This window comes from Nonomuraea sp. C10 (assembly GCF_008017515.1).
Taxonomy (GTDB): Bacteria; Actinomycetota; Actinomycetes; order Streptosporangiales; family Streptosporangiaceae; genus Nonomuraea; species Nonomuraea ferruginea.
The window spans coordinates 1-55,141 of the sequence record NZ_VPFF01000003.1 but is presented as its reverse complement, the minus strand read 5'-3'; the positions used below and the strand labels follow the sequence as shown (position 1 = coordinate 55,141).

Annotated in this window: 57 protein-coding genes and 1 pseudogene (1 of these 58 cut by a window edge); 29 read left to right on the top strand and 29 right to left on the bottom strand. The window is 70.9% G+C overall.

The features are described from left to right. The 3 genes from FR742_RS31640 to FR742_RS31630 all read right to left on the bottom strand — a co-directional run. Positions 1–385: the beginning of an alpha-ketoacid dehydrogenase subunit beta gene (locus FR742_RS31640; protein WP_396990262.1), read on the bottom strand. Its footprint begins 647 nt before the window's first position; only the first 385 of its 1,032 coding nucleotides appear in the window; the start codon lies at positions 383–385; the stop codon falls past the left edge of the window. A gap of 1 nt (position 386) precedes the next feature. Beyond that, positions 387–1,481 carry a pyruvate dehydrogenase (acetyl-transferring) E1 component subunit alpha gene (gene pdhA, locus FR742_RS31635; protein WP_148034994.1) on the bottom strand — a complete coding sequence of 365 codons (1,095 nt, stop codon included), beginning with the start codon at positions 1,479–1,481 and terminating at the stop codon, positions 387–389. Positions 1,482–1,648: 167 nt separating this feature from the next. Then, on the bottom strand, positions 1,649–2,134 hold the full coding sequence (locus FR742_RS31630) for an Lrp/AsnC family transcriptional regulator (RefSeq protein WP_261808903.1): 486 nt from the start codon (positions 2,132–2,134) through the stop codon (positions 1,649–1,651). A 110-nt stretch (positions 2,135–2,244) separates the two neighbouring features. Between FR742_RS31630 and FR742_RS31625 the strand changes: the two genes are divergently transcribed. Further along, positions 2,245–3,438, top strand: a complete 1,194-nt coding sequence (locus FR742_RS31625) for an RNA-guided endonuclease TnpB family protein (RefSeq protein ID WP_148034993.1) — start codon at positions 2,245–2,247, stop codon at positions 3,436–3,438. Between the two features lie 39 nt (positions 3,439–3,477). Here FR742_RS31625 and paaZ read toward each other — a convergent pair whose 3' ends face one another. Continuing rightward, the gene (paaZ, locus tag FR742_RS31620; protein ID WP_148034992.1) at positions 3,478–5,523 is read right to left on the bottom strand and encodes a phenylacetic acid degradation bifunctional protein PaaZ; all 2,046 of its coding nucleotides are present in this window, start codon (positions 5,521–5,523) and stop codon (positions 3,478–3,480) included. A 96-nt stretch (positions 5,524–5,619) separates the two neighbouring features. Here paaZ and paaA point away from each other — a divergent pair, with 96 nt between their 5' ends. The 5 genes from paaA to paaE are packed head-to-tail and all read left to right on the top strand — an operon-like array spanning position 5,620 to position 9,439. Then, the gene (gene paaA / locus FR742_RS31615; protein ID WP_148034991.1) at positions 5,620–6,573 is read left to right on the top strand and encodes a 1,2-phenylacetyl-CoA epoxidase subunit PaaA; all 954 of its coding nucleotides are present in this window, start codon (positions 5,620–5,622) and stop codon (positions 6,571–6,573) included. Continuing rightward, entirely contained in the window at positions 6,570–6,863 is a 294-nt protein-coding gene (paaB, locus tag FR742_RS31610; protein WP_148034990.1) for a 1,2-phenylacetyl-CoA epoxidase subunit PaaB, read from the top strand. Before paaA ends, paaB begins: the two co-directional genes overlap by 4 nt. 7 nt (positions 6,864–6,870) lie before the next feature. Further along, positions 6,871–7,788, top strand: a complete 918-nt coding sequence (gene paaC / locus FR742_RS31605) for a 1,2-phenylacetyl-CoA epoxidase subunit PaaC (RefSeq protein WP_148034989.1) — start codon at positions 6,871–6,873, stop codon at positions 7,786–7,788. Continuing rightward, on the top strand, positions 7,782–8,327 hold the full coding sequence (gene paaD / locus FR742_RS31600; RefSeq protein WP_396990995.1) for a 1,2-phenylacetyl-CoA epoxidase subunit PaaD: 546 nt from the start codon (positions 7,782–7,784) through the stop codon (positions 8,325–8,327). Before paaC ends, paaD begins: the two co-directional genes overlap by 7 nt. A gap of 2 nt (positions 8,328–8,329) precedes the next feature. After that, positions 8,330–9,439 (top strand): 1,2-phenylacetyl-CoA epoxidase subunit PaaE, encoded by a 1,110-nt coding sequence (gene paaE / locus FR742_RS31595; protein WP_148034987.1) that lies wholly within the window; start codon positions 8,330–8,332, stop codon positions 9,437–9,439. A 12-nt stretch (positions 9,440–9,451) separates the two neighbouring features. On the opposite strand, the gene FR742_RS31590 is transcribed toward paaE, so the two are convergent. The 6 genes from FR742_RS31590 to FR742_RS31565 form a co-directional block, all read right to left on the bottom strand. Continuing rightward, a complete protein-coding gene (locus FR742_RS31590) occupies positions 9,452–10,081 on the bottom strand; it encodes a TetR/AcrR family transcriptional regulator (protein ID WP_148034986.1) in 630 nt (209 codons plus the stop codon). Between the two features lie 52 nt (positions 10,082–10,133). Then, positions 10,134–11,330 carry an NAD(P)/FAD-dependent oxidoreductase gene (locus FR742_RS31585; protein WP_148034985.1) on the bottom strand — a complete coding sequence of 399 codons (1,197 nt, stop codon included), beginning with the start codon at positions 11,328–11,330 and terminating at the stop codon, positions 10,134–10,136. A gap of 82 nt (positions 11,331–11,412) precedes the next feature. Continuing rightward, the gene (locus FR742_RS31580; RefSeq protein WP_148034984.1) at positions 11,413–12,357 is read right to left on the bottom strand and encodes an RNA polymerase sigma-70 factor; all 945 of its coding nucleotides are present in this window, start codon (positions 12,355–12,357) and stop codon (positions 11,413–11,415) included. Between the two features lie 69 nt (positions 12,358–12,426). Then, complete coding sequence (gene prfH, locus FR742_RS31575) at positions 12,427–13,035, bottom strand: peptide chain release factor H (RefSeq protein WP_148034983.1); 609 nt, start codon at positions 13,033–13,035, stop codon at positions 12,427–12,429. Next, positions 13,032–14,156 (bottom strand): RNA ligase RtcB family protein, encoded by a 1,125-nt coding sequence (locus FR742_RS31570; protein WP_261808902.1) that lies wholly within the window; start codon positions 14,154–14,156, stop codon positions 13,032–13,034. Before FR742_RS31570 ends, prfH begins: the two co-directional genes overlap by 4 nt. A gap of 115 nt (positions 14,157–14,271) precedes the next feature. After that, complete coding sequence (locus FR742_RS31565) at positions 14,272–15,012, bottom strand: hypothetical protein (RefSeq protein ID WP_148034981.1); 741 nt, start codon at positions 15,010–15,012, stop codon at positions 14,272–14,274. 207 nt (positions 15,013–15,219) lie between these two features. Between FR742_RS31565 and FR742_RS31560 the strand changes: the two genes are divergently transcribed. The 6 genes from FR742_RS31560 to FR742_RS31535 all read left to right on the top strand — a co-directional run bounded on the left by FR742_RS31560 (position 15,220) and on the right by FR742_RS31535 (position 20,830). Further along, positions 15,220–15,960, top strand: coding sequence for a S1C family serine protease (locus tag FR742_RS31560; protein ID WP_261808901.1), 741 nt, complete (start codon positions 15,220–15,222; stop codon positions 15,958–15,960). 13 nt (positions 15,961–15,973) lie between these two features. After that, positions 15,974–16,957 (top strand): MoxR family ATPase, encoded by a 984-nt coding sequence (locus FR742_RS31555; protein ID WP_148034979.1) that lies wholly within the window; start codon positions 15,974–15,976, stop codon positions 16,955–16,957. Continuing rightward, on the top strand, positions 16,957–17,841 hold the full coding sequence (locus FR742_RS31550) for a DUF58 domain-containing protein (protein WP_148034978.1): 885 nt from the start codon (positions 16,957–16,959) through the stop codon (positions 17,839–17,841). The genes FR742_RS31555 and FR742_RS31550 overlap by 1 nt, the downstream gene beginning before the upstream one ends. Further along, positions 17,838–18,788 (top strand): VWA domain-containing protein, encoded by a 951-nt coding sequence (locus tag FR742_RS31545; protein WP_148034977.1) that lies wholly within the window; start codon positions 17,838–17,840, stop codon positions 18,786–18,788. The genes FR742_RS31550 and FR742_RS31545 overlap by 4 nt, the downstream gene beginning before the upstream one ends. Next, positions 18,789–19,853 (top strand): VWA domain-containing protein, encoded by a 1,065-nt coding sequence (locus tag FR742_RS31540; protein ID WP_148034976.1) that lies wholly within the window; start codon positions 18,789–18,791, stop codon positions 19,851–19,853. 134 nt (positions 19,854–19,987) lie between these two features. Then, positions 19,988–20,830 (top strand): DMT family transporter, encoded by an 843-nt coding sequence (locus FR742_RS31535; protein WP_261809093.1) that lies wholly within the window; start codon positions 19,988–19,990, stop codon positions 20,828–20,830. On the opposite strand, the gene FR742_RS31530 is transcribed toward FR742_RS31535, so the two are convergent. Next, entirely contained in the window at positions 20,822–21,901 is a 1,080-nt protein-coding gene (locus FR742_RS31530; protein ID WP_148034974.1) for an MGDG synthase family glycosyltransferase, read from the bottom strand. The genes FR742_RS31535 and FR742_RS31530 overlap by 9 nt on opposite strands. Before the next feature lie 23 nt (positions 21,902–21,924). Between FR742_RS31530 and FR742_RS31525 the strand changes: the two genes are divergently transcribed. The 7 genes from FR742_RS31525 (at position 21,925) to hpnH (ending at position 29,691) form a co-directional block, all read left to right on the top strand. Beyond that, a complete protein-coding gene (locus tag FR742_RS31525) occupies positions 21,925–22,665 on the top strand; it encodes a polysaccharide deacetylase family protein (protein WP_222709213.1) in 741 nt (246 codons plus the stop codon). A 215-nt stretch (positions 22,666–22,880) separates the two neighbouring features. Further along, positions 22,881–23,723: a squalene synthase HpnC gene (hpnC, locus tag FR742_RS31520; protein ID WP_148034973.1), complete on the top strand. Its 843-nt coding sequence runs from the start codon at positions 22,881–22,883 to the stop codon at positions 23,721–23,723. An 8-nt stretch (positions 23,724–23,731) separates the two neighbouring features. After that, positions 23,732–24,589 (top strand): presqualene diphosphate synthase HpnD, encoded by an 858-nt coding sequence (gene hpnD, locus FR742_RS31515; protein ID WP_148034972.1) that lies wholly within the window; start codon positions 23,732–23,734, stop codon positions 24,587–24,589. After that, positions 24,586–25,929, top strand: a complete 1,344-nt coding sequence (gene hpnE / locus FR742_RS31510) for a hydroxysqualene dehydroxylase HpnE (protein ID WP_148034971.1) — start codon at positions 24,586–24,588, stop codon at positions 25,927–25,929. Before hpnD ends, hpnE begins: the two co-directional genes overlap by 4 nt. After that, positions 25,926–27,794 carry a squalene--hopene cyclase gene (gene shc / locus FR742_RS31505; protein WP_148034970.1) on the top strand — a complete coding sequence of 623 codons (1,869 nt, stop codon included), beginning with the start codon at positions 25,926–25,928 and terminating at the stop codon, positions 27,792–27,794. Before hpnE ends, shc begins: the two co-directional genes overlap by 4 nt. After that, the gene (locus FR742_RS31500; protein ID WP_148034969.1) at positions 27,791–28,690 is read left to right on the top strand and encodes a hypothetical protein; all 900 of its coding nucleotides are present in this window, start codon (positions 27,791–27,793) and stop codon (positions 28,688–28,690) included. Before shc ends, FR742_RS31500 begins: the two co-directional genes overlap by 4 nt. Continuing rightward, positions 28,687–29,691: an adenosyl-hopene transferase HpnH gene (hpnH, locus tag FR742_RS31495; protein ID WP_148034968.1), complete on the top strand. Its 1,005-nt coding sequence runs from the start codon at positions 28,687–28,689 to the stop codon at positions 29,689–29,691. The genes FR742_RS31500 and hpnH overlap by 4 nt, the downstream gene beginning before the upstream one ends. Before the next feature lie 3 nt (positions 29,692–29,694). Here the strand turns inward: hpnH and FR742_RS31490 are convergent, their stop codons facing one another. Next, positions 29,695–30,432: an SDR family oxidoreductase gene (locus FR742_RS31490; RefSeq protein ID WP_148034967.1), complete on the bottom strand. Its 738-nt coding sequence runs from the start codon at positions 30,430–30,432 to the stop codon at positions 29,695–29,697. Between the two features lie 248 nt (positions 30,433–30,680). Here FR742_RS31490 and FR742_RS31485 point away from each other — a divergent pair, with 248 nt between their 5' ends. After that, complete coding sequence (locus FR742_RS31485) at positions 30,681–31,022, top strand: DUF3147 family protein (RefSeq protein ID WP_148034966.1); 342 nt, start codon at positions 30,681–30,683, stop codon at positions 31,020–31,022. After that, positions 31,019–31,411, top strand: a complete 393-nt coding sequence (locus tag FR742_RS31480; RefSeq protein WP_148034965.1) for a DUF3147 family protein — start codon at positions 31,019–31,021, stop codon at positions 31,409–31,411. The genes FR742_RS31485 and FR742_RS31480 overlap by 4 nt, the downstream gene beginning before the upstream one ends. Positions 31,412–31,541: 130 nt before the next feature. Here FR742_RS31480 and FR742_RS31475 read toward each other — a convergent pair whose 3' ends face one another. The 3 genes and pseudogenes from FR742_RS31475 to FR742_RS44805 all read right to left on the bottom strand — a co-directional run bounded on the left by FR742_RS31475 (position 31,542) and on the right by FR742_RS44805 (position 32,595). Continuing rightward, positions 31,542–31,910 carry a hypothetical protein gene (locus FR742_RS31475; protein ID WP_148034964.1) on the bottom strand — a complete coding sequence of 123 codons (369 nt, stop codon included), beginning with the start codon at positions 31,908–31,910 and terminating at the stop codon, positions 31,542–31,544. 235 nt (positions 31,911–32,145) lie between these two features. Then, positions 32,146–32,301: pseudogene (locus FR742_RS45400) on the bottom strand (winged helix-turn-helix transcriptional regulator); the annotation flags it as partial. Between the two features lie 30 nt (positions 32,302–32,331). Beyond that, a complete protein-coding gene (locus FR742_RS44805) occupies positions 32,332–32,595 on the bottom strand; it encodes a hypothetical protein (RefSeq protein ID WP_187281466.1) in 264 nt (87 codons plus the stop codon). A gap of 23 nt (positions 32,596–32,618) precedes the next feature. On the opposite strand from FR742_RS44805, the gene FR742_RS31465 reads away from it, so the two are divergent. Continuing rightward, the gene (locus FR742_RS31465) at positions 32,619–33,491 is read left to right on the top strand and encodes a hypothetical protein (protein WP_148034963.1); all 873 of its coding nucleotides are present in this window, start codon (positions 32,619–32,621) and stop codon (positions 33,489–33,491) included. A gap of 102 nt (positions 33,492–33,593) precedes the next feature. On the opposite strand, the gene FR742_RS31460 is transcribed toward FR742_RS31465, so the two are convergent. Genes FR742_RS31460 through FR742_RS31450 form a run of 3 tightly spaced genes read right to left on the bottom strand, consistent with a single transcriptional unit; the run spans position 33,594 to position 36,461 of the window. Continuing rightward, on the bottom strand, positions 33,594–34,811 hold the full coding sequence (locus tag FR742_RS31460) for an aminopeptidase (protein WP_148034962.1): 1,218 nt from the start codon (positions 34,809–34,811) through the stop codon (positions 33,594–33,596). Continuing rightward, the gene (locus tag FR742_RS31455) at positions 34,792–35,940 is read right to left on the bottom strand and encodes an MFS transporter (RefSeq protein ID WP_148034961.1); all 1,149 of its coding nucleotides are present in this window, start codon (positions 35,938–35,940) and stop codon (positions 34,792–34,794) included. The genes FR742_RS31460 and FR742_RS31455 overlap by 20 nt, the downstream gene beginning before the upstream one ends. Further along, complete coding sequence (locus tag FR742_RS31450; protein ID WP_148034960.1) at positions 35,937–36,461, bottom strand: transcriptional regulator; 525 nt, start codon at positions 36,459–36,461, stop codon at positions 35,937–35,939. Before FR742_RS31450 ends, FR742_RS31455 begins: the two co-directional genes overlap by 4 nt. A gap of 105 nt (positions 36,462–36,566) precedes the next feature. Here FR742_RS31450 and FR742_RS31445 point away from each other — a divergent pair, with 105 nt between their 5' ends. Continuing rightward, on the top strand, positions 36,567–38,561 hold the full coding sequence (locus tag FR742_RS31445) for a hypothetical protein (protein ID WP_148034959.1): 1,995 nt from the start codon (positions 36,567–36,569) through the stop codon (positions 38,559–38,561). Between the two features lie 27 nt (positions 38,562–38,588). Here FR742_RS31445 and FR742_RS31440 read toward each other — a convergent pair whose 3' ends face one another. Continuing rightward, on the bottom strand, positions 38,589–40,118 hold the full coding sequence (locus FR742_RS31440; protein WP_148034958.1) for an FAD-dependent oxidoreductase: 1,530 nt from the start codon (positions 40,116–40,118) through the stop codon (positions 38,589–38,591). Positions 40,119–40,281: 163 nt separating this feature from the next. Here FR742_RS31440 and FR742_RS31435 point away from each other — a divergent pair, with 163 nt between their 5' ends. Further along, the gene (locus FR742_RS31435; RefSeq protein ID WP_187281465.1) at positions 40,282–41,001 is read left to right on the top strand and encodes a hypothetical protein; all 720 of its coding nucleotides are present in this window, start codon (positions 40,282–40,284) and stop codon (positions 40,999–41,001) included. Here the strand turns inward: FR742_RS31435 and FR742_RS31430 are convergent. Further along, complete coding sequence (locus tag FR742_RS31430) at positions 40,918–41,751, bottom strand: TetR/AcrR family transcriptional regulator (RefSeq protein ID WP_261808900.1); 834 nt, start codon at positions 41,749–41,751, stop codon at positions 40,918–40,920. The genes FR742_RS31435 and FR742_RS31430 overlap by 84 nt on opposite strands. 31 nt (positions 41,752–41,782) lie before the next feature. Here FR742_RS31430 and FR742_RS31425 point away from each other — a divergent pair, with 31 nt between their 5' ends. Continuing rightward, entirely contained in the window at positions 41,783–42,547 is a 765-nt protein-coding gene (locus FR742_RS31425) for a CPBP family intramembrane glutamic endopeptidase (protein ID WP_148034957.1), read from the top strand. Here FR742_RS31425 and FR742_RS31420 read toward each other — a convergent pair. The 3 genes from FR742_RS31420 to FR742_RS31410 form a co-directional block, all read right to left on the bottom strand. Next, positions 42,507–43,016 (bottom strand): hypothetical protein, encoded by a 510-nt coding sequence (locus FR742_RS31420; RefSeq protein WP_148034956.1) that lies wholly within the window; start codon positions 43,014–43,016, stop codon positions 42,507–42,509. The genes FR742_RS31425 and FR742_RS31420 overlap by 41 nt on opposite strands. 154 nt (positions 43,017–43,170) lie before the next feature. Beyond that, positions 43,171–44,781, bottom strand: coding sequence for an alkaline phosphatase (locus tag FR742_RS31415; RefSeq protein WP_148034955.1), 1,611 nt, complete (start codon positions 44,779–44,781; stop codon positions 43,171–43,173). Positions 44,782–45,113: 332 nt separating this feature from the next. Continuing rightward, a complete protein-coding gene (locus FR742_RS31410) occupies positions 45,114–45,707 on the bottom strand; it encodes a carboxymuconolactone decarboxylase family protein (RefSeq protein ID WP_148028986.1) in 594 nt (197 codons plus the stop codon). 173 nt (positions 45,708–45,880) lie between these two features. Between FR742_RS31410 and FR742_RS31405 the strand changes: the two genes are divergently transcribed. Genes FR742_RS31405 through FR742_RS31395 form a run of 3 tightly spaced genes read left to right on the top strand, consistent with a single transcriptional unit; the run spans position 45,881 to position 48,204 of the window. Continuing rightward, positions 45,881–46,861 carry a hypothetical protein gene (locus FR742_RS31405; protein ID WP_148028987.1) on the top strand — a complete coding sequence of 327 codons (981 nt, stop codon included), beginning with the start codon at positions 45,881–45,883 and terminating at the stop codon, positions 46,859–46,861. Positions 46,862–46,915: 54 nt separating this feature from the next. Continuing rightward, positions 46,916–47,284, top strand: a complete 369-nt coding sequence (locus FR742_RS31400) for a transposase (RefSeq protein WP_148028988.1) — start codon at positions 46,916–46,918, stop codon at positions 47,282–47,284. Then, positions 47,281–48,204, top strand: a complete 924-nt coding sequence (locus tag FR742_RS31395; RefSeq protein ID WP_148028989.1) for an IS3 family transposase — start codon at positions 47,281–47,283, stop codon at positions 48,202–48,204. The genes FR742_RS31400 and FR742_RS31395 overlap by 4 nt, the downstream gene beginning before the upstream one ends. A gap of 129 nt (positions 48,205–48,333) precedes the next feature. Here the strand turns inward: FR742_RS31395 and FR742_RS31390 are convergent, their stop codons facing one another. From FR742_RS31390 to FR742_RS31375, 4 genes are all read right to left on the bottom strand, one after another. Continuing rightward, entirely contained in the window at positions 48,334–48,960 is a 627-nt protein-coding gene (locus tag FR742_RS31390; protein WP_148028990.1) for a hypothetical protein, read from the bottom strand. A gap of 184 nt (positions 48,961–49,144) precedes the next feature. Beyond that, positions 49,145–49,720, bottom strand: coding sequence for a hypothetical protein (locus FR742_RS31385; protein ID WP_148028991.1), 576 nt, complete (start codon positions 49,718–49,720; stop codon positions 49,145–49,147). A 1-nt stretch (position 49,721) separates the two neighbouring features. Further along, entirely contained in the window at positions 49,722–51,782 is a 2,061-nt protein-coding gene (locus tag FR742_RS31380; RefSeq protein ID WP_148028992.1) for a hypothetical protein, read from the bottom strand. Next, positions 51,779–52,012 (bottom strand): hypothetical protein, encoded by a 234-nt coding sequence (locus tag FR742_RS31375; RefSeq protein WP_148028993.1) that lies wholly within the window; start codon positions 52,010–52,012, stop codon positions 51,779–51,781. The genes FR742_RS31380 and FR742_RS31375 overlap by 4 nt, the downstream gene beginning before the upstream one ends. Positions 52,013–52,537: 525 nt before the next feature. Here FR742_RS31375 and FR742_RS31370 point away from each other — a divergent pair. Continuing rightward, on the top strand, positions 52,538–53,110 hold the full coding sequence (locus FR742_RS31370; protein WP_148028994.1) for a Pycsar system effector family protein: 573 nt from the start codon (positions 52,538–52,540) through the stop codon (positions 53,108–53,110). 38 nt (positions 53,111–53,148) lie between these two features. On the opposite strand, the gene FR742_RS31365 is transcribed toward FR742_RS31370, so the two are convergent. Then, entirely contained in the window at positions 53,149–53,919 is a 771-nt protein-coding gene (locus FR742_RS31365; RefSeq protein ID WP_148028995.1) for a hypothetical protein, read from the bottom strand. A 4-nt stretch (positions 53,920–53,923) separates the two neighbouring features. After that, positions 53,924–55,141: hypothetical protein (locus FR742_RS31360; protein ID WP_222709212.1), on the bottom strand; the 1,218-nt coding region annotated here is incomplete at its 5' end.

Here is a 55,141-nt window from a genome sequence, read left to right as displayed (position 1 = left end):
CGCCGATGCCGCCCGCGAACGGGACGCGGATCACCATCGGCAGCGTCACCCGGCCGCGGGTGCGGTTGCGCGTCTTGGCCACGTGCGAGGCGATCTGCTCGAACGCCGGATAGGCGAAGGCGTCGAACTGCATCTCCACCACCGGCCGGAACCCGCCCATCGCCATGCCCACCGCGAGGCCCACGATGCCGGACTCGGCCAGCGGCGTGTCGAAGCACCGCTCCTCGCCGAACTCCTTGGTCAGCCCGTCGGTGACGCGGAACACGCCGCCCAGGGGCCCGACGTCCTCGCCGAAGACGAGCACCCGCTCGTCCGCACGCAGCGCGTCGCGCAGGGCGGCGTTCAGCGCCTGCGCCATCGACATCGCCATCGACATCGCGGTCATGTCACTCCTCCGGTGCGGTCAGCTCGGCCGCCAGCAGCTCGCGCTGCTCGCGCAACTGCGGCGTGGGGTCGGCGTAGACGTGGTCGAACAGCTCGTACGGGTCCGTCTCCGGGTCGGCGTTCAGGCCGTCGCGGACGCGGGCGGCGAACTCCTCGGCCGCCTCGCGCGCCGCCGTGACGCCCGCCGCGTCGAGCAGGCCCCGGTCGCGCAGGTAGGTCTCCAGCCGGGCCAGCGGGTCGGCCGCCGCCCACCGCTCGACCTCCTCGTCGTCGCGGTAGCGGGTGGCGTCGTCGGCGTTGGTGTGCGCGTCCATGCGGTACGTGTGCGCCTCCACCAGGAACGGGCCGCCTCCCTCACGGGCGTGCCGCACCGCCTCGGTCAGCACGGACAGCACCGCGACCAGGTCGTTGCCGTCCACCTGCTCGGAGCGGACGCCGTACCCGACGCCCTTGTACGCGAGCGCCGGGGCCGCTGTCTGCCTGGCCAGCGGCACCGAGATCGCGTACTTGTTGTTCTGCACGAAGAACACGACCGGAGAGCGCAGCACGCCCGCGAAGTTGAGCGCCTCATGGAAGTCGCCCTCGCTGGTGCCGCCGTCGCCCACGAAGGCCATCACGACCGCGTCCTCGCCCTTGCGGCGCAGCGCCTCGGCCATGCCGACCGCGTGCACGGTCTGGGTGGCCAGCGGCGTGCACTGGGGAGCGACGCGGGTGGCCGCGGGGTCGTAGCCGCAGTGCCAGTCACCGCGCAGCAGGGTGAGCACCTCGACCGGGTCGAGGCCGCGCGCGACCAGGGCCACGCAGTCGCGGTAGGTGGGGAACAGCCAGTCGTCCGCGCCCAGCGCGAGCACGCCGGCGACCTGGCAGGCCTCCTGCCCCATGCTGGACGGGTAGACGGCGAGCCTGCCCTGCTTGGTCAGCGCGGTCGCCTGGCGGTCGAAGCGGCGGCCCAGGACCATCCGGCGGTAGGCCTCGGCGAGCTGTTCGTCCGCGGGCGCCCGGTAACCGGCGGGCGGATCGACGGCGGTGCCGTCCTCGGCGACGAAGCGCACCGGTTCGGGCGCGGGGAGAAGGCCGGCCACCTGGTGATGGGACATGGCGACACTCGCTTTCTCTGGACGTTTGACAAGAGAAGCGTGTGCCGCGCGAGCCACCTGCTCAAGACATCACGTACAAACAGCGACAAATGGCCAAAAATGGAGCTTGTATGGGCCAAATGTCGATCCAATCGGGTTTCTGGCGGAGGGTGAGCCGGACGTTTGGCTCACCACTCCGCGCCCCGGCCGCGGGCCTCGTCGAACACCAGCCACGTCCTGGTCGCGCGCACGCCGGGGATGTCCTGGATGCGCTCCAGCACCATGTGCCGCAGCGCCTCGTTGTCCGGTGTCCTGACCAGCACCAGCAGGTCGTAGTCGCCGCCGACCATGGCGATGTGCTCCACGTACGCGATCTCGCGCAACCGCGCCGACACCTGCCGCCAGGTGTTCTGCTCGATGGCCACCGAGACGTACGCGCTGGTGCCCAGCCCTGCCTTCGCCGGCGCGAGCTCGGCCGTGAAACCCGTGATCACGCCGTCGTCCAGGAGCCTGGCCAGGCGCGCGTAGGCGCTGGCGCGCGAGATGTGCACGCGCTCGGCCAGGTTCCGCACCGACATGCGCCCGTCGCGCAGCAGCTCGGCGATGATCGCCCGGTCCACGTCGTCCAGCGGAGCGGCAGGACGTGCCGGCCAGCCCTCGCCGGTGTCGCTCACCGGATACCTACAGGCTGGAGGCCCCGTCGTTCAGGGCGGGGAGGAAAGCCGGAACGGCCGGACACTGCGGTCTCCCGGTTTTGTCGGTGGTGGTCGGTAGTTTGATCGGCGTGTCCCGCTACCGGCTCCAGCCGTCGCCTGCCCAGGAGGCAGGGTTGCTGGAGCACTGCGGGCACGCCCGGTATGTGTGGAATCTCGCGGTTGAGCAGCACATGCTCTGGAAGCCGGGCCGCAGGAGCGCGCCGGGGTTCGCCGAGCAGTGCCGCCAGTTGACCGAGGCGCGGGCAGCGTTCGCGTGGCTGCGCACCGGGTCGATCATCGTTCAGCAGCAGGCTCTGAAGGACTTCGCGCAAGCCATGGCGAACTACTTCGGTGGAACCCACAGGCGTCCGACATGGCGCAAGCGCGGGCGGGGTGAAGGGTTCCGGATCGTCGCCGTCAAAGCGGGTGATGTGCGCCGCCTGTCCCGGCACGTGGGCGAGGTGAAGGTCCCGAAGGTGGGCTGGATCCGCTTCCGCTGGTCCCGCGCCGTCCCTGACGAGGTGAAGTCGTATCGGGTCACCCGCGACCGCGCCGGGCGCTGGCATGTCGCGTTCGCCGCGATCCCCGATCCCGTCCCGGCGCCGGGCCTGGGCGAGGTCGTCGGTGTGGACCGGGGGGTGGCTGTGTCGGCCGCCCTGTCGAGCGGGGAGATGCTGCATGCTCCCGGGCTGCGTGAGGCGGAGAAGGCGCGGCTTCGGCGGCTGTTGCGCAAGCTCGCCAGGGCCGGGCGCGGATCTAACCGGCGTGCCGAGGTCAAGGCCGCCATCGCCAGGGTGAAGGCGCGCGAGAGCGACCGGCGCAAGGACTGGGTGGAGAAGGTCAGCACGGGCCTGGCCCGGCGGTTCGACGTGGTCGCCGTCGAGGACCTGAAGATCGGTGCCATGGCCCGGTCGGTGCGCGGCACCGTCGAGGTGCCGGGCCGTAATGTCCGGGCCAAGGCGGGGCTGAATCGGTCGATCTTGGCCGCCGGATGGGGTTGTCTCGTCCGGCGCCTGGAGGACAAGGCGCCCGGGCGGGTGGTGAAGGTCAGCCCCGCGTACACGAGTCAGCGGTGCTCGGCGTGCGGGATCGTGGACCGGCAAGCGCGTGAGAGCCAAGCGCGTTACCGGTGCCGGTCCTGCGGATACGCCGCCAACGCTGATGTGAACGCGGCCAGGAACATCGCACACGCGGCAGGGCATGTCGTGTCTGCGCGGGAAGGGCCACGGGTTGCCGGGCCGGTGCACCGCGAACCTCAACACGACCTCCTCCTCGTGGGGTAGTTGCGGTTGGAATCCCCGTGCTTCAGCACGGGGAGGATGTCAACGCGCGTTCTCGTCCCACGTCTTGGCCACCAGCGTGAGGACGTCGTACGTGGCGACCGCGCGCCCTTCCTGGTTGGTCACGACGGCGTCCCAGCGGACCTCGCCGTGGCCGGCCCCGCTGCGCGGCGTGATCTGCTTGACGGTCAGCGTCACGGCGATGGCGTCGCCCGCCTTGACCGGTGTGAGGAAGCGCAGCGCGTCCACGCCGAAGTTGGCCAGCACCGGACCCGGCGCGGGGTCCACGAACAGCCCGGCCGCCAGCGAGACGACCAGATATCCATGGGCGACGATGCCGCCGAACAGCGGGTTGCGCGCGGCCGCCTCCGGGTCGGTGTGCGCGTAGAAGGTGTCGCCGGTGAACTCGGCGAAGTGCTCGATGTCGTCGAGCGAGACCGTGCGCGGCGGGGACGCGATCGTGTCGCCGATCCGCAGCTCGGCCAGCGACTTGCGGAACGGGTGCACGCCGGAGTCGATGCGCGCCGCGCCGGTCGTCCAGCGCCCGGTGACGGCGGTGAGCAGGTCGGGGGAGGCCTGGACGGCGGTCCGCTGCATGTGGTGCAGCACGCCGCGCACCCCGCCCAGCTCCTCGCCGCCGCCGGCCCGCCCCGGGCCGCCGTGGACGAGGACGGGCAGCGGCGAACCGTGACCGGTGGACTCGGCGGCGTCGTCCCGGTCGAGGACGAGGACCCGGCCGTGCCACGGCGCGAGCCCGAGCACGACGGACCGGGCGACCTCGGGGTCGTGGGTGACGACGGAGGCGACCAGGCTGCCCCGGCCGCGCGCCGCCAGGGCGACCGCCTCGTCCAGGGTGTCGTAGGTGAGCACGGTGCTGACGGGCCCGAACGGCTCGACCTCGTGCGGCTCGGTGGCGCCGGGCCGGGCACGCAGCAGGAGCGGGGTCATGAACGCGCCGCGCGTCGCGTCCCCGTCGCGCAGAGGCCCGCCCGCGAGGTCGCCGGCCACGACGTCGGCGCCGGCGCGCAGCGCCTCGACGGCCTTGCGCACCTCCTCGCGCTGGCCGAGCCCGGCCAGCGCGCCCATCCGCACGTCCGGGTTGCGCGGGTCGCCCACGGTCACCCGCGAAAGGCGCGCGGCCAGCGCTTCCACCACCTGGTCGGCCATCGCCGAGGGCACCAGCGCGCGGCGGATGGCCGTGCACTTCTGCCCCGCCTTGACCGTCATCTCGGTGACGACGCCCTTGACGAACAGGTCGAACTCCGGGTCGTCCGGCCGCACGTCGGGGCCGAGGACGGAGCAGTTCAGCGAGTCGGCCTCGACGCCGAGCAGCACGCCGCCGTCGAGCACGTTCGGGTGGCGGCGCAGGATCCCGGCGGTGTGCGCCGAGCCGGTGAAGGCCACCGAGTCCTGCACGGTCAGCTCGTCGAGCAGCCCGGCCGCGCTGCCCGCGACGAGCTGGATCGAGCCTTCGGGGAGGATGCCCGAGCCGACGATCAGCCGGACGGCGAGCTCGGTGAGATAGGCGGTCTGACTGGCGGGCTTGACGATCGAGGGCAGCCCGGCGAGGAAGGCCGGGGCCAGCTTCTCCAGCATGCCCCAGACGGGGAAGTTGAAGGCGTTGATCTGCAGCGCCACGCCCGGCCTGGACGTGTAGAGGTGCTGGCCGACGAACGTGCCGCCCTTGCCCAGGCGCTCCAGGCCGCCGTCCAGGAAGACCGTGTCGTTCGGCAGCTCCCGTACGCCCTTGCTGGCGTAGCTGAACAGGGTGCCGATGCCGCCGTCGACGTCCACGGCGGTGTCGCGCGAGGTGGCGCCGGTCCGCACCGACAGCGCGTACAGCTCTTCCTTGCGCTCCGACAGGTGCTTGGCCAGCGCCTTGAGCAGCGCGGCCCGCTCGTGGAAGGTCAGGGACCGCAGCGCGGGGCCGCCGGTCTCGCGGGCGTGGCGGACCATCGCGGCGATGTCCAGCCCTCGGCTGGAGAGGCGCGCGACCTCCTCGCCCGTGGCCGCGTCGAGCAGCGGCTCCCCGTCGTCGGCCGCGCGGAACCACCGTCCGGCTGCGTAGCTCTCCAGCAGCGTGCTCACCCTGTCTCCTCTCGCGCCCCGTTGCGTCGATGCCCACTCGTGTGCGACCTTATTACTGACCGAGCGATAAGTAAATGAGCCCGTTCCGGAGGGAAGATGACGACCATCCCAGCGGAGCCGGACCTGGAGGCCCGGCTGCAGGCCGGGTTCGACGCGACCATCGCCCGCCGCGACCGCATCGAACCGCGCGACTGGATGCCGGACGCCTACCGCAAGACGCTCGTCCGCCAGATCGCCCAGCACGCCCACTCCGAGATCATCGGCATGCAGCCGGAAGGCAACTGGATCGGCCGCGCGCCCTCCCTGCGCCGCAAGGCGATCCTGCTGGCCAAGGTGCAGGACGAGGCCGGGCACGGGCTCTACCTGTACTCGGCGTGCGAGACCCTCGGCGTGTCCCGCGCCGAGCTGACCGGCCTGCTGCTCAGCGGACGCCAGAAGTACTCCTCGATCTTCAACTACCCGACCCTCTCGTACGCCGACGTCGGCACCATCGGCTGGCTGGTCGACGGGGCCGCGATCTGCAACCAGGTGCCGCTCTGCCGCACCTCCTACGGGCCCTACGGCCGCGCGATGATCCGCATCTGCAAGGAGGAGTCCTTCCACCAGCGGCAGGGCTACGAACTGCTGATGACGATGATGCGCGGCACCGACGAGCAGCGGGCCATGGTGCAGGAGTCGGTCGACCGGTTCTGGTGGCCGTCGCTGATGATGTTCGGTCCGCCGGACGCGAACTCGCCCAACAGCGAGCGGTCGATGGCGTGGGGCATCAAGCGCAACTCCAACGACGAGCTGCGCCAGAAGTTCGTCGACATGACCGTCCCGCAGGCCGACGCGCTCGGCGTGACACTGCCCGACCCCGGCCTGCGCTGGAACGAGGAACGCGGCCACTACGACTTCGGCGAGCCTGACTGGCGGGAGCTCGCCGCCGTCATCCGCGGCGACGGGCCGTGCAACGCGCAGCGGCTGGCCCACCGCAGGGCCGCGCACGACGACGGCGCCTGGGTGCGCGAGGCGGCGACCGCGTTCGCGGAGCGGGAGGGCGCCCGATGAGCGGCGACCGGCGGGAATGGCCGCTCTACGAGGTGTTCGTCCGGGGCAAGCGCGGACTCAACCACGTGCACGTCGGATCGCTGCACGCCCCCGACGACGCGATGGCCCTGCGGCACGCCCGCGACGTCTACACCCGGCGCAACGAGGGCGTCAGCATCTGGGTGGTGCGCGCCGACGCCATCACCGCCTCCAGTCCGGACGAGAAGGACCCGCTGTTCGCGCCCAGCGGCGACAAGGTCTACCGGCACCCGACGTTCTACGAGATCCCCGAAGACGTCCCGCACATGTGAGGGCAGGATGAACGACGACCACGGCAGCATCTTCGACGGCCTGCTCGGCGGCGACTCCTCCCAGTGGGCCTTCGGCACCGACTTCGAGGACCCGCTGGCCGGCGTCGACACCACCACGCCCGACGGTGCCGACCCCGCCGAGCTGGCCGCGTACTGTCTCATGCTCGGCGACGACGCGCTGATCATGTCGCAGCGCCTGTCGGAGTGGTGCAGCCGCGCCCCCGACCTCGAAGAGGACATCGCGCTGGCGAACATGGCCCTCGACCTCCTCGGGCAGGCGCGCCTGCTGCTGGCGCGGGCGGCCGCCGCGGACCCGCGCGTCGTGCCCGGCCTGCCGGAGGGGTCGCCGGTGCCGCCGGAGGACGCGCTCGCCTTCTTCCGCGACGACCGCGCCTTCCGCAACGTGCGCCTGGCCGAGGTGGCCAACGGGGACTTCGCGCACGTCGTCGTCCGCCTGCTGCTGTTCTCGACGGCCCGGCTCGCGCTGCTGGAGCGGCTGTGCGTCAGCCGCGACCACGTGCTCGCCGCCGTCGCGGCCAAGGGCGTCAAGGAGGTCGCCTACCACCGCGACTGGGCCGGGCGCTGGTTCGTCACGCTGGCACGCGGCACCGAGGAGTCGCGCCGCAGGCTCCTCGCCGCCCTCGACGCGCTGTGGCCGCTGCAGGCCGAACTGGTCGCCCCGCACCCGCTCGAACACTCCCTGGCGCTGGCCGGGGTCGGCGTCGATCCGGCGTCGCTGCGCGATCCGGTGGACGCCGTCCTCGGCCAGGTCCTCACCGCAGCCGGCCTCGACCGTCCAGAACGGGCACCCCTGGCCGGCGTCGGCGGCCGCACCGGCCGCGACGGCCTCCACACCGAGGCCCTCAGCCTCCTGCTCGCCGAGATGCAGGTGGTCGCCCGCGCCCACCCCATGGGGCGCTGGTGACCACCCGACGGCCCGCGACCGGGGTAACGGCGTCGGCGCGGCGGGCTGTCGAGGCGGCGGGCCGGGTGCGGGATCCCGAGATGCCGATGCTCACGCTCGCCGATCTCGGGGTGCTGCGGGGTGTCGAGGTGGTGCGGGACGCGGAAGGCGGCGAGGTCGTGATCGCGTCCATCACGCCGACGTACACCGGCTGTCCGGCCATGGCGACCATGCGCGACGACCTCGTGCACCGGCTCAACGACGCCGGGTTCGCCCGCGTCGAGGTACGGGTCGTGCTGGACCCGCCGTGGTCCAGCGACTGGATCTCCGAACGCGGCAGGGCGGCCCTGCGCGCGGCGGGGCTGTCCGCGCCCGGCCCCGCCCCCCGCCGCACCGGGCCGGTCCCGCTGACGCTCGGCCCGCCCCGCTCGGCCCCACCGTGCCCGCGCTGCGGGTCGGCGGCCACCCGGCTCACCTCCGAGTTCGGCGCCACCGCCTGCAAGGCCCTCTACCGCTGCACCGGCTGCCTCGAACCGTTCGAGCACGTCAAGGAGATCTGACCATGACCACGCTCGCGCCCGCGCCGTCCAGGGCCGCCGTCTTCCATCCGCTGACCGTGTCGGCGGTGGACCGGCTGTGCGAGGACGCCACCGCCATCACGTTCGCCGTCCCCGACGAGCTGCGCGCCGCGTACGCCTTCCGGGCCGGGCAGTCGCTCACGTTGCGCCGCGTCATCGACGGGCACGAGCACCGCCGCTCGTACTCGATCTGCGCCCCCGCCGGCGCCGCCCCGCGCATCGGCGTCCGCGAGATCCCCGGCGGCCTGTTCTCCTCCTGGCTCGTCCGCGAGGTGAGGCCGGGCACCGCCATCGAGGTCCAGCCGCCCACCGGCTCCTGGCGGGCCGACCCGGACCCGGGCGAGCGGCACCTGTGCGTCGCCGCCGGCTCCGGCATCACCCCGATGCTGTCGGTCGCCTCGACCGTGCTCACCCACCCGGGGGCCCACGTCTCGCTCCTGTACGGCAACCGCACCAGCCGCACCGTCATGTTCGCCGAGGAGCTCGGCGACCTGAAGAACCGCTACGGCCCCCGCCTCCAGGTCGTGCACACCTTCTCACGCGAGCCGCGCGAGGTCGAGCTGCTGTCCGGGCGGCTCGACGGCGACCGGCTGCGCCGCCTGCTCACCGGTCTCGTCCCCGTCGAGGTGTTCGACCACGTCTGGCTGTGCGGGCCGCTGCGCATGATCGAGGAAGCGCGCCCGGTGCTCGCCGAGCTGGGCGTCCCCGCGGAACGCGTGCACGTCGAGTTGTTCTACGCCGACGCCCCGCCGCCCGCGCCGAGGCGGACCGGCGACGGGATCCCGTCCGGCGCGACCACCGAGCTGACCACCGAGCTGACCACCGAGCTGACCACCGTGCTCGACGGCCGCCGCACCACCTCGACCGTCTCCCGGGAGACGACCCTCCTGGACAGCGCCCAGGCCGCCCGCGGCGACCTGCCGTTCGCCTGCAAGGGCGGCGTCTGCGGCACGTGCCGCGCCGTCGTGCGCGCGGGCGAGGTGGACATGCGCCGCAACTACGCGCTCGAACCGTACGAGGTCGCGGCCGGATTCGTGCTGACCTGCCAGACGTTCCCGGTGGGCGAGCAGGTGACCGTCGACTACGACGCCTGAGCCCGTACGACGTCAGGCCTCGTGCTTCGCCAGCCCGTCGAAGGCGACGGTGGTGATCGCGTCGGCCACCATCACCGGGTCGTAGGCGCCGTCCGGCCGGTACCACTCGACCAGCGAGTTCACCATCCCGAACAGCAACCGGCTCACCAGCGCCGGCGGCACGTTGTCGCGCAGCGCGCCCTCCGCCACGGCTTCGGCGACGAGCGCGGCCAGCCGGTCGTCGAGCCAGCGCCGCCGTTCCAGCGCCGCCAGCTCGACCTCGCTGTTGCCGCGCACCCGCAGCAGCAGCGTCACGGACGGCTGGTGCGCCACCAGCACCTCCACGCTGCGCCGCACCACCTCGCGCAGCCGCTCGTAGGCGCCGACGCCGGCCCGCTCGCGCGACGCCTCGGTCACGACGGCGGTCAGCTCGTCGAGCGCGTCGTCGAGCGCCAGGCCGAGCAGCTGCTCCTTGCTCGTGACGTGGTGGTAGATGGCCGGCTTGGTCAGCCCCAGCTCCTTGGCCAGGTCGCCCATGCTGGTGGCGTCGTACCCCCGCCGGTTGAACAGGTCGATCGCGGCCCGGAGGATCGCCGGCTGGTCATAACCGGGACGGCCCCGCCGGCGGCGCGGGGCCGGTTCGGCCTGCTCGGTCGTGGACACCGATGCAGCATCTCACGCGGCGTCATCACCCCCGCACGCACGTCGCCGCGCGTTAGGCGGACGCTCTGGCCGCCGAGGCCTTGGCGGCCCGGTCCGGGGTGACGCGGCGGCGGCGGACCGGGAGCCCGAACGTCGGGTTGGCCACGTACCAGGCGGCGCCCTTGCAGACCAGTTCCTTGTAGACGGCGGCGACCCGTCCGGTCAGAGCCGCCCGCCGCGCGCGGTCGTCGGCGGTGACGTACTGGATCAAACCCTCCTTGCGGCCCAGCGAGATGCACTGGTTGAAGTAGCGGAGCGGCGCGTTCGGGAGCTTCCCGCCGGTCAGCCCCGCCGCGATGGCGTCGGCCGCCTGCCACGCCATCGGCCCTCCCGAGGCGCACGACATCCGCAGCGGCTTGTCCCCGGCGCCCATCGCCAAGGCCGCGTCGCCGACGGCGTACACGTCCGGGTGCGAGACCGAGCGCATCATCCCGTCGACCACGATCTGGCCGGTGCCGGTGACCTTCAGGGCGGTCGCCTTCGCGATCGGGTGGACGGCGAAGCCGGTCGTCCACACGGTGACCGCGGCCGGGATGTCCCTGCCGTCCGCGGTGGCCACGCGGTCGGCGTCCACGCGGGTCACGGCGGCGTGCTCGTACACGGTGATCCCCAGCTTGCCGAAGACCTTCCACAGGTGCGCACGGCCCTTGGGCGACAGCCAGTCTCCGAGGGCGCCGTCGGCGGCGAGGGCGACGTCGAGGTCCGGGCGGGACTCGGCGATCTCGGTCGCGGCCTCCAGACCGGTGAGGCCGCCGCCGACGACCACCACCCTCTCCCCGGCGCCGAGACGGGCCAGGCGCTCCCGCAGCCTGAGCGCTCCCGGACGGCCGGCGATCTCATAGGCGTGCTCGGCGGTCCCGGGGACGCCCTGTGAGTTCCAGCCGCTGCCAAGGGCGTAGACGAGCGTGTCGTACGCGAGCTGCGCGGCGCCCTTCGGGCCGGTGACGGTGACGGTCTTGCCGTCGACGTCGACGCCGGTGACGTTCGCGATCCTCACCTCGACGCCGGTGCCGGCGAACATCTCGCTGTACGGCCGGGGCTTGAGGTCCTGGCCCGCCGCCAGCTGGTGCATGCGGATCCGCTCCACGAAGTCGGGCTCGGAGTTGACGAGAGTGATGGCGACGTCCTCGCGATGGAGCCGCTTGGCGAGACGGCCGGCGGCGATGGCCCCGGAGTAGCCGGCGCCGAGGACGATGACGCGATGCTGCATTTCCTCGCTCCTGTCTTACGCGGATGTGCCCTTTGAACCGGACAGCCCGCCGTTTCCTGACAGGAACGCGGTGTGAAGCGCCTCACAGAATGGTGAACAGGGGTTCCCCGTGATCGGACGCGGCCCAGCGCGCGGTCGCCCGTTCGAGCTTGTCGGGGTTGACCTGGTTGTAGAGCTCGGCGATGCCCTCGTCGGTGACCCTCAGGCACATGACGCCGACGACCCGGCCGTCGACGACGGCCACCACGGCGGGGCCGCCGTTGGCGGTCCAGGCGTAGACCTCGGGCGCGCCGCCGGTGAACGCGCGCTTGGCCGCGGCGGGCCTGACCAGCCCCCGGACGAACTTGGCGACCGCGACCGCGCCCTCGAACGGCTTGACCCGGGCCGGGACCTTCCCGCCGCCGTCGCCGACCGAGACGGCGTCCTCGGTGAGCAGGCGCACGAGCGGCTCGGTCTTGCCCGTGGCGGCGGCCGTCAGGAACTCCTCGATGATCCGACGGGCGGCGGCCTCGTCGACCTCGGCGCGCGCCTTGCCGGCCGCGACGTGCTTCTTGGCGCGGTGGAAGGTCTGCTGGCTGGCGGCCTCGGAGATGTCGAGGATCTCGGCGATCTCCCGGTGCGGGAAGTCGAACGCCTCCCGCAGCACGTAGACCGCCCGCTCGCCGGGGGACAGGCGCTCCATGAGGGCGAGCACCGCGTACGAGACCGACTCGCGCTGCTCGGCGGTGTCGGCGGGGCCGAGCATCGGGTCGCCGGCGAGCAGCGGCTCGGGCAGCCATCGGCCCACGTAGGTCTCGCGGCGCGCCCGCGCGGAGGTGAGCTGGTTGAGGCACAGGTTGGTGAGGACTTTCGTGAGCCACGCCTCCAGCACCTCGATGTGCTCGGCGTCGGCGGCCTGCCAGCGCAGGAACGTCTCCTGCACGGCGTCCTCGGCCTCACCGGCGGAGCCGAGAAGGCGGTAGGCGATGGCCTCCAGACGCGGCCTGGAGGCCTCGAACCGGTCGACGTCGCTCACCGTCAAGGCCATGGCCCTGATCCTAAGGCGTGCCCACGTCGCGCGGCGAGGCAGGCGTCGCCGGTCCGGTGAGCTGGGCGGTCACGGGCGTTCGACCCGGGTGGGGTCGCCTCGGACGAGCTCGTCGTGGACGCGCCAGCGGGCGGTGGTGAGGTCGCGCGCCGCGGCCTCGTCGCCGCGCTCGATGCGTTCGCGCAGCAGGCGCATGGCGAGGCGGCGGTTGAGGCTGAACAGCCGCTCGGTGTCGACCACGACGACGAGACCCGTGGGCCGGTGGGTCGCGCGCACCGCGGTGCTCGCCTTGTTGCGGTGCTGCCCGCCGGGCCCGCCGGTGCGGCAGGCGACGACGTCGACGTCCGCTTCGGCGAACGTGGTGGACGGGGCCTCGACCTCGCACGGCTGGGCGATGACATACCAGTTCTTGCGGCCCGCGCGGGCCCGGTACGGGCTGGGGGCCTGCCAGCACAGGGTCCCGGTCCACGAGGCGGCGAACGCCTCCGCGTCCGCTCCCGTGATCCGCACGACGACCGATCGGTACGTGCCGGGCCGGTCACCGGGCACGGCCTGGGCGCGCTGGGTCTCCAGACGCCGCCGGGCGGCGTCGGCTTCCAGGCGGTGCAGGAGCCGGGCCAGCGCCCAGGCGCACTCCTGCGGGCCACGCCCGGCCGACAGGAGCAGGTGGACGCTCACGACCGTCCTCTCTTACGGCGCCGGTCCCTTCCGAGGTCGGCCGTCTTGTAGGTGACCAGCGGGACCGTGGTGGCCACGGGCGTGGCCAGGCCGTGCTCCACGAGGTCGGCGATCACCTGCTCGATGCGCTTGTAGGCCGTCGGCGCCTCCTCGAAGAGCAGCTGGCGGTCGCCGCACACCACCAGCGACCCCACCGGGGTGCGGCGCAGCTCCTCGACCGTGTGCTTGGCCCGGCCCCGGCGCAGGGCGTCCGCCCGCGACATCTTGCGGCCCGCGCCGTGCGCCACGGAATGGTTCGCCTCCGGCCCGGCGTGGGCGGCCACGAGATAGGACGGGGTGCCGCGCGTGCCGGCGATGAGCACGTCCCGGCCGTCGCCCGGCGCCGCCCCCTTGCGGTGCAGGTAGACCCCGTCGCGAACCTCGACCAGGTTGTGGCACTGGTCGACGACAGGCTCGGCGGGCTCCGTACCGAGGGCGTGGGCGACCCGGGCGGCCATCAGCCGCCGGTTGAGCGAGCCCCACCGTACGGCGTCGTCGTGCATCGCCAGGTAGGCGGCGGGATCAGGAGCGGGACCGGCGCCGTGGACCTCGGTGTGCGCCCGAAGGATCCGCTCGCCCAGGCCGCGCGAACCGCTGTGGACGACGAGCACCAGGTCGCCGGCGGCCAGCCCGAGCCGGCTCGCGTGGTCGGGCTCGAAGACGGTCCCGACGCGCGCCAGCTCGACGAAGTGGTTGCCCCGGCCGACCGTGCCGAGCCCTTCGACGTGACCGGCGGGGATGTCGCCCCGCACCACGTCCCACGCCGGGTCGTCGGCGTCCGGCGCGTGGTCGAGGTCGGGGAACCGGGCGGCGAGTCTGGCCGGGTCGGCGCGCCTGAGCCTGATGGGGAACACGGCGATGCCGCAACCGATGTCGGAGCCCACCAGGAACGGGTACAGCGTGGCGGACGTCATGGCGGCGCCGATGGGGGCGCCCTTGCCCGGGTGCAGGTCAGGCATGGCGGCGACGTGGATCATGCCGTCGAGCGCGGCCACCTGGTGACACTGGTCCAGGGCGTCGGACTCGATCCAGCTCGTGGGGGAGGCGAACACGGCGACGGTGGCCGAGGTTTGCTGAGACAAGACGCTCTCTTCGCTGAACAGGATGGGGGATCAGGGGGCGTTGTCCGTCAAAGCATCATGGACACCACATTCCCGGACGATGATCACGCGAGGCAACCGGTTTTCGGCCGTACGGTCACCCGACGTCGATGTAGCCGGCCGGGGCGCTGATCGTCCGGGACCCGCCCCAGTCGTGGAAGCGGATGTCCACGGTCATGAAGAGACCGCTCACCGGCTCGGGCACGACCGAGCTCATCGGGCCGGACGCCTGGACGCGGCGCGGCAGCCCGTCGGAGCCGATCCACATCGACCAGGAGTGCTCCGCGTCGCCGGACAGGGCCGCCGGGACCACACTCATGGGCAGGGAGAGAAGTCTCTTCCCGGCGGCCTGGTGGAGCCGATCGCCGGTGATGACACCGCTGTGCCGTACGGTCCCCGCCCCGTCCGGCGCCGCCGAGACGGACGCGGCGAGCAGCGCCTCGGCGACCCCGGGCCGGAGCACGTCCACGAGGCAGCCGATGTAGGACGGCACGTCGCAGGTCACCTCGTCGACCACGAGGGGCATCCGTGACCAGGGCGGCCGGTCGTAGTAGACGTGGCCTCCGGTCTGGATCGAGTGCAGGGACCGTGGCCCGTCGTGGGACGACTCCAGGACGAGGTCCGCCGCGTCCGCTCCCGACGGGCTGAGCTTCAGCACGCCGCGCTGGCGGAAGGCGTGTCCAGCGGGCGCGTCGTCGGCCCGGACGGTGAGCTCGACGTCCACGCGTACGGTGGACCGCCGGGCGAACTCGTGGTCGAGCGCCGCCACGTCGGGGGACGGCGGAGCGCAGGCGGTGAGTGTCAGTACGGCGGCGAGCGCGACGAGGAATCTGGTCATCCCGTCATCTCCGGATTCTCCAGGGAAGTCCTACTCCGTTGGATGCGCAGGTACGTCACGGATCGATGCCGGATGGGACTCGCTCGGTTCTCATGGAGTTCTCAGGCGGAGTTTGTAGCACTTTCGCCTGAAATTTATGACGATGGGGCGATGGAGCACGTGCCGCAGGAGACGGGTGCGGCCGAGGCTCAGGGAACTCAGGGAGCCATGGCCGGTAGGGCTCGGTGGTTCGTCGTCGGGGGAGTGGCACTCGTCGTCGTGGCCGTGCTGGCGTACTGGCTGGGAAGCAGCGGCGGGAACGGCGAGGAGGCCGCGCCCGCGCCGAGCGCGACGCCGACCCCCAGCGCGACCCTCACGGTGCCCGAGGTCTTCGACAGGGTCGGGCCGTCGGTGGTGGTCATCCGCGCCGGGAAGTCGCTCGGCACCGGAGTGATCGCGGCCGAGGACGGCACGATCCTGACGGCGCACCACGTCGTCGAGGACGCGAAGGACGTCAGCCTGACGTTCGCCGACGGCACCAGGGCGAAGGCCGCCGTCGTGTCGTCCGACCCCAAGCTCGACATCGCGATGCTCAAGCCCGCGAAGCTGCCGGAGATCGTCGTCCCGGCGACGCTCGGCGGCGCCGCGGCCGTGGGCGCGCCCGTCGTGGCGATCGGCAACCCGCTGGGCCTGGCCTACAGCGTCTCCACCGGCGTCGTGTCGGGCCTGAACCGCAGCACCGACAAGGGCGGCCTGAGAGGGCTCATCCAGTTCGACGCCTCCGTCAACCCGGGCAGCTCCGGCGGCCCCCTCCTGGACGCCCGCGGCCTGGTCATCGGCATCGTCGTCTCGATCGCCGACCCGGGAGGCGACGAGGCGTTCGCCGGCATCGCGTTCGCGGTGCCGATCGGCGCCGCCCTGGGCGGTGACGAAGGCGACGGCCCGCCGGGCGACGGACCCCAGATCTGACCGAAGGAATGCGATGACCTCTTCCCCCGACCAGGCCCACCCGCTCGAACAGGTGCTGTTCGAGGTCAAACGCACCATCGTCGGGCAGGACGTGCTGCTGGAGCGGATGGCCGTGGCGCTGGTCGCCGACGGGCACCTGCTCGTCGAGGGCGTCCCCGGCCTGGCCAAGACGCTCGCGGTGCGGTCGCTGGCCGCCGCGATCGCCGGAAGCTTCCAGCGCGTCCAGTTCACCCCCGACCTGGTGCCCGCCGACCTCGTGGGCACGCGGGTCTACCACCAGCACTCCGGCGAGTTCCGGACCGAGCTCGGCCCGGTGTTCGCGAACCTGCTGCTGGCCGACGAGATCAACCGCGCCCCGGCCAAGGTGCAGAGCGCCCTGCTGGAGGTGATGCAGGAGCACCAGGTGACGATCGGCCGCGAGACGTTCCGGGTGCCCGAGCCGTTCCTGGTCATGGCGACCGAGAACCCGATCGAGTCGGAGGGCACCTACCCGCTGCCCGAGGCGCAGGTCGACCGTTTCATGATGAAGGTGGTCGTCGACTATCCGACCCAGGCCGAGGAGCAGGCGATCGTCAGCCGGGCGCTGCGCCCGCCCCAGCCGCCGCAGCCCATGGTCACGGCCGAGGACCTGATGGCCATGCGCGCCCGCGCCCAGCACGTCTACGTCGACCCGGCGATCGTCGACTACGCGGTACGGCTGGTCGCCGTGACGCGTTCCCCCGCGACGGCCGGGCTCGGCGAGCTGGAACCGTACGTCACCCACGGGGCGAGCCCGCGGGCGTCCATCGCGCTGGTCACGGGCGCCCGCGCGCTGGCGTTCCTGCGCGGCCGCGACTACGTCCTGCCGCACGACCTGACCGAGCTCGCGCTCGACGTGCTCCGCCACCGCCTGGTGCTGTCCTACGAGGCGCTCGCGGACGACGTCGACGCCGACACGATCATCACCAGGGTGCTCGGGGCCGTCTGGACGCCCGACGTCGTCCTGCAGAACCGCTGATGGCCACCGCCCCCGAGAAGCTCCTGCTCCGCCTGGAGTGGAAGGTCGTCCGCAGGCTCGACGGCCGGCTCCAGGGCGCCCACCGCACCGCGCACCGCGGCTCCGGGATCGACTTCACCGGCCTGCGCCCGTACGGAGAAGGCGACGACGCCCGGCACATCGACTGGAACGTGACCGCGCGGCTGGACGAGCCGCACCTGCGGGTGTTCACCGAGGACCGCGAGCTGACGGTCTGGCTGGTGCTCGACCGGTCGGCGTCGATGGCGGCCGGCCGGCCGGGACGCGGCAAGCACGACGTGCTGGCCGAGCTCGCGCTCGTCCTGGCCCGGCTGTTCGGCCGGGGCGGCAACCGCGTCGGCGCCCTGCTGTTCGACACCGGGGTGCTGCGCGTCGTGCCGCCCGGCACCTCCCGGCGGCACACGCTGCGGATCGGCGCCGAACTGGCCCGCACCGGTCAGGCCCGCGGCGGCGCCACCACCGACCTGGCGGAGATGCTCGACGCGGCCGGACGGCTGGCCCGCCGCCGCGCGCTCGTCGTCGTGCTGTCGGACTTCATCGGCGACGGCGACTGGGAACGCTCGCTCCAGCGCCTGGCCCGGCGGCACGAGGTGGTCGCCCTGCGGATCGCGGACACCGCCGACGACGTGCTGCCCGAAGCCGGGCTGATCGTCGTCGAGGACGCCGAGACCGGCGAGCAACTCGTCGTCGACTCCGCCGACCCGCTGCTCCGGGTCCGGTTCCGCCAGGCCGTCGACGACCGCGACGCCCGGCTCGCGGCGGGCATGCGCCGCGCCGGGGTGCCCGTCCACCGCGTCGACACCGACCGCGACCTGGCCGAGGCGCTCGTCGAGGTCGTCGCCCGCACCCGGGACCGGTCGCCATGACCCTGTCGTCGCCGCTGCTGCTGGTCCTCGGGCTGGTCGTCACCGTGGCGCTCGCCTGGGCGGCCGTCGTCTCGGCGCGCCGCCGGACGGCGGCACTCGCCGCGGCCGGGGTCGTCGCGCGGGGCGGGCGCGGGACGTACCTCGGAGCCGGTCTGACGATCGCCGGCGTCGGGGTGCTCGCGATCGCCACCGCGGGACCGGCGGCCATGGTGCCGGTGCCGCGGACCGCGGGCACCGTCATCCTCGCCATCGACGTCTCCAACAGCATGAGCGCCGACGACGTCGCGCCCACCCGGCTGGCGGCCGCGCAGCGGGCGGCCCGCGCGTTCGTGGCGGCCCAGCCCGACAGCGTCGACATCGGCGTGGTCGCGTTCGAACGGGGCGCCCTCACCACGGCGCGGCCCGACGCCGACCACTCCATCGCGCTCAAGGCCATCGACCGGCTGAAGGTCACCGGCGGCACCTCGCTCGGGACGGCCATCACCGCCTCGCTCTCGGCGATCACCGGCAAGCAGGTGGCGGTCGGCCGCGACGGCGCCGCGCCCGACATCGGCTACTGGCCGTCGGCCACGATCGTGATGTTCTCCGACGGCCAGAACCGGGGCGGCGACCTGGAACAGGCCGCGGCCGTGGCCCAGAAGGCGGGCGTCCAGGTCCACACCGTCGGGATCGGCACCACGGCCGGGGCGACGGTGAAGGTCGACGGCTTCCACCTGCAGAGCTCGCTCGAAGAGGACACCCTCACCGCGATCGCGCGGACCACCGGCGGCGCCTACCACCCCGCCTCCGACGCCGCGCGGCTCGACGGCGTCGCCGACACGATCGACCTGCGGCTCACCGTCTCCGACGAGCCGCTGCCCCTCGCCGGCGGCCTGATCGGGCTCGCCCTCGCGCTGCTCACCGCAGGAGCGGCGCTCACCGTGCTCCGGTCTGGACGGGTGATCTGAATGACGTTGTCGTGGCCGTGGGCGCTCCTGTCAGTCATGGTCATCCCGCTGATCTTCGCCGTCCGCTGGTGGGCGCTGCGCCGCCGCCGGCGCGCCGCCGTACGCGTGACCTCGATCGCGCTCGTGCGCACCGCCCTGCCCGGCCGCACCCGCTGGACCCGCAAGATCCCCCCGGCGCTGCTCGTGGCCGGGCTCGTGCTGCTGGTCGTCGGGGCGGCGCGGCCGCAGGCGTCGGTGCCGGTGCCTCAGACGTCGGCGACGATCCTGCTCGCGCTCGACACCTCCGGCTCCATGTGCTCCACGGACGTGGACCCCAACCGCATCACCGCCGCGAGGAAAGCCGCGGCGGAGTTCATCGAGTCGCAGCGCGGCGGCCCGCGCATCGGCCTGGTCACCTTCGCCGGCACCGCGGGCCTGCTCGTCCCGCCCACCGACGACACCGACGCGCTGATCGAGGCGCTGGACGGACTCACCGTGGCCCGCGGCACCGCCATCGGGCAGGCCGTGCTCACCTCGATCGACGCGATCGCCGAGGTCGACCCGTCGGTCGCCCCCACCGGGGCCGACCCTGGCGGTGCCGGGGAAGGCTACGCCGGCGCCGCGATCGTCGTCCTCACCGACGGGGCCAACACCCAGGGCGTCGACCCCGAGACCGCCGCCAGGGAAGCGGCCCTGCGCCGCGTCCGCGTCTTCCCCATCGGCTTCGGCACCACGAACCCGGCCCCGATGGTCTGCGACAACTCGCAGTTCGACGGCCGAGGCTGGGGCGGCGGCTGGGGCGGTGGCTGGGGCGGCCGGGGCGGATTCGACCGGGGCGGCCGGAACGTCCGCATGATCGACGAGCCCGCGCTCAAGGAGATCGCCGAGACCACCGGCGGCGCCTACCACCGCGCCGAGAACGCCGACCAGCTCCAGAGCGCCCTCGACGCACTCCCCGGCACCTTCACCGTCGTCCGTCAGCGGGTCGACACGGCCGCCGCCTTCGCCGCCGGCGGCGCCGTCCTCATCACCGCCGCCCTGTCCCTCTCCCTCTGGTGGAACCGCCCCCGGACTCCGGCCCGCTGACGGGCCGTCCGTGAACTCCCACACCAAGGCCGGGAGATCGTAAAACGCCGTTTCCGGCAAGGGACATGTGGAAGATCTCGGTCACCCCTCCCCGGATGACTGTGCGGCGTCGAAGGCGAGGGCCCTTGATCTCGGTGGTGCTGGCTCTGCTGGCCGCGGCCTCCAACGCCGCTGCCTCCAACCTCCAGCGTCAGGCGGCGCTGTCCCTGCCCCAGCAGGAGGAGTTCGGGCCGCGGCAGGTCCTGGCGCTGGTCCGGCGTCCGGTCTGGCTGGCCGGGATCGCCGCGCTCATCGGCGGCTTCGTCTTCCAGGCCGCGGCGCTGGCGACCGGACCCCTGGCGCTGGTCCAGCCGGTCCTCGTCACGGAGCTGCCGTTCACGCTGGTCCTGATCCCGCTGATCCTGGGCGGGCACGTGGGGCGGCGGCCGTGGCTCGCGGTCGCGGCCATGACCGGCGGGCTGGCGATCTTCCTGCTGAGCGCGGCGCCCGGCGTCGGCCACGATCGTCCCAGCACGGAGGTGTGGGCCCTGGCGGCGACCGCGACGGTCGGGGCGATCTTCGGACTCTGCGCGGTCGCGTACCTCTTCGGCGGCCGTGGCCGGCCCGCGCTGTTCGGGGTGGCGACGGGCTTCGGGTTCGCCTTCACCGCCGCGCTCATCAAGGAGAGCACCATGATCCTGGAGAGCGATCCGGGGTCTCTGGCGACCTCGTGGCAGCCGTACGCGATGGTGGTCGCGGGGCTGTGCAGCCTGTTCCTCCTGCAGATCACGTTCCGGAGCGGGCCGCTGGTGGTCGCGCAGCCGGCGCTGACCATCAGCGACCCCGTCGCCGGCATCCTGTACGGCACCCTGATGTTCGGGGAGGACGTCCGCACGGGGCCGTGGATCGTCCTTGAGGCGGCCGGCATCTGCGTGATCTTCCTCGGCACCGTGATGCTCGCGAGGACGCCCTTGCTCAAGGACTCGCCGTCAACGTAGCAGCACCGCCTCGGCCGGCGCGGCGTCGAAGAGGGCCGATGCCCGGGCGAGCAGGCGGTCGCGCCGGCGCGCGTCCCGCAACTGATCGAGCGCGCGTACGAGAGTCGCGGCGTCGGGCGCGTGCACCGTCACCTCCGCACGGGCCATGGCGAGCGCGCCGTCGAGCCCGTGTCCCGGGATGGGCCGGTAGGAGATGACGGGCAGTCCCGCGGCGAAGGCCTCCTCGCAGGTCAGCCCCGCGCCGTTGTCGACCAGGGCGTAGGCCGCCGACATGAGCGCGGGCATGTCCTCCTGCCAGCCGAGGGCCAGCCCTCCGTGGGCGCCGGCGAGACGGCGGCGCAGCCCGGCGTCGCGCCCGCACAGGATGACCGGCACGTACCGGCCGGAACGCGCCACGATCCGGGCGGTCTCCGCGACGTGTCCCACTCCCCACGATCCCGAGGAGATGAGCACCAGCCGGTCGCCGGGCGCGGCGCCGATGCGGGCCCGGACGTCGCCGGCAGCCGGCCGCGTACGGTCGAGGAACGCCGGCCGGACGACCGGGGCGTGCACGGACGCGGGCCGGCCCGTCAGCGCGGCGATGCGCGGGATCGTCGCCGGGTTCGGGCACAGATACCGGTCGTTGCCCGGGTGCAGCCACAGCCGGTGCACGGCGAAGTCGGTCACGAGCACGGTGCTCGTCGCCGGAAGCCGGCCACGCCGCCGCAGCGTCCCGGTCACCTGGGCCGCGACATGGAAGGTCGAGATCACCTCGTCCGGCAGGAGGTGCGAGACCAGGCGCAGCAGCCGAACCCCGGCGAGCGCCGTCAAGGGGGAGACCGAGGGGGCGCGTTTGGCCGCGAAGAATACCCGGTAGATGACCTCGTACAGCCACGGAGCGCGCCTGATCATCCAGCGGTACGACCCGCGCAACAGGCGGCCCAGGCGGAGGGGGAGCAGATGAAGCACGTCGACGACCTGCACGTCGGCGCCCAGGGAAGTGAGGCGGCGGGCCAGTTCCGCCGCCACGGCGTCGTGCCCGGCGCCCATGGCGGCGCTGATGATCAGCAGACGCCTGCCCTCGGCGCTCATCGTCCGGCCCGCGGGGAGACGAGATGATCAAGCGGGCCGCGCTGCCGCTGGCGCTGGCGGGGCTGGCGTTCGCCCACGTCGGTCCTGGCGCCACCTGGCTGGCCACGGCGCGGCGCCGGCTGCCCCGGCTGGCGGGCGCGGGCCGCGACGACCATGTCGCGCTGACCTTCGACGACGGTCCCGATCCGCGTTCCACGCCGTTCTTCCTGGACGAGCTCGGCCGGCTCGGCTGCCGGGCCACGTTCTTCGTCCTCGGGGAGATGCTCGAACGCCATCCTGAGGTGGGGCGACGGATCGTGGCCGAGGGGCACGAGATGGCGGTGCACGGCTGGCGGCACACCAACGCCCTCGTCACCCGTCCGGGAGCGGTCACCTCGGAGATGGGCCGGACAGCCGATCTCGTCCGGTCGTTCACCGGGGTCCGGCCCGTCTGGTACCGGCCGCCGTACGGGGTGCTCAGCGCCGAGGCGCTGGTCGCGACCCGGCTGCACCGGCTCCGCCCGGTGCTGTGCACCGTGTCGGGCCAGGACTGGACGGCTTCGGCCACGCCGGAGTCCGTCATGGCGCGACTGCGCCCGGGGCTCGGGGGCGGCGCGACCGTCGTGCTGCACGACACCGATCACACGTCCGCCGCCGGCTGCTGGCGTTCGGCGCTCGGCGCGCTGCCCGAGGTGGTCGGCCATTGCCGCCGGGCGGGGCTGCGGGTCGGGCCGCTGCGCGACCACGAGGTCGGCAGCGGGCGCGGTGACGTGCGGATGTCGTGACAGGCAGGACACAGCGGCCCTCCTCGATATAAGTGCGGATATTGTGTGTCCGGTGCCTGGAACGGCGAAACCGGAGTTTCCCAGATTTTGATTGACCGGGGCTTCTCCGTGGAATTCCGCTGAAAAAGTAAAACGGGGATCGTGGCCGCTTAATAAGTGCCCGGACAAGTTACTTCGGCTCGTTTTGGGCAGCACACGGCGGGCATTCGTTGGCAATGGCGTCGCGCGGGACCGGTACGTACGATTTCATATCGAAAGCCGGCCAGGAGAACTTTCCAGTAGCACTGAGAATGCTGCCGGTCCATTACCGGAACCATTTGGCAGCCGTGTACGGGTTCGCGCGCTTCGTCGATGACCTGGGCGACGAGGGGGAGCCGGGCGACCGGTCGCGGCTGCTCGACGACGTCGAGACGGACCTGGACCGCCTCTACGGGGGATCCGGACCGCGCCTGCCCGTGGTCCGCGCGCTCACCCGGACGGTGGAGAGCTGCGCGGTTCCGGCCGAGCCCTTCCGCCGGCTGCTGGAGGCCAACCGGCGCGACCAGACGGTCACCCGGTATGACACCTTCGACGACCTTCTGGGTTACTGCGAGCTGTCGGCGAACCCCGTCGGGCACATCGTCCTGCACGTGTTCGCCTCGGCCGATCCGCCGCGGCTGGCCTGGTCCGATCGCGTCTGCTCCGCGTTGCAGATCCTCGAACACTGCCAGGACGTCGGCGAGGACCACGCGCGCGGCCGGATCTACCTGCCCGCCCAGGATCTGCGCCGGTTCGGCTGCGCCGAGGCCGACCTGTCCTCCCGCACCACTCCGGGCAGGCTGCGCCGCGTCGTGGCCCTGCAGACCGTGCGGGCCGCGGAGATGCTGCGCGAGGGCCGCCCGCTCGTCGCCTCGCTGTCCGGATACGCCCGGCCGGCGGTCGCCGGATACGTCGCCGGCGGCCTGGCCACCGTCGCCGCGCTCGACCGGGCGGGCCATGACGTCCTGGGCCGCGCCGTCCGCCCGCGTCGCGGCCGCCTGCTCGCCTCCTGGCTCCGCATTCTCACTACCTGGAGGTGAAGAACCGGATGACCCTGTCCCACGCATACCGGCTCTGCGAACAGATTGTCCGCACCCGGGCGAGGAACTTCTCCTACGGCATCCGGTTGCTTCCCGAGCCGAAGCGCCAGGCGCTCAGCGCGGTGTACGCCCTCGCCCGCCGCATCGACGACATCGGCGACACGGAGGGTCCCAGCGAGCAGCGGCTCACAGGGCTGTCGGAGGTACGCGACGCCCTCCGCCGCATCGGCCCCGGCGAGACGAACCTCGTCCTGCTCGCCCTCGACGACGCGGCACGCCGCTATCCCATCCCCCTGCCGGCCTTCGACGAGCTGATCGACGGCTGCGCGGCGGATGTGCGCGGCACCACGTACCAGAGCTTCGACGAGCTGCTGGGCTACTGCCGGTGCGTCGCCGGATCCGTCGGGCGGCTGTCACTCGGCGTCTTCGGCGCGGACGACCACCGGAAGGCCGAGCCCCTGGCCGACGCCCTGGGGGTCGCGCTGCAGCTCACGAACATCCTGCGCGACGTGCGCGAGGACCGGCTCTCCGGACGCGTCTACCTGCCGTCGAAGGACCTCGAACACTTCAGCTGCGCCCTGGACCTCGACGCCCGGGGCAGGTTCACCGACCCGCCGGACCGGCTCGCCGCGCTCGTCCGGCACGAGGCGGCCCGCGCCCGTGACTGGTACGAGGAAGGGGCCCGGCTGGTGAGACTGCTCGACCGCCGCAGCGCCGCCTGCACGATGGCGATGGCCGGCATCTACCGGTCCCTGCTGGACCGGATCGCCGCCGACCCGCTCCGGGCGCTGGCCGCGCGGTCGTCGCTGCCCACCTGGCGCAAGACGGCCATCGCTGTCCGCGCGGTGGCCGGACCCCGCCGATGAGCGGCTCACCGGCGGCGCCGGTCGCGATCGTGGGGGGCGGGCTGGCGGGCATCGCCGCCGCCGTCGCCCTGGGCGAGGCCGGTCACGCGGTGACGCTGTACGAGGCGCGTCCCAGGCTGGGAGGCGCCACGCACTCGTTCGAACGTCACGGGATGGCCGTGGACAACGGGCAGCACGTGTTCCTCCGATGCTGCACCGCCTACATGGGCCTGCTCGACCGGATGGGCGTCTCGGACAAGGTCCGGCTGCAGAAGCGGTTCGACGTCCGCGTCCTCACGCCGGGGGGCCGCGGCGGGCGGCTGCGCCGGACCGCGCTTCCCGGCCCTCTGCACATGCTTCCCGCGCTGGCGACGTACTCCCTCCTCGGTCCGGCCGACCGGTTGCGCGCCGTACGAGGCGCGCTGGCGCTGGCCCGGCTGGACCCCGCCGACCCCGCGCTCGACCGGATCACCTTGCAGCGCTGGCTGGAGTCGCACGGTCAGCCCGAGCCCGTCCGCGAGGCCCTCTGGGACCTCCTCGCGAAGGCCGCCCTGAACGTCGGCGCCGAGCAGGCGGCGCTCGGGCCCGCCGTGAAGGTGTTCAGGACCGCCCTGCTCGGCAGGTCCGACGCCGCCGACATCGGCGTCCCCGACGCGCCGCTCGGCGAGCTGCACGGCACCGCCGCGCACGACGCCATCAAGCTGCGCGGCGGAGAGGTGCGGCTGTCCGCGAAGGTGACGGGGATCGCCGAAGGGCCGGCGGTCGTCGTGGACGGCGCCCTGGTGCCGGCGGCCGCGGTGATCGTGGCCGTGCCGCACGGGCAGGCCGCCAGGATCGTGCCCGCCGGGGCGGCGCCCGGCCGGGACGCCTGGCGTGAGCTGGGCGCGAGCCCGATCGTCAACGTGCACGCCGTGTACGACCGGACGGTCACCGAACTGCCGTCGGCCGCCGCCGTGGGCTCGCCGGTGCAGTGGGTCTTCGACAAGACCGGAGTGGCGGGGCTGAACGAGGGCCAGTACCTGACGGTCTCGGTGTCGGCCGCGCAGCGGTGGATCGACCTGCCCACGTCGGAGATCCGGGCGGAGTTCGTCCCCGCGCTCGAACGGCTGTTCCCCGCGGCCCGGCAGGCCCGGCTCACCGACTTCTTCGTCACCAGGGAACGCCACGCCACCTTCTTCCAGGGGCCCGGCAGCGGTGCGCGCCGGCCTCACGCCCGGACCCGGTGGCCGGGGCTGTACCTCGCCGGCGCGTGGACCGACACGGGCTGGCCCGACACGATGGAGGGCGCCGTGCGCAGCGGACTTCACTCGGCCGGCCTGGTCCGGCGGCAGCTCGTCACGACACCGGGTCGCCGGTCATGAGCACGGCCGACACGCTCCGATCCACGAGGCTGGCCCTCGACGCCGCCCGCGACCACCTGATCGGGCTCCGGTCACCGCAGGGCTGGTGGAAGGGCGAACTGCAGACCAACGTCACCATGGACGCCGAGGACCTGCTGCTCCGGGAGTTCCTGGGCATCCGGGCGAAGGACGACACGGCCGAGGCGGCCCACTGGATCCGGTCCGAACAGCGGGCGGACGGCACCTGGGCCACCTTCCACGGCGGCCCGCCCGACCTCTCCACCACGGTCGAGGCCTACACCGCGCTCCGGCTCGCCGGCGACCCCGTCGAGGCGGCCCACATGCGCGCCGCCCGCTCGTTCGTACGGGAATCCGGCGGGATCGAGTCGGCACGCGTCTTCACCCGGATCTGGCTGGCCATGTTCGGGCAGTGGCCCTGGGAGCGGCTGCCGGTCCTGCCGCCCGAGCTGATGTTCCTGCCGTCGTGGTTCCCGCTGAACGTCTACGACTGGGCCTGCTGGGCACGGCAGACGATCGTCCCGCTCACGATCGTCAGCGCGCGCCGGCCCGTCCGCCCGCTCCCGTTCGACCTGGCCGAGCTCCGCACCGGCCGTCCCGTGCCGAGGCGGGGCGGGCTGGGCTGGGACGGGTTCTTCCACGGCCTGGACCGGCTGCTGGTCCGCTACGAACGACGGCCCGTGCGAGGGCTGCGCGAGGCGGCGATCAGGCGGGCCGCCGAGTGGATCGTGGCGCGGCAGGAGGCCGACGGCTCCTGGGGAGGCATCCAGCCGCCCTGGGTGTACTCGCTCATCGCGCTCAACCTGTCCGGCTACGACCTGGACCATCCGATCATGCGGCGCGGGCTCCGGGGCCTCGACCGGTTCACCATCCGGGACGAGCGGGGCCGCAGGCTCGAAGCGTGCCAGTCCCCGGTATGGGACACCGCGCTCGCCGTCAACGCGCTGCTCGACGCCGGTGTCTCCCACGACCATCCGGCCGTCGCCGAGGCCGTCGACTGGCTGCTGGAGGAAGAGATCAGAGGGCCGGGCGACTGGGCGGTGCGGCGGCCCCGGCTGGCGCCGGGCGGCTGGGCGTTCGAGTTCGACAACGACCTCTATCCCGACATCGACGACACCGCCGAGGTGGTCCTCGCCCTGAGCCGGACGGGCCGGCCGGACGCGCGACCGGCCATCGGCCGCGCCGTGCGGTGGATGACCGGCATGGCCTCCCGTGACGGAGGCTTCGCGGCCTTCGACGCCGACAACACCAGGACGCTCTGCACGAAACTGCCGTTCTGCGACTTCGGGGCCGTGATCGACCCGCCGTCGGCGGACGTGACCGCGCACGTCGTCGAGGCGCTGGCGCAGGAGTCCGCGCCCGGCTCGCCGGAGCTGCGCCGGGCCGTGCTCTGGCTGCTCAAGGCGCAGGAGCCGGACGGGTCGTGGTTCGGCCGCTGGGGGGCCAACCACGTCTACGGGACCGGCGCCGTGGTGCCCGCCCTGGTCGCGGCCGGCGTACGTCGCGACGCGGCATGCGTCCGCCGGGCGGTCGCCTGGCTGGAGTCCCACCGGAACCAGGACGGCGGCTGGGGCGAGGACCTGCGCTCCTACACCGACCCGGCGTGGATCGGACGCGGCGCCTCCACGCCCTCGCAGACGGCGTGGGCGCTGATGGCCCTGCTCGCCGCCGGGGAGCGGTCGCCCGTGGTGGACGCGGGCGTGCGCTGGCTGGTCGAGCACCAGCGCCCCGACGGCACCTGGGACGAACCGCACTTCACCGGGACGGGATTTCCCGGCGATTTCTCTATCAACTACCACCTGTACCGGCTCGTCTTCCCCGTCAACGCCCTCGGGCGCTACCTGCGGGCCTGCGGGCAGGCGCCATGACGGTCCTGCTGATCTGCACCGCCCTGGGCATGGAGGCACGAGCCGTCAGGCGGGGCCTGTCCCGCTCCCCGGTGCGCGTCCGGCTGCGCCGGACCGGGCTCGGGCCACGCCGGGCCGCGCGCGTCGCGGCCACCCTGCCGGAGTTCGACGCGCTGGCCGTGACGGGCTTCGCGGGCTCGCTCGTCCCCGGCCTGCGGGCGGGGGACGTCCTGGTGGCCCAGGAGATCCGTTACGGCGACCGGGTTCTCGCCTGCCCGTCGGCGCCGCTGCTCGCCGGGGAGCTGGCGCGCGCCGGTCTGCGCGCCCGGACCGGCTCGTTGCTGACCGTGGACCACGTGGTGACCGGAGCCCGCGGGCGCGAACTCGCCGAGCGGGGCGCGCACGCCGTCGACATGGAGACGGGCCCGCTGGCCCGCGCGGCCGCCGGCCGGCCGGTGGCGGCCGTCCGGGTCGTCGTCGACACGCCCGCCGCCCCGCTGCTGAGCCCGGCCACCCTGCGCAACGCGCTCACGGCCCGCCGCGTGCTGCGCCGCGTCGGCCCGGCACTCACCCGCTGGGCCGCGGCGACCGCGCCCCGGACGGTGCTCCGCGCGTCACCGGACCTCGACAGCGCCGCGAGCCGCGCCGACCTCGTCCTCGTCATCGGGCCCGCCGGCTCCCCGGAAACCAGGCACCTGGTGGAGTCCGCCACCCGGCACGCACCGGCCCGGCTCGTCGAGACGCCGGAGCACATCGAGCTCGCCTGGCTCCGCGGCGCCCGCACCGTCGTCCTCACCGCCGGCGCCTCCACCTCGCCTTCGCTCGTCGACACCGCCGAGAACGCGCTCCGCGGGCTCGGCCCCGTGACGACCGACGAATCCATCACCTTCACCCTGCCGAAGGACGCCCAGCCATGACGATCCCGATCCGCCAGAGTCTGCGTGTCGCCGGCTACATCCTGAGCAACAAGCTCCGGCGACGCTCGAAGTTCCCGCTGCTGGTCGAGCTGGAACCGCTGTTCGCCTGCAACCTCTCCTGCGCCGGCTGCGGCAAGATCCAGCACCCGGCCGACGTGCTCCGCCGCCGGATGCCCGTCGAGCAGGCGGTCGCGGCGATCGAGGAGAGCGGCGCCCCGATGGTGTCCATCGCCGGCGGGGAACCGCTCATGCATCCGCAGATCGCGGAGATGGTCCGGGAGCTGACCGCGCGCAAGAGGTACGTCTACCTCTGCACCAACGCGCTGCTCATCCCCAAGAAGATCGACCAGTTCGAGCCGTCCAGGTACTTCGCCTGGACCGTCCACATCGACGGACTGAGAGAGCGTCACGACGCGGCCGTGTGCAAGGAAGGCGTGTTCGACGAGGCGGTCGCCGCCGTCCGCGAATGCCAGCGGCGGGGTTTCCGCGTCACCACGAACACCACCTTCTTCAGCACCGACAGCCCGCGGACGGTCATCGAGGTGCTCAACTACCTCAACGACGACCTGGCCGTGGACCAGATGATGATCTCTCCCGCGTACGCCTACGAGAAGGCGCCGGACCAGGACCACTTCCTCGGTGTCGCGGAGATCCGGGACCTGTTCCGCCAGGCCTTCGCCGACGGCAACCGCCGCAGGTGGCGATTCAACCACTCGCCGCTCTTCCTCGACTTCCTCGAAGGCCGCGTCGACTTCCCGTGCACGGCGTGGGCGATCCCGTCGTACTCGCTGTACGGATGGCAGCGGCCGTGCTACCTCATGGCCGACGGATACGCCCGCACCTACCGTGAGCTGGTCGAGGAGACCGACTGGGACGCCTACGGCCGGGGCCGCGACGACAGGTGCGCCAACTGCATGGCCCACTGCGGATACGAGCCCACCGCGATCTTCGCCACGCTGGGCTCGCTCCAGCAGTCGCTCCGCGCGGTACGCGACCACTGACCGTCAGCCCGTTAGCCGGGTCAGCCGGTGGAACGCCCCGGGCGCGGCGCCGCGCAGCCGCGCCGGGAGCCGTAGCCAGCCCGGCACGTAGCACTCGGACCTGCCGCGCCGGATCGCCGTCACGATGCCGCGCGCCACCCGCTCCGGCGGGATCGGCCGGGGCCACCGGCGGTCGTACGGGACGCCGCGCCGGTCGAAGAAGGGCGTGGCGACCACGCCAGGGAACACCACCGACACCCCGATGCCGGGGAACTCCGACAACTCGTCCCGCAGCGCCTCGGCGAAGACGACCAGCCCGGCCTTGGCGGCCGAGTAGACCGCCTCGCCCGCCACCCCGACGGCGCCGGCGATCGAGGAGACGAAGACGACGTGTCCCCGCCGCTCCTCGATCATCCCGGGCAGCAGCAGCCGCGCCAGCTCCATCGGCGCCGTCAGGTTGACCGCCACCAGCTCGTTCACGTCCCGGAGCGGCATCCCGGCGAAGGCTCCCGCCCACCCCGCTCCGGCGTTGCAGACCAGGACGTCGACGGGAGTGGCCTGCTCTGCGAGCACGGGGGCGTCCGTCGTGACGTCGCCGACGACGGCCCGCCCGCCGGTTTCGGCCGCGACCGCGTGCAACCGCTGCCGGTCACGTCCGGCCAGGAGCAGCCGCGACCCGGCGGCGGCCATCGCCCGCGCGGTCGCCGCGCCGACGCCCGAGGAAGCACCGGTGATCAGGACACGGGCCCCGTCGATCCTCATGGCATCCGACGCTAGTGCGCGTCGCACCCTCGAACTGGGACGACGCTCCGCAGGCACGGGAATCGCGGCGTGACGACCGGACTCTTCGGGAAGATGCTCGGCCCTCAGCGGCGGCTCCGGGCTCCGGCATGCTCGGCACGGCGCCCAGGTCGAGGATCACCCGCGGTGAACTCGCGCGTTACCGCAGGTGCCCGGTGGTATTGATGATTCATGGGGGATGAGGCTGCGGGTCGACGGACCGGCGTTCGATGAGCCAGCTGTGGTGGATCGCGGGGCGTGGACTGCTCGGAGGCCTGCTCGTGATGGTCTTCGCGGTGATCGGCGAGATGATGACGCCCAAGCGTTTCGCCGGCATCTTCGCCGCCGCTCCGGCCGTGGCGATAGCCGGGATGACGGTGACGGTGCTGCACGAGGGGCATGGCCCGCTCGCGGAGTCCGCGCTCGGCATGATCGCCGGATCGGTGGCGCTGGTGGCGTACTGTGTGGCGGCCGTGCCGCTCGTGGGTCGCCTGGGCGCCTTCGCGGGTTCGCTGGCGGCGCTCGCCGTGTGGGGGACCGTCGCGGGCGCGGGCTGGGCGCTGCTGACATGAGAGCCTGGAGCGGGATCCGGCTGCGGCCGTCGAAGCTGCGGGAGACGCCGGTGCGCGGACTGGTGGTGCGCTTCGTCTTCGGCGCGTTCGTCTCGGTGGTCGCCGGGGTGGTCGGGCACGTCTGGGGGCCGGTGGCAGGGGGTGTGTTCCTGGCCTTTCCCGCCATCCTGGGCGCCACGCTGACCCTCATCGAGGAGGAGGAGCACCGGCGCGATCCGGCCGAGCAGGACGCGCGCGGCGCGGTGCTGGGCGCGACGGGCATGATCGCCTTCGCCGCGTGCGTATGGGCGCTGGCCCTCCGGCTGCCCGCTCCACTGGTGCTGGGGATCGCGACCGTGGTATGGGCGGTGGTCGCCGGCACCCTGTACCAGGCCTTCGGCACCCGCTGATCGGGTCTGGCGCGGCCTTTCTTCCTTCGGCTCCCCCGAGGTCGCCCTGGCCCCGGACGGCACCGAGACCGACCAGCCCTCGACCGAAGCGCCGGCCTCCTGACCCTGGGTTCCAGGCTCCCGGCACGTCTCAACGAGTGATGCGAAGGGCCCACTCGACCGCGTCGGTGGCCTGGATCCGTACCGTCAGGGTCCTTCTCTCGCCGAGGTCGAGGCGGTTCATGATGGGGCTGACCACGTCGTCGAGGCAGGTGAAGGGCATGGTGATGCCCGGCTCCAGAACGATCTCCACCTTGCCCTGCCCGCGGCAATTGAACAGCACCCACAGTTCGTCCTTGCCGGGTGGGATGTCCCCGACGACCATGGATCCCTTCCTCGGCCCCGCCTTGAGGACGGTCTTCGTGCCGGCGTCCATGCCCGGCAGGCGGAGAGGTGATGGCGTGGCGACCGCGGTCCCGGCCGGGGCGGCCGACGAGGTGGCGCCTCGCGGCTCCGTCACCGGATCGGCTGGAGGTGATGCCGCGCAGGCCACCGCCGAAAGTGCGAGGGTGCTGGAGATCAAGAGAGGCGCCACCTGTCGGATCATCATGTTCGGATCACCTTTGCTTGATGTACCAGCCAACGCGCCACGGGGTCCACGCGGTCACGCTTCTCTTCTTTTGGGGACGAACGTGGTCTTCTTCCGCCAGACGCCGTACGTGGCGGTGGTCGTCTTCCGCGCCGGTGTGGGGGAGTCACTCACGCTGATGACCGGCGAGCAACCTCTTGTGCTGGGCCGTCTCGTGTGCTGCTCGTTCTGGTGCGTCTCGGTCCAGGTGCCGCAGCGTACGGGTGAGCATGCGCCGGCTGACCCCGTCGATCATGCGGCGCAGCCCGGTGAATCGCAGGCTGCGCCGGTCGAGTGCTCGGCTACGGCGGCTTCATGCTGCTGGGCGCGGGCCGCCGACCTGCGGCGGCTTCGATCTGGCCGGCGCCTTCAGCATCACCGGCGCGATGCTGCTGCTGGTGTACGGCGTGGTCCGGCTTGAGCATCCCGGCGACGGCCTCGCGGGCACGATCGGCGTGAGGTGCGCGGCTGGAGCAGCCTGCAGACCGGTCTGGCCATGCTGGTGATCAGCATCGACACGATCCTCGACCACGTTCTCGTACTGGAGCCCCCGGCAGAACACGGTGAGCCTGGACACCGTGGCCGTGACAGCATGGACGGATGGCGGTGGAGTGGTCGCGAGCGGAGATCGTCGAAGCGCTGAGAACGTGCGCGCTCCGGATAGACGGGACGGAGGACGGGTACTCCGGGCTCGACGTCATCGCGGAGCCGGACACCATGCTCTTGACGTTCCGCTGGCGGCTCGATCCGAACGTCTACGCCGTCGAGGTCGCGTTCCCGACGGAGCCGGCCAGTCCGTGGACCGGCCTGGCGGTGACCTCGGCGTACGAGTGGGCCGCGGACGTCATGGCCGGGCTCTCGGAGAACCTCGCGACCGGGCTGGTCGGCTGGGGCGGCCGGACGATCCGCGATGGCCACGTCGTGCTGGACTCGCGCCATCCCGTGGACGTCGTTCCCGCCGGATACTACGTCGCGTCGGTTCCCCTCGTCGGCGTGCCCCGCTCGTCGGGGCCCAAGCGGAAGGGGACCTTCTTCACGTGGGGGTCGCCGGAGGCGCTGGTGCCGCTGCCTCCGTCCGAGATGGGCTCCTGGCTGGCCGAGGAGGGGATGGACGTGAGCCTCCCCCGGCAGCTGGTCGTCGAGGACAGGCTGGCCTGCTGGGTGCAGGCCTACGTCGACAACGCCCGCGGAGAACCCCACGTCGGACACGCCGTCGCGTCCTGGGAGGACGCGCGGCACACCGTCGCACGGCTGGAGCTGGTGCACCTCCAGCCCGGCGTCCCGTCGGACGTGGGGGCGGCGCTGGCGCATGGGACGGTCCGCGTGGTGACCGAGGCCGGTGCTCTGCGCGTGGTCACCGCGATCGACGGTCCCATGCTTCGAGGACTGGGGTTCCAGCCGGCGAACGGGGGCGGGCTCACGTTCTCCACCAGCATCACCCCACCCCCGCCGCACGACGCGGCTGAGCTCTGACCCAGGCCGGATCCTCGTTACCGGACCTCTCACGACCCGGCGGCGGCGGCCCGTCACGCCGGCTCGACGTTCTCGGCTGCGGCCCCGGGGGTTCGATGCCGGTCAGACCTGCCATTCGTCGTCGCGGAGGAGCTCGACCGCGCCGCCGTCGTGGCCGACTCCGGTGACGGTGACGTCGGGGCCGCCCACCATGAAGTCGACGTGCACGCGGGAACGGTTGACCCCGGCCGCGTCCAGGTCGGCGGCCTCCCGCGCGCGCAGGTGCGCGGGCACGCCGGGAGGCAGCCCGGCGCCCCAGGCCAGATGGCAGGTGGCGTTCTCGTCCAGCAGCGTTTCGAGGTACGTGATCCCCGATCGTCCGACTGGTGAGGAGCCGTCGACGAGTGCCAGCTCACCGAGCCGGGCGGCCCCGGCATCGGTCGCCTGGTGGGTGCGGACGACGTCCGCGCCGCTGCTCGCTCGTACCTCGGTCACCACACCTGCGGTGAAGGTCAGTTCGAGGTCGCGGATGACGGTTCCGTTGAGGATCAGCGGACGCGTCGAGCGAACCGTGCCGTCCACCCGGCGGTAGTCGGGAGTGGTGAACACCTCCTCCGTGGGGAGGTTGCACTGGAAGACGTGCCCCTTGACCGATTCGAGCCGCGCCGCGGTCCAGTGGGCGTCGGGCAGCAGGCCGATGGTCAGGTCGGTCCCCGGCCCTTCGAACCGTACGGCGTCGAGGCGCAGGTCCTCCAGCACCTCCGCGCGGCGGAGCAGCTCGGCGATCCGCCGCTCCCAGGCGGCCCGGGGATCGGGCTGGTCGAGCCGGAGGATGGGGCGCAGGTGCTGCCACAACCGGGCCTCGTCCGGCTCCCCGAAGATCGCCTGAGCCCACTCCGCCGTCGGACCGGGGACTATGGCCCAGCGGACCAGGTTGCCGAGCTGGAGCCGCTGCCTCGACGTGAGGTAGGGCATCCGATCCAGGCCCGCCCGGACCGGATCCTGCCCGACCAGGAGATCCGGGGTCGCGGTGCCCCGGATGTTGACCAGGACGCCGCAGTGGCGGGCGAGCTCCTCATTGCGCGCGTCCAGCCAGGAAGGAACCTCGCCCAGCGTCGCTTCGTCCGCGTGCTGGACCCGTGACCGCCTGGCGTACGGGTCGAAGTACCAGATGTCGACATAGCGAGCGCCTCGGGCGTACGCGGCCTCCGCCAGGGCGCGGGCGAGCGGGGCATGCTCGATCTCGGCGTTGATCAGGACCCGGTCGTCGCGGTCGACCGGCACGGCGATGTCGAAGACGACGTCGGCGTACCCGGCCAGCTCAGCGGGGGGAATGGTCATGGATGTCTCCTTGGGGTGAGGCCTCACGAGGCTTGCGGCCGAGGGGGAGGAACAGCAGGGGCGCCAGTGCCGCCACCGCGGCCGCGGCGGCGAACCCGTACGTCAGCCCGAGGGACTGCGCGATGGCGCCGAGCGCGAGCGCGGCCGTCAGGAACCCGAGGTCGAAGAACGCCGTCGTGGTGGCCAGCGCCGAGCCGCGCTGCTCGGCGGGCAGGCCGGTCACCGCCATGGTCAGGAACGCCGGAAGGCCCAGCGCCTGCCCGGTACCGAGCACCACCGCCGCGAACAGCGCTCCCGTGACGGACGGCCAGACGATGAGCATGGCCAGCCCTGCCGCGGTGAGGACGAGCGAGGCCGCCGCCATCGTGCGCGGGGCGATCCGGGTCGACAGCCGATGACCGGCCAGCCGCACCGTGAGCAGCACGCAGCCGTAGAGCAGGAAGTGGATGCCGCTGTCGTCGCCGCCCAGCGCCGCGACGTGCAACGGCAGGAAGGCGCTGAAGGCCGTGTATCCCCACACCGACGCCCAGTAGGCGAATCCGGGAGCAAGGCCCGCCCGGTGGACGAGCGGCCCGGCCTTCCTCGTGCGGGACGGCTCGCCGCCCGCGGGCACGGTCAGGAACAGGCACCCGGCGAAGGCCGCGACGGCCACCGTTCCCGACAACGCCCACACGGCCCACAGACCGGCGGCGACGCGTACGGCCTCGGCCAGGGGCGGCCCCGCGAGCAGACCGGCGTTGACCGCGACGGAGAAGTGGTTGATCGCCGCGCCGCGCCGTTCGTGGTCGCTGGCCGAGGCGGCCAGGCCGACGTACGTCAGAGCCTCGCCGACCCCCGCGACGGCGCGGCAGACCAGGAACAGCGGCAGCGAGTCGGCCAGGAGCACGGCCGACGAACCGGCGGCCAGCAGCAGGGCGCCGGCGCACGCGGTCGCCCTGCGACCCCGGCGGTCGGCCAGCCTGCCCGCGACCGGCCGGGCGAGCAGGCCGAACATGGAGGTCATCGCCAGACAGACGCCGACCAGGACCGGGCCCTGGTCCAGCGGGCCGGTGACGTACCTCGGGATGACGGGTATGAGCAGCCCCAGCGACAGGAAGCACGCTCCTGTGCACAGCAGCAGGCGGGTCATCGCGCGTCGTCGAGTTCCAGCAGAAGGGCGGTCATGCTCACCTTGATCCTGTCGCTGGACCGGGGCGGCCCCGCCTTGCCATGGACCAGAGCGACCGCCTGGTCGACCAGCCCCACGACCTCCTCCCACACGGACCGGTCCAGCCACACCTCGGCGTCCATCGACGTGCGCGTGACCTGAGCCTGGGTGAGACGTCGTGACAGGTCGACGCTGAGCGCCTCGTGGAGGAGCTGCCGCCCCTGCGTCCGATCCAGGCGGGCTCCGCTGGAGGGGTCGTAACGGTAGCGCCTCCGGGGTCTGCCTTTGCCTCCTCGCGGCGGCTGCTCGTCGACGTGCTCCAGGAAACCCGCCTCGGCGAGCTGGCGCAGATGGTAGCTGGCCGAGGCGTGGGCGATCCCCAGCTCCTCCGCGACCTCGGTGGCCGACATGGACGTGCCGGTGAGCAGCGAGACGATGCGGATGCGGAGCGGGTTGGCCAGTGCTCGCAGCGGTACCAGATCGTCGTCGTTTTCCCAAGACATGTTGGGATCATAGCTTTCCAACATCTCTTGGGAAAGAGGTCCGTCTGGCCGCCGAGACTTCCGACAGGCGAGACGGCGACCCTGCGGGGATGGGAGGCTTGGACCGTGCGTACCTGGTTCGAGCCCGAAGAGGCCGAGGAGTTCGAGGCGACCAAGGACCTGCTGATCCGGCGGTGCGTCACTTGGGCGAAGGAGCACGGGCATCCAGCCGATGACCTGCTGCTCTCCGCCGCCGTCGACGCGCGGCACGAGAGCCGTGACGGCCGGCTGGCGTACTGGGACCGTACGCGCATCAGGTTCTTCCTGCTGCGGTACGTGCCGTACAAGGTGACGGCCCCGCGGGAGGAGCTCGACCTCGCTCCGGAGGTGCTGCGCACGTACCTGCGCTATCTCGACGTCACGGGCCTTCGCGACCCGCGCGGCGCCACGCTCGCGGAGGCGGAGGAGATCATCGCCGGGGCGCAGGCGGAGTACGCGTCCGCGCTCGACGATCCCACGCTGCGAGGGTTGGCGACGTTCTGGGCGCACACGGCTCTCGACCAGGGATTCGATCTCACCGTCCCGGGGGCGTTCGAGCGGTTCAAGCGCGAACTCGACGCCGGACGCGTCCCGTACGACCAGCAGGTGCTCGACAAGATCATGCAGAACCGCTTGGTGTACGGCGGCATCGACGAGGAACGCGCCTTCCCTCAGCCGCCTGTGTCCCTGCCCCCCGCGTCCGAGCTGGCGGAGGCCGCCGGGCGCAGCCGGACCGTCCAGCGCCTCATCACCCTGGCCGACTGGGTGGGCAAGGACGGCCGCGCCCTCACCGACGCGGGCAACCTCCGCGTCGCCGACGCCCTCGAGGTGTCGGCCCTGCTGGGCACCGGCGAGGACCAGCTGCGCGTCCGCAGCGCCGCCGATCTGCCGCAGCTCAACCTGCTGCTCGCCTGGGCCAGGAAGCTGCGGCTGACCCGCACCAGCAAGGGGCGGCTGCTCCGCGTGGCCAAGGCCGTACCCCTGCTGCGCGACCCGGAGACGCTGTGGGGTCGCGCGTTCGAGGTCCTGCCGGAGCTGGGGCGCGTGGTCACCGTGCCCGTCGCGACGTGGCGGCCCGAGCCCATCCTGGCCGAGATCTTCGACGAGATTCTCCCGGACGTGCTCAACTCCATGTACGGGCTGGACGAGATGCCTGTGGTCCGGCTCGAAGAGACGGTGTGGCTGGCCTGCCAGGAGTACGTCGTTCTCGACGAGGAGGAGCACCGGCTTGATCTCTTGCGCCGCGAGGTCGCCCGGGACCTGGGACGCATGTTCGAGGTCCTGTCCGACCTCGGGGCCGTGGAGCTCACCCACGGCCCCGCCGACCCCCTCTACGCGAGCGACCTCGACCACGACGAGCAGCCCTTGCCGCCGGACGCGGTCGAACGCCTGCGCGTCGCCCTCTCCGAGTCCGACCTCCCGCTGGTCCGCCTCACTCCACTCGGCGTGCGCGGCGTCCGCGACCGCCTCCTCGCCGAGGGCCGCGACGCTCCCCTCGTCGGCGAACTGGCCACCGCCCCGCCGGCCGAGCTGCTCGGGGTGCTCGCCCAGCACTATCCACCGGAGGACGCCGTCGCGGAGCTCCAGGGGTGGCTGGCCCGGCCGGGGCAGGACGTCGAGATGTTGGTGCAGGCCGTACGGGATTGCCCGTTCCGTACGCGGGTGGGGGCGATGCTGCGCGTGCTGGCCGGCGCCCTTCCCGAAAGGCGGCTGCTGCAGGACCTACGGCACGACCCGGTCCTCGGGCCCGCCGTGTGGACGCAGCTCATCGATGCGGGGGAGATGAGGCCCGGGTCGTTGAGCGAGCGGGAGAACCTGCTGCTGGGGGCGGAGAACTTTCTGTCGGTGCTGGAACTCGCAGGGCCCGAAGGGCTTGTCGAGCAGCTCAGGAGAATGGGGGGCGGGGACGCGGACGAGTTCCTGGAGGCGATCCTGGCGTCGGGGCACCCTGATGTCGTGGGGTTGCGGGAGCTACGCGAGCTGGTGGCCGAGCCGCTCCGCAGGACCGCCCGCCACCCCCTCCGCCTCGTCCCCACCCGGCCGCCGGGAGCCCGAGGTCGCCGGAAGAAGCGTAAACGCTGATCTTGATCATTGAACTGCGCGGCCAGGTTACGGGTTGTCCGGGTCGACCGGTTCCAGGGGCCGAGTGGCCGGACCGTGCAGGACGGCTCCGTCGGGTCCGAATCGGGAGCCGTGGCAGGGGCATTCCCAGGTCTGTTCGGCCTGGTTGAAGGCGACGGCGCAGCCGAGGTGGGTGCAGGTGGCGGAGACCGCGTGGACGACGCCTGCCGCGTCGCGGGAGACCGCGCACCGCCGCCCGCCGATACGGACGATGGCGCCCGATCCCGGAGCGACGTCGTCGACCGAATCGGCGTGGGAGGGGCGCAGCCGATCGCCGATCAGGTGGCGTGCGGCCTTGGCCTGGAGTTTGGCGATGGGGCCGGCTTCGCGCAGCGGGTGAAGCCGCCGGGGATCGTACAGCTCGGCCCACGGCAGATCGTGCCCGGTGATGAGAGCGGAGAGGAGTTTGCCGGACATGACGCCGTTGCTCATGCCCCAGCCGCCGAATCCGGTGGCGACGTAGACGTGCTTGGCGCCGGGGTGGAAGTGGCCCACGTAGGGCAGGTGGTCGGTGCTGGTGATGTCCTGTGCCGCCCACCGGTGGCTGATCTGTGTGCCGGTGAAACGGTCGCGGGTCCAGGCGGCCAGGCGCTGGAATCGTTCGCCGGCATCGCCCGAGCCGGGGTCGGCGGTCTCCCCTGTGACGATGAGCAGGCGCTGCCCGTCCCGATACGGGGTGGTGCGGATCGACCGGGTGTTGTGCTCCGAGGTGATGTACATCCCGCCCGGGTCCTGCTCAGGTGAGATCGGCGCGGCGACCACGAGCTCACGCCGCGGCTCCAGCCGGGAGAACATCAGCGCGCGGTCGAAGATCGGATAGTGCGTGGCCACCACGACATCGCCGGCGGTGACCGTGGTGCCGTTCTCGCACGCCAGCCGGCACGGCCGCCCCTCCTCCAGCCCCATCACCCGGGTACGTTCGAACACCCGGACGCCGTCGTCGGCCATCCGCCGCACCAGGGCGAGAAGGAACTTACGAGGGTGGAACTGGGCCTGGTCCTCCACCCGGACGGCCGCCGCGACGTCGAACGGAAGACCCGTCCGGGTCACCAAGGAGGCGGGCAGTCCGGCCTGCTGGGCCGCCTCCACCTCAGCGGTGATCTGCTCGGTCTCTCCGCCGGACTCCACATAGGTGTAGGCGGGCAGGCGTTCCAGGTCGCAGTCGATCCCCAGCTCGGCCGCGGTCGCGAACACGTGCTCGACCGCGTCCTGTTGCGACTGCGCGTACAGCCTGGCGGCCTGTTCCCCGTGCGACTTGCGCAACCGTGCGTAGATGAGCGTGTGCTGTACGGACAGCTTGGCGGTGGTGTAGCCGGTGACGCCCCCGGCGACGCGGTCCGCCTCGAGCACGACGACCGAGCGCCCCGTCCGCGACAACTCCCACGCCGCGCACAACCCAGCGATCCCGCCGCCGACGACGGCGACATCGGGGGTGATGTCCTGCTCAAGCGAGGGGAACGAGGTGGTGGGGGTCGACTCGACCCAGTACGACTCGGGCACTCCCGGAAGCGCTGCCATGACGGACGCCCTGCCCTCGCGCCCGCCGGTTAGACGCACCACCGGTTATACGCACCAAGAGCCTCGAAGACGCCGATGGCGGTGACGCGGCGGGCCGCATAGTGTGTGGCGTAGATCGTACTTCGGGGCCGAGTTCCGGACGAGACCAGGGGCGAGCACGGAGATGACGTCAGAAGCCTCGGCGACACCGGCCGACGTGGCCACCTCCGGCAGGGTGCCGCTCGACGCGCTGGACGTCCCTCGCAGGTCGGGCGCCGAGCCGTTCACCGAGGCCGGGGCCCCGGCCGGTGCCACCTTGGCCGACTTCTGGGGATGGGCGTGCTCCGACGTGGTCGGCAACAGGCTGCGCGGCGTCCTCGCCGAGTACATCGTCGCCCTGGCCCTGGAAGTTCATGACGGTGTCCGTACGGAGTGGGACGCGGTCGACCTGGTGCTGCCCAGCAAGCTGAAGGTCGAGGTCAAGTCGGCGGCCTACCTGCAGTCATGGAGCCAGCGGCAGCCGTCGGCCATCAAGTTCACCATCGCCCGTGCCAAGGGCTGGGACGCGCGGACGGATGTGGTGGCGGCCACGCCGGAGCGGCCCAGCGACGTGTACGTCTTCTGCCTCCTTCACCACACGGACAAGCGGACGATCGACCCGCTCAACCTGGACCAGTGGGAGTTCTACGTCACCTCGACGGCGGAGCTGGAGGCGGCGTTCGGCGACCGGACGCAGATCTCGCTGGCGGCACTGCGGACGATCGTCCCCGTCCCCGTACCGTTCGGCGGGCTCAAGGACTGCGTGCTCTCCTGGCAGGGCTCACGCAAGGTCGTCCCACGTGACGTCCGGATCGGGTTCGAGGTAGGTGACCGCGATGCTCGCGGCCGCCATGCCGAGCAGTGACCAGTCGGAGGCGGCGCTCGCCGTGGTGGGATTGGCGGGCACGCGCCGGGTGAGCAGGTCCGGGTCGGACAGTGACATCAGCACCAGGCCGCGCATCGCCGCACAGGCCAGGGTCGCGATGAGCGGGAAACTGCCGCCCGTCCCCGGGCGCAGCCGGTAGCCCAGCGCCGTCGCCACCGTCTCCCAGCCGCGCGCCACGCGATCGACGAACCGCTGCTCGGAGCGGGCCAGCGCGGCCTGCACGTCGGCCCGCAGGTCCCCTTCGGGCAGGCTCAGGAACGTGGCCTGCAAGGCCAGGTACGTGCGCCACTCCGGGGAGCCGTGGACCGCCTCGAAGTCGCTGACCGCGGTCAGCCGCAGGAGTTCGGTGACCAGGTCGTGGCGGCCCTGAGGCGAGGCCAGGTCCTCCGAACGGCCGGACAGGACCTCACTGAGCACCTCCCCGGTGGTCTCCAGGGCCGGCGCGGAGGCGGGCGCGGCGCCGCGGGCCAGCTCGCGCAGCAGGTCGCTGAAGAACAGGTCCTTGTACGGCCAGCGGCGGTAGACGGCTGTCCTGGACACCCCGGCGTCACGGATGACGTCCTCGAAACCCAGGTGGTCGAGCCCCACGGTCAGGCCGTCGCGGTGGACCATCGCCACGGCCGTGTCGAGCATCCGCCGTTCGGTCTCCTGGTCGCTGAGCCGGGCGCGGCGCCGGGCGGGGCCGGTGGGCCTCGACGGGGCGTGGTCCGGCGGGTAGTTTCGAGCCATGAGACATGGTATCCCAAGTTCCATTAGTGGTGTGGCGGTGTTCTTCCCGCTGGTGTTCCTGTTCAGCGTCCCGTTCGTGGTGGTGGGGTCCCTGTCCGGCGCGCAGATCGTGCCGGGCGTGCCTCTGTCGGGGCTGGCCTTCGTCTGCCCGGCTCTGGCCGCGGCCGTGCTCGTCCACCGCGAGGGCGGGATGGACGGGGTGCGAGCGCTTGCCGGACGCGCCTTCGACGCCGGCCGGGTCAGTCGCAAGGCGTGGTTCGTGCCCGCTCTGCTGCTGTACCCGGCCGTGGTGGCCCTGTCGTACGTGCTGTTACGGCTGTCCGGCACCCCGTTGCCGGACGCGCACTTCTCCGTGGCCTCGGCGCTGTCGCTGGCCGCCGCGCTCTTCGTGGGCGCGCTGTGCGAGGAACTGGGCTGGTCGGGCTACGCCACCCAGCCCTTGCAAGCCCGCTGGGGACCGGTGTGGGCGGCCCTGACCATCGGGTCGGCCTGGGCCGTCTGGCACTGGCCGGCGCTGCTCCAGGTGGGCCGCCCGGTGTCCTGGATCGCCTGGTGGTCGCTCGGCACCGTCGCGGCGCGCGTGATCATGGTGTGGCTGTTCGCCCACATGGGCGGCAGCGTCCTGGCCATGGCGCTGTTCCACATGACACTCAACCTGGCCTGGCAGCTCTTCCCGGTCGACGGATCACATTTCCCCGTGGCGCTGGTGGCGGTGCTGATGACGATCGTGGCTGTGACCATCGTCGTGCTGGACTTCAGTAGAGCGAAGGCAGCGTCCGCGCGACCGCGTCGTTGAAGCGGTCGAGCAGCGGTTCGAGACCTTTGCTGTGCTGCCGCGCCTCGTCAAGGCTGCCGGCCCAGATGGAGTCGCCGGCCACTTTTTCGACCTCCGCGGCGAGCGAGCGAATGCCGTCATCGAAGACCCGGGCCCGGGAGGACTTCAACAGGAGCAAGGCCGTGGACCATCCGACGGCCGTGGGCGTCTCCCATCGCCGTGCAGGCCACTGCCCTGTCTCTTTCGAGACGGCGATGAGCCTGTCGAGTTCGGCGTACGCCGATTGGACCAGATCCGTTATCGCGCTCTGGAGAGTGAGGATGCTGTCCCGCTGGAACGTGTCGCGCGCCGTCCGTCGCTCCCGTTCGTACTGACGATCGCTCTGGTCCGTCTCACGCTTGCCCTTCTGGACTTCCGCATAGATCGTCACGATCGCCGTGATGACAGAGCCCACCAGGACTCCGATTAAGCCGAAAAGCGCCTCGCTCACGTTGGCCCTCTTCCCTCAGATGCGGTCAGCCGGGTGTCCTCCCACCATCATGGGGCTGCCTTCGTCGGAGCCGCTCGCCTCCGACAGACGGCTCCATCCGTACACATCCACAGGAGGTGGGCCCACCCGGGCCCACCTCCTGGTGCGGGTGGTGTCAGACGATCGGACCCTCACTGGCGAGTTGGACGCCGGGGCGTCCGTTCTCGACGACGTACGTGGCCCGGGTGGACGCCGGAGCGCCGGGCCTGTCGACGTACGGGAGCACCCGGAAGTCGGTGCTCCACAGGTCCTCGGTCACCGTGCACCGCAGGTATCCCCGCCGGTAGTTGGCGAACTTGATGTGCGGGTTGGCGCGTACCGACAGCTGCGAGTAGGAGTCCATGTCGGAGCCGTTGCCCTCGGCGCTGATCGAGGTGCAGACGAACTCGCTGGCCAGCACCGGGGCGGCCGGGTCGCGGTAGTCGGCCTTGATGTCGCCGGCGTGGTGCCGGTGGCGGTCGCCGGTCAGCACGACGAGGTTGTCGACCCCGCGGTTCCGCGCGCCGTCGAGCACCCGGCGGCGGTTCGCGTCGTACCCGTCCCAGGGGTCCATGAAGACCGAGACCGCAGCGGTGTCGTCCATGTCGGTCTCGGCCATCGGCGCCTGGTTGGCCAGCACCTGCCACCGGACGCTGGAGCGCTCGAAGTTGTCCAGGAGCCACCGCTCCTGCTCCCAGCCCATCATCGTCCGGTTCGGGTCCAGGCTGTCCGGGTTCGGGGCGGCCAGGCCGCCGCCGGCCGCCTGGTCGTCGCGGTACTGCCGGGTGTCGAGCACGTTGATGTCGAGCAGGTCGCCGTAGGCGAGCCTCCGGTACAACTGCATGTCCGGACCGTTCGGCAGGGCCGACGCGCGCAGCGGCAGGTTCTCGTAGTAGGCCTGGAAGGCGGCGGCGCGCCGGTCCATGAAGCCCGGGATGTCGGCAGGGTTCTGCGGGATGTCGTCGGCCCAGTCGTTGTCGACCTCGTGGTCGTCGAGGGTCACCGCCCAGGGGTGGGCGGCGTGCGCCGCCATCAGGTCCGCGTCGCTCTTGTACAGGCTGTACTGCAGGCGGTAGCGCTCCAGCGTGACCGTCTCGGGGGACAGGTAGTCCGGGACCGTGGTCTGCCGGGTGCCGCCGTTCGCCGGTACGCCGTTCTCGTAAATGTAGTCGCCGACGTGGAGGACCAGGTCGAGGTCGTCCTCGGCCATCCGCTGGTACGCGGTGTAGAAACCCTGCTGCCACAGGGCACAGCTGGCGACCGCCAGGGAGACCGAGCTGACGTGGGCGCCGTGGGCCGGGGCGGTCTTGGTCCGCCCGACGGGACTGATGTCGGTGCCGACCTTGAACCGGTAGAAGTAGTGCCGGCCGGGTCGCAGGCCCCACACCTCTGGGTGGACGGAGTGGTTGAGCTCCGGCGTGGCGACGGCGGTGCCGCGCTTGACGATCCGGCGGAAGCCCTCGTCCTCGGCGACCTGCCAGTGGACGGGGACCCGCCGCCGCGGCATGCCGCCCGACCCGTCGGCGGCGAGCGGATCCGGGGCGAGGCGGGTCCACAGCACGACGGAGTCCGGCAGCGGGTCACCGGAGGCGACACCGAGCTTGAACGGGTTGTCCGGCAGACCGCGCTGCAGCGGCGTCGCCCCGGCCGGGTCGGGGATGGCACTGGTGCCGAGGAGTACAGCGGCCGCGCCGGCGCCGCCGAGGAAGCCGCGTCGGCTGAGGGTGCGTCCGAGCGGAGATTTCATTGAGGGGTGTCCTTCGAAGATCAGGAATGAGGGCAGCGATGCTAACGGCGGGGGGTGAACCACGGGTTGGCGGTACGTGATCGGCGGGGAAATGCCAGGTACGGTACAAGATCGCTACTTTGTCCACAACTGATGCTTGACCTGTGGGTGTCAAGAAGATGCGGGCGGGACTCCGTGAGACCGGAGGCCCGCCCGTGTCTGCGGTTGGAACCGCTGGTCAAGATCGAGTGCCACCGGCAGGATTCGAACCGGCGTGAGCCGCGGCTGAGGGCGCGCGCGGCTGCTCATGGGCGAGTCTGGCGGATGAAGACCTGCGGCTGAGAAGCCACAGGTCAGACTGGCTGATCCTCGATCGGGCGGCCGAAAGTGACGGCCTCCAGCACGGATCGCGGCGCCGTGTCGCGGAGGGCGGCGTCGGGACGTGCGCCGAGCGCGTCGTTGACGGTAGAGAACGCGATGCGCAGTGCCACGAAGACGGTGACCGCGAAGATCTGACCGTCGTCGTACCCCGCTTCCCGCAGCGCGAGCACGTCCGTCTGGCCGATCCCGTTGGGATCGCGTGCCACCTTCCGCGCCCAGCGCGCCAGCGCTCGCTCCCGGGGCGTCAATCCGTCGTCGTCGCCCCGCAGCACTCCCGACGCCACACGGGCGTCGGCGGACTCGGCCAGCTTGTTTCCCCAGGCCAGCGAGCAGTACGAGTCCCCCATGGCCGAGGCGCAGGCGGTCACCAGGATGCCGCGGGTGCGCAGGTCGAGCCCGCCTGCCTCGACGCACTGCCGTAGCAGGTCGAACAGTCCCGCGATGGTGTCCGGCTGGTGGGCCCACAGCCTGGTGAGGTTCATGACATAGCCGCACTCGGCCAGGTCATCGTCGAACAGCCGCCGTACCTCCGAAGTCATCTCCGGAGGTTGGAGGAATCCGCTCATGAAGTTCTCTCCCTTCCGCAGGAAGAGTGGTCGAGCGTGCTTGCCAAACGCTTGCCAACCGCTCATAGCCGAAGAGGGCTCGGCATGCCAGCGGTGGGTGAGCCGGTGGGCAGGATCAACTAAGGTGCCCGTTCATGCACGGAATCCGAAGTTTGCCGTCTACGCTCACGCTCGTGCGGAAAACGAGCGTGGCGCTGATGGCGCTGCTGGTCCTGACCGGTTGTACGCAGCAGGCTGGTGAAGACGGGCTGCTGGACGCGATGGCCAGCGTCTCGGGGGAGGGACCCGCCGCGGCGTACTTCGAATACGGCGAGCCGGCCTGGTGGCGTGACCTCGGCGTCGATGCCGGCTCCGGCGGGGATCGCCGCTGGCTTCCCGCGGCGGTCTCAGGTCTCGGAAGCCTGGGCGCCGCTTGGCAGACCCTGCCACAGGCCACCGGCATGGCTCCCGCGACCGGCACCCGGGCGATCTCGATCGGCGTGCCCCCGCAGCAGGCGTTCCGGTTCGACGGCGACGTCGACTCGGACGCCGTACGGACGAAGCTGACCGCTCTCGGCGCCAAGCCCCGCACCATGGGCGGCCACGAAGGGCTCTCCTTCTCCCCTGGAGCCGAGATAGACCTGTCCCGGCTGATCGTTCCCGGGCTGACCAACCAGCTCAACCAGGTCGTGGTCACCGACTCCCTGGCAGCGGCGGCCTCCACCCCCGGCCCGCTGGAGGCCGTCCTGGGCGGGGAGCGTACGTTGGCCGACAACCCCGCGCATGCCGCCGTGGCCGCCTGCCTCGGCGACGTCGCCGCCGCCACGATCATGGCCCCGTCTCCTTCCGGCGCGGTCACGCTGTACGGCGTCGGGCTGCGCCGCCCGGCCAGCCTGGACGACCGGCCGGTCAACGTCATCTGCGTGCTGCCGTCAGCACCCGCCGCCGCCGACGTCGAACGCGCGCTGACAACCCGCCTCACCCCTGAGGGAAAGATGCGGGACGGCGGGACCTTCGGAACGTACGCCCCAGAGATCGCACACGATCGGATCACCTCGGACGATCACGTGGTGCTGAGAGCCGTCCTCACGCTGAGCGGCACCAAGTCCGTGATGTTCGCCAACCAGATGCTGGTTCGGAACGAGCTCCAGGGCCTGATCAACTCATCACGTTGATCCATTGTGGGCTTCCCCTCGTAACGTGGAGACCGAACCAGGAAAGGTTTGGTCGTGGCAGGAGTCACGAGGCGTCGCTTTGATCCGGAGTTCCGGGCTGGGGCGGTGAGGATCGTCAGGGAGACCGGCAAGCCCGTCGCGCACGTCGCGCGGGATCTGGGCATCAACGAGTACACGCTGTACAACTGGGTGCAGATGGACCGGCTCGCGGCAGGGCAGGCCGGTGGCGACAGCGGAGGCGGGACGCTGAAGGAGTCGGCGGAGGAGGAGCTGGCGCGGCTGCGGCGGGAGAAGGCCGAGTTGGCCCGGCAGCACGCCAAGGAGAAGGCGGCCTGGGAGAAGGAACGCGCGGAGCTGGAGGACGAGCGTGATGTCCTCAAGCGTTCCGTGGTCTTGTGGGTGAAAGAGGCGATGGGCCGGTGAGCGTGGCGGCCTTCATCTGCTCCCAGAAGACCGACTACGGCATCGACCACGCGATCTCCTGCCGGGCGCTGGAGGTCTCCCAGTCGTGGTTCTACAAGTGGAAGAACCGCATCGGGGCGAATTCGCCGACCGCCCGCCAGCAGCGGCGGGCCCGGTTAGATGCGGAGATCAAGCGCCTGTTCGCGGCCTCGGGCGGTACGTACGGCTCACCGCGGATCACCCAGGACCTGCACGAGGCGGGCTGGCGTGTGTCAGAGAACACCGTGGCCAGGCGGATGGCCGAACTCGGCTTGGCTGGGCGGGCGCCGAAGAAGCCTCGTTCGCTGACCCGGCAGGGCAAGCGGCCGGCCGCGCCGGATCTGGTGCGGCGGAAGTTCACCGCGGTCGCTCCGGACGTGCTGTGGGTCGGCGACGTCACAATGATCCACACCGATGAGGGGCCACTGTACTTGGCCTCGGTGGAGGATCTGTTCTCCCGTCGGCTGCTGGGCTACGCCATGTCCGAGCATCACGACGCGGCGCTGACGGTCGCCTCGCTGCAGATGGCGGTCGCCACCAGGGGCGGCGACGTGGACGGGGTGATCTTCCATTCGGACCGCGGGTCGGAGTACACCGCTGCCCGCTACCAGGCCGAATGCCGCAAGCACGGGGTGGTGCAGTCCATGGGCCGGGTCGGGTGCGCGCTCGACAACGGGGCTGCCGAGTCGCTCAACAGCACGCTGAAGGTCGAGTTTGTGCACCGTCACCACTTCCGTACCAGGGCGGAGGCCCGGCTGAAGATCGCGACCTGGATCGCGGACTTCTACAACGTCAAGCGGAGGCACAGCGCCAACGACGGGCTGCCGCCTGTCACATTCGAGCGTCAGATGATCGAGACGAGGCAAGCATCATCGGCCCTGGTGAGGGCCGCTGTGGCATAGGACCGTCTCCACGGTTTGAGGGGATTGACATACGGCTGTACGGAGCCCTCGGCCACTCCTGGCTCGGCTCGATGCGGGACCGGTCGTCGCCGATGTCGGCATGCGCAACTGTGACTGCCGTACGAAGCGTTAGTTCGGCTTGGGAGTACATTTGTGCAGCTCGCCGTACCGTTCGCGGGCGATGCTGAGCAGCTGTGTCAAGTCGCTCACCGGGTCACGTCCCTTGCTGACTTCGGACAGGTCAACGCTGATCCACGGACGCTTTTCTCCACACCGGAACAGCATCATCGTGTAGTACGGATTGGTGCGCGGCAAACGGCCTGTGTAGGCGATGAGCCCCTTGCCGAGATCCGCTGGAAGGTCGGCCAGTTGATGCTCACCGAAATTCTTGCGCGCAATATCCAAGACATTGTCCCCATCCCGTATCGACCACACAACGGAAAGTCGTGTGTATTCATTGCGAAGCGTGCATATGCCATGCGTTGTGCGCACTCCGCTCTTTTCTTCCTGTAGAGCGAGCGTAAGACCGCTGATCGTGCGGACCGCTTGCTGGGGAAGGAAGTCACACCAGTAAGGCGGGGAGTCTGTGACCGGAGAGGCAGCAATCTTGTTGCTTGCGTTTGGCGACGGTGGTGAGCCGGTGCCGGTGCAGCCGGTCAGCAACGCGAGGATGAGTGCGAGTCCGGCGCTCGTAGCGGCGAGGGGCCTGAGGGCTGGAGGCTTCATATCAGTACTTGAGGATTCCCAGGTTGCCATGCATCGTGTCCCTCGCCGTGTTCATTCGCGCCGCTTCTGCCACCTGGAGTTCGACCGCGGCGTTCCTGTCGCTGCTGCCCTCATAAGGCGGGCAAGCTCTGCAAGGCGACCCCGGTCCTGCAGAACTACAAGTTAGCCCGGGAACGAAAGGCCTCAGTGACATAGAACAGCTCGATGTTCTGCGCTAGCTCGCTTTGGGGGTGCATCGATGTATTTCGCCAAATCGGTCGCGCGCTATGCGAAGCAATGTGGTCAGGTCTGTGATCACATTGCGGCCCTTCGCCACCTCCGAGAAGTCGATGCCCATCCAGGGCCTTTTGTTGCCGCATCGGAACAGTATGAAGGCGACGTAAGGGCCTGTCCTGGGCTCGCCCTCGGTGTAGGCAATCAACCCTTTCCCGAGGTCGGTCGGTAGGTCAGCCAGTCGACGGCGGCCGAAGTTTTCCTGTGCGAGGTCAAGGGCCTCATTGCCACCACGGATGGACCAGTTGATGGAGAAGCGTGTGTATTCATTGCGCAATAGGCATCCGCCATGTGTGGTGGGGACGCCCCAGTTGTCCTCCGTAAGGGGGATGGCTAGGCCGCTGATGATGCGAACTGCCTGCTGGGGGATGACGTCGCACCAGTACGGGCCGATGTCGCTGACGGCTCGTGTGTCGACTGTGGGTTCCGGGACCGGCGGAGGAGGGCCCTGTGTGCAGCCGGAGCTCAGCGTCAGCGCGAGGAGTGTGGCACAGAGGGCCTTGGTACGTGTGGACATGTCAATAGTTCCGGTCGATACCAAAATTATCGTGAACGTCCCAGCCGGCGCTGTGGTCCATGGCCTCTCGGATCGTCTGAGTGGTGCTTTCGGTCTTGGCGTGCCAACGTGCCCACTTGATGAAGACGTCGAAGGTCGCCGGATCTGCCATGATCTCGTGGAGTGGTTTGAGGGTCGGTGGGCTTCCGTCCGTGGCGAACGGCGCGTCCTTGAGGCCTTCGAGTGCCTTATCACTCCATTGACCGTGTGCGATCCTGGCGCTGAGCATCATTGTCTCAATCATCGACATGGTCATCGTGCGATCGTTGCTCGCCTGCTGCATGGCCGACCCTGTAGTCATACCGTCCCGCAGCATCCGGTCAACCAATAACGCCGAGAGCTTCTCGAACGCCATCGGGGTGAGCTTCTCATGCGCCTTGTCGCCGAAGAACCCGAAGCGAGTGGCGAATTTCCCCGCCGGTCCGGTCAGCTCGCTCAGCACACTGTTGATCATTCCTTTCATCTCCTCTTTGACCTGCTCATCAGTCTTGGCTTGGGCCAACAAGTACAGTCGCCGGGTCTCCAGGATGTGGCCCATGAAGCGCGCCTCCGGAATGAGTACGTCCTCTATCTGCTCCCCGCCGTCCCGCCGGTAGGACTCGTGGACCATGCTCAGCATCCGTTGGACCTCGGCCTCCACCAAGGATTTCGTGGCCGCTGCGTCGGATCCCACGAAGGCCAGCAGCCGATCCATCTCAGCATGATTGATGCCTTTCAGATCTGGCTTGCGTTCATCGAAAACGGTGAAAACCTTGTCGATGTGCGCGGCCATGACTGATCCGATCGGGCCGGCCAGGAATGACAGTCGCTTCAGCTTCTCTGTGTCGGTGATCTGAAGCTTGCCGTCGCCACCACGTCCGAAGACGCCATCCAGTTCGTTCTTGAGAATGATGAGCGCCTCGTTCGTGTGTTTGAGCGAATCCTTGTCCTTGCTGCTCAACGCCGTCCGCAGCAGCCCTGCGAACGGGGCGTGGTTCCCCGTCTTGTTGAAGCCGTCCAGTCGGTCGGTGAGCAGGTACGCCATGATCGACTTGTTCCAGCCCTTCGGGGTGTGGAAGAGCAATGCCTGCGCGGCCGGCAGCGAATACTGGGCCGCCTGGGCCAGGTCATCGATGACGCTCGCTTTGATCGGCTCTCCCGGCTGCCCCATCCGCGGCCCACCTGGCTGCATGGAGTCGCTGATGCCGAGCACCGTGGCCAGGTCCATGCTGTTGGCGTAAGGAGTTCGCGAGTCGGACAGCTCCTTCTGATGCATGATGGCGTCCCTGCCGACCACTTCCATGAACCGCTCGGAGAAGGGCGGCTTGCCGTCGCTGGCTCTCCATATCAGCGCCTGAGCCTGGTAGCCGACGTAGGTCACTTCGAGCGCCTTGTGCTCGGCCCGCCCTTCCTCGACCAACTGATTCAGGAAGGCATCTCCCATGAACGCCTCGTCTTTTGGGTTGGTCCCCTTCGCCAGCGTGGTGGCCAGCAGTTTCATGACCTGCTGGACTTGTTTCACCTGTTGTGGATCACGCGTGGAATTGACATTGGCGCGCACCTGCAGGCCCAGCGCGGCCGGAAGTTCGGTGATGCCCTTGGCTCCCAGCTTGGAGAGGAAGGTCTTGACGAACTCCGGATCGTTCACCCTTCCCGCGTACTTCTGAAGCTCCGCCATCGCCTTGCGGTCACCGCGGCCGGCGGCGGCCGCCGCCTTGGCAGCCAGTGTGCCGTCGAGCTGTCCTTGGGCCTGGCGGAGCGAGTCCGGCACCGCGATAAGGGATCCCGTCGCTACGGACGTTCCAAGGGTGATTTTGTGCCGCTCGATCTCACGGACGATGCGCTGCCGTTTGCGAAGATCATCTGCTTCCTGGCCGACCTGTGTCGCGAGCTTTCTGATTCGTTCCGCGGGAGTGGTGTCGAGCCCTGCGCTCGTGAGCTCTCCGTATAACAGGGAGGCCAGCTTTTCCATTTGCGCGGCGGCTGCGGTGTGGCGGGTGACAAGCATGTCGAACTCCGGCAGCTTGACTCCGCTGAAGCTCATCTCGTCTTCACCAGCTCATCCCTGGCCATGGCGACGGCCTGGGCGAGCATCGCATGCAGTTCCCGCTGAGAGTTGTGCACCGACTGATCGAATCGGCTGCCGGTCGGCCCCACCCAGGCGTCGGCTTCCATGAGCTGGCAGGAAGCGTGCAGAGCCCACCAGTTGTCGTCGGACAGCTTCTGAATGCGTTGCACCGCTGCCTGCATGAGCTCGCGATCAGGACCAGGCATGCCGATCTCCTCGTACAGCTGTCAAGGGCCCCAACTGACGATAACCCCGTACGAGTCAATTGCCTCGGTAACCAACCTTTTTGAGATTCCTCCCAACATGTTTGACCCGAAGGGCGAGAGGCGTACGTACAAGTACGAATCGCTGTGTGCAGGCCTGACGAATCACGAGCAAATGATCATGCGGCTATGGGCGCGCACGGCGGACAAGTTTTGCGATCACATCAGAAAGAGCCTCGACAGCGCTGCCGGCGAATCAGACCCATCCGCGCCGCCACGGCCCTCCGTCGTCCTGCTCGGCTACCCGCCGCCAGCAGGGTGCCGCCCTGGCGTTGCGATCCCGCTCTTCGGATCCGGGTGCCCTCACAAGAGTGTGCGCCGCCCCACGGTGACCTTCCTTCTTCGGAAACGCCTCCGGCGGCGACACTTCTGCGGGTCGGCCAATGGTGGCAAGGCGCATCGCGGAGCTTCAACCCACGGCGATCGTGGAATGCTCTGCGTGCGATCACCACGGTCGGGAGGTTCGGCGTGTTCCAAAAGATGGTGCGAGCCCTCACCGGAACTGCTTCAGCGCAACGGCCGGCAGCTGAGGACGATGCGTGCGCTTACGGAACGCAGCTGCTCAGTGAGGCCCGCGAGGAACTCAACCGGGCGGACACCAAGGCCCAGGTTCTTCTCGGCATCGTGGGCATTGGCCTCGGCGCCGTCATTGGCGGCCTCCTCGCAGGAAGCTGGTCACCTTTTACGTTGTCCAATGCCATCGAGTGGCTGTGGTGGGCAGGGGCGGCGGCTGCTCTTGCGTCCGTGATCGTGCTCGCCAGCGCGGTCTACCCGCGGCTGGATCGGCGAAAGATGCACGGCGCCGCCATGTACTACGCCGACATCCTTCACCTTGACTCCCCGGCGACCGTCGCCAACGCTCTCATGCGGTCGTCGGCACTGGACCTGGAGCGGATCGCTGATCAGCTGTACCGGGTCAGCCACATAGTCGGGCAGAAGTATCGCCTCATCCGCTGGGGGTTCTGGCTACTCCTCGGTGGAATGGCGGCCACAGTGAGCGCGGCGCTCATCGACGTCGTGCTCACCGAGTCCCCTCCCTGACCGCGTAGCCGCTGAATGACGGCACTCTGACGAGAACCTCACGCTCGGCCTACCAGCAGCGTGTCGTCCTCCACCGGCGGAACGGGCAGGCCGAGAAGTTCCAAGGTCCTGCGGAGCACCGTTTCGTTGCTGACGACGAAGCTGAGCATGTCCTCCCTCTCGTACCGCTGCATGATCGTGTCGACGGTGCCGAGCAGTTGTTGTGCTCCCTGCTGCCGCTGCTCGACGAGTTCAGCGATGATCTGAGGTAGGTGGTCCGGTGAGACTGCCAGTTTGATCGCGTGCTCCACTTGGGCGCTTCCCACCACGGCGGTGAGAAAGTCCTGCCATTTCTGCCGGACCTCGTCGGTGCTCTCGATCCGGAGCAGCGCGGCGGCGGCGTCGGCTCTGATGTCATGCTGTTTCCTGTAGGCATCCCGGTTGAGCTGGCGTATCTCCTCGGGAACGTCGACCTCGGCTCTGACCGCCCACCGGTAGACACCCGTCATCGAGCCTGAGATCGCTTGGAGCCTGTCGTTCGTGGCCTGTTCCGCCGCGCCCGCCGCGGTGATCTCGAATTGCCGGGTGGTCGACCGTACCTCCTGACACGCGCGCTGGAGGACCGCCTCCACCTCCGGTACTTCATCGTTGAAGACGGCTCGGGCCCGTACTCCGCCCGAGGTCGCGGTTCGAAAGAGGGTGACGGAGAAGTTGTAAGCGTCGCCCTTGGCAGGCGAGGCCAGAATGAACGGCTCGATGTTCACGGGCGGTTCGGGCTCGGGCTGGTTCTGCTGGATGTGGTAGAGCCTGGGTGCCAGCCATTTACGCATGAGATCAGCTCCTGTGAACGATTTGACGCAGGTGATGGTGAAGTTCGGCGGAGATCTCGCCATGGTGCCGCCAGAACCGGAGGTAGAGCAGGGCCCGCTCGGCGTTCCGCCCATCGGTCAGGCTGAAGATCTGATCCGTGATCTCCCGTACAGTGGGCCGCTTGTCGTAATGGCGGAGCCATTCGTGCAGCAACAAATCCCAGGACTCGGGGACGGCCAGGCGCCCCTTTTCCTCGTAGCTGAGCGCGTTGCGCCAGAGTGTCGCCAGAGAGGGATGGGGATCGAGCTCGCTCAGATGCTGCCGTTCTGGGCCCGAAACGGGCAGCGCGGCCAGTCGTCCGAAGGCGAGGGCGGCGCCGCGACGACCAGCCGATCCTCCCTCACGGACCCAGTCGGCGAGATGGTTCATGATGATGGGCGCGGTGTCTCTGCGATAGAGGTACGCGATGGACTGTGCCACGTCGTGGTGGAACTTGACGCCCCTGCTCAGGACCAGGGTCCGGAACGCGGCGAGGGCTTGGTCAGGTGCGGAGAGACCGACGGACGAGGCGTAGGCGCGGATGGCGATCGCCTTCTTCGCATCGTTGCCTCGGATCATGAGATCGAGATGGAGGTGGACGCGGCGTGTCATCGAGGGGTCCTCGGCGGTGGCTTCCAGTGCCAGTGCCGCGAGCTGATGGTCCCGGGATCGGCGGGACTGGCTCCATACCTCCAGGAACCGCTCGTTCACGAGGGCGAAGTCGAAGGTCGCGAGCTTTCCGACCGCGTGCCCGACCTTGATCCTCGTATGCGAAGATCCCTCACTGCCGAGCCAGATCAGCCAGTCGACCAACGAGTCGCGGATGGTCGGCTGGTCTTCCCAGATCACGCGCAGCATGACGGCCGCCAGCTCAGGACGTCTGAGCCTTATGCTTCGCCCGCCGCCGGGCCCGGCTGGTGTGGCCTCGGCATCCACGTAACTCAGCCAGGCCGGCAGCTTCTCCCACAGTTGGACCGGTTTCGGCGAGTGATCACGACGCCACTTCTCGTCGAGCCGTTCGGCCAGGGCCAGCGCCGCGCCGGAGATTTCCGCCTCGGGCAGGCCGTGAAGTACGGCGATGCTGGTCATGAAACACCGGCCCAGAGTCGGCCTGCGCTTTTCGAGGTTTTCGCCCACCTTCGCGCGCATGCGGTGGAAGCGCCGGTTCAGCATGGTCTCGATGGAGCTGCCGGACTCTACTGC

What these genes read in the sequence shown, in the direction of transcription:
- pdhA (WP_148034994.1), bottom strand. Translation starts at nt 1,481, where the DNA reads ATGTCCCATCACCAGGTGGCCGGCCTTCTCCCCGCGCCCGAACCGGTG.
- paaA (WP_148034991.1), top strand. Translation starts at nt 5,620, where the DNA reads ATGACGACCATCCCAGCGGAGCCGGACCTGGAGGCCCGGCTGCAGGCC.
- paaB (WP_148034990.1), top strand. Translation starts at nt 6,570, where the DNA reads ATGAGCGGCGACCGGCGGGAATGGCCGCTCTACGAGGTGTTCGTCCGG.
- paaC (WP_148034989.1), top strand. Translation starts at nt 6,871, where the DNA reads ATGAACGACGACCACGGCAGCATCTTCGACGGCCTGCTCGGCGGCGAC.
- paaE (WP_148034987.1), top strand. Translation starts at nt 8,330, where the DNA reads ATGACCACGCTCGCGCCCGCGCCGTCCAGGGCCGCCGTCTTCCATCCG.
- FR742_RS31585 (WP_148034985.1), bottom strand. Translation starts at nt 11,330, where the DNA reads ATGCAGCATCGCGTCATCGTCCTCGGCGCCGGCTACTCCGGGGCCATC.
- FR742_RS31580 (WP_148034984.1), bottom strand. Translation starts at nt 12,357, where the DNA reads ATGGCCTTGACGGTGAGCGACGTCGACCGGTTCGAGGCCTCCAGGCCG.
- FR742_RS31565 (WP_148034981.1), bottom strand. Translation starts at nt 15,012, where the DNA reads ATGACCAGATTCCTCGTCGCGCTCGCCGCCGTACTGACACTCACCGCC.
- FR742_RS31560 (WP_261808901.1), top strand. Translation starts at nt 15,220, where the DNA reads ATGGCCGGTAGGGCTCGGTGGTTCGTCGTCGGGGGAGTGGCACTCGTC.
- FR742_RS31555 (WP_148034979.1), top strand. Translation starts at nt 15,974, where the DNA reads ATGACCTCTTCCCCCGACCAGGCCCACCCGCTCGAACAGGTGCTGTTC.
- FR742_RS31550 (WP_148034978.1), top strand. Translation starts at nt 16,957, where the DNA reads ATGGCCACCGCCCCCGAGAAGCTCCTGCTCCGCCTGGAGTGGAAGGTC.
- FR742_RS31545 (WP_148034977.1), top strand. Translation starts at nt 17,838, where the DNA reads ATGACCCTGTCGTCGCCGCTGCTGCTGGTCCTCGGGCTGGTCGTCACC.
- FR742_RS31540 (WP_148034976.1), top strand. Translation starts at nt 18,789, where the DNA reads ATGACGTTGTCGTGGCCGTGGGCGCTCCTGTCAGTCATGGTCATCCCG.
- FR742_RS31530 (WP_148034974.1), bottom strand. Translation starts at nt 21,901, where the DNA reads ATGAGCGCCGAGGGCAGGCGTCTGCTGATCATCAGCGCCGCCATGGGC.
- FR742_RS31525 (WP_222709213.1), top strand. Translation starts at nt 21,925, where the DNA reads ATGATCAAGCGGGCCGCGCTGCCGCTGGCGCTGGCGGGGCTGGCGTTC.
- hpnC (WP_148034973.1), top strand. Translation starts at nt 22,881, where the DNA reads ATGGCGTCGCGCGGGACCGGTACGTACGATTTCATATCGAAAGCCGGC.
- hpnD (WP_148034972.1), top strand. Translation starts at nt 23,732, where the DNA reads ATGACCCTGTCCCACGCATACCGGCTCTGCGAACAGATTGTCCGCACC.
- hpnE (WP_148034971.1), top strand. Translation starts at nt 24,586, where the DNA reads ATGAGCGGCTCACCGGCGGCGCCGGTCGCGATCGTGGGGGGCGGGCTG.
- shc (WP_148034970.1), top strand. Translation starts at nt 25,926, where the DNA reads ATGAGCACGGCCGACACGCTCCGATCCACGAGGCTGGCCCTCGACGCC.
- FR742_RS31500 (WP_148034969.1), top strand. Translation starts at nt 27,791, where the DNA reads ATGACGGTCCTGCTGATCTGCACCGCCCTGGGCATGGAGGCACGAGCC.
- hpnH (WP_148034968.1), top strand. Translation starts at nt 28,687, where the DNA reads ATGACGATCCCGATCCGCCAGAGTCTGCGTGTCGCCGGCTACATCCTG.
- FR742_RS31490 (WP_148034967.1), bottom strand. Translation starts at nt 30,432, where the DNA reads ATGAGGATCGACGGGGCCCGTGTCCTGATCACCGGTGCTTCCTCGGGC.
- FR742_RS31485 (WP_148034966.1), top strand. Translation starts at nt 30,681, where the DNA reads ATGAGCCAGCTGTGGTGGATCGCGGGGCGTGGACTGCTCGGAGGCCTG.
- FR742_RS31480 (WP_148034965.1), top strand. Translation starts at nt 31,019, where the DNA reads ATGAGAGCCTGGAGCGGGATCCGGCTGCGGCCGTCGAAGCTGCGGGAG.
- FR742_RS31465 (WP_148034963.1), top strand. Translation starts at nt 32,619, where the DNA reads ATGGCGGTGGAGTGGTCGCGAGCGGAGATCGTCGAAGCGCTGAGAACG.
- FR742_RS31460 (WP_148034962.1), bottom strand. Translation starts at nt 34,811, where the DNA reads ATGACCATTCCCCCCGCTGAGCTGGCCGGGTACGCCGACGTCGTCTTC.
- FR742_RS31455 (WP_148034961.1), bottom strand. Translation starts at nt 35,940, where the DNA reads ATGACCCGCCTGCTGCTGTGCACAGGAGCGTGCTTCCTGTCGCTGGGG.
- FR742_RS31450 (WP_148034960.1), bottom strand. Translation starts at nt 36,461, where the DNA reads ATGTCTTGGGAAAACGACGACGATCTGGTACCGCTGCGAGCACTGGCC.
- FR742_RS31440 (WP_148034958.1), bottom strand. Translation starts at nt 40,118, where the DNA reads ATGGCAGCGCTTCCGGGAGTGCCCGAGTCGTACTGGGTCGAGTCGACC.
- FR742_RS31435 (WP_187281465.1), top strand. Translation starts at nt 40,282, where the DNA reads ATGACGTCAGAAGCCTCGGCGACACCGGCCGACGTGGCCACCTCCGGC.
- FR742_RS31430 (WP_261808900.1), bottom strand. Translation starts at nt 41,751, where the DNA reads ATGGCTCGAAACTACCCGCCGGACCACGCCCCGTCGAGGCCCACCGGC.
- FR742_RS31415 (WP_148034955.1), bottom strand. Translation starts at nt 44,781, where the DNA reads ATGAAATCTCCGCTCGGACGCACCCTCAGCCGACGCGGCTTCCTCGGC.
- FR742_RS31410 (WP_148028986.1), bottom strand. Translation starts at nt 45,707, where the DNA reads ATGAGCGGATTCCTCCAACCTCCGGAGATGACTTCGGAGGTACGGCGG.
- FR742_RS31390 (WP_148028990.1), bottom strand. Translation starts at nt 48,960, where the DNA reads ATGGCAACCTGGGAATCCTCAAGTACTGATATGAAGCCTCCAGCCCTC.
- FR742_RS31385 (WP_148028991.1), bottom strand. Translation starts at nt 49,720, where the DNA reads ATGTCCACACGTACCAAGGCCCTCTGTGCCACACTCCTCGCGCTGACG.
- FR742_RS31380 (WP_148028992.1), bottom strand. Translation starts at nt 51,782, where the DNA reads ATGAGCTTCAGCGGAGTCAAGCTGCCGGAGTTCGACATGCTTGTCACC.
- FR742_RS31375 (WP_148028993.1), bottom strand. Translation starts at nt 52,012, where the DNA reads ATGCCTGGTCCTGATCGCGAGCTCATGCAGGCAGCGGTGCAACGCATT.
- FR742_RS31365 (WP_148028995.1), bottom strand. Translation starts at nt 53,919, where the DNA reads ATGCGTAAATGGCTGGCACCCAGGCTCTACCACATCCAGCAGAACCAG.